General features: G+C 69.9%; 50 protein-coding genes, 1 tRNA gene and 2 pseudogenes (1 of these 53 cut by a window edge). 26 read left to right on the top strand and 27 right to left on the bottom strand.

The features are described from left to right. Positions 1-956: the 5' portion of an alpha/beta hydrolase gene (locus GA0115254_RS29680; protein WP_093898359.1), read on the bottom strand. The gene continues 22 nt to the left of window position 1, outside the view; only the first 956 of its 978 coding nucleotides appear in the window; its start codon is at positions 954-956; its stop codon lies off the left edge, out of view. 412 nt (positions 957-1,368) lie between these two features. On the opposite strand from GA0115254_RS29680, the gene GA0115254_RS29675 reads away from it, so the two are divergent. From GA0115254_RS29675 to GA0115254_RS29665, 3 genes and pseudogenes are all read left to right on the top strand, one after another. After that, the gene (locus GA0115254_RS29675) at positions 1,369-2,829 is read left to right on the top strand and encodes a PucR family transcriptional regulator (protein WP_256102842.1); all 1,461 of its coding nucleotides are present in this window, start codon (positions 1,369-1,371) and stop codon (positions 2,827-2,829) included. Positions 2,830-3,039: 210 nt separating this feature from the next. Continuing rightward, positions 3,040-3,273: pseudogene (locus GA0115254_RS29670) on the top strand (pirin family protein); the annotation flags it as partial. Positions 3,274-3,727: 454 nt separating this feature from the next. Then, on the top strand, positions 3,728-4,918 hold the full coding sequence (locus GA0115254_RS29665) for an MFS transporter (protein ID WP_370740965.1): 1,191 nt from the start codon (positions 3,728-3,730) through the stop codon (positions 4,916-4,918). A gap of 11 nt (positions 4,919-4,929) precedes the next feature. Here GA0115254_RS29665 and GA0115254_RS29660 read toward each other — a convergent pair whose 3' ends face one another. Beyond that, positions 4,930-5,193, bottom strand: coding sequence for a response regulator transcription factor (locus GA0115254_RS29660; protein WP_218105591.1), 264 nt, complete (start codon positions 5,191-5,193; stop codon positions 4,930-4,932). Positions 5,194-5,299: 106 nt separating this feature from the next. Here GA0115254_RS29660 and GA0115254_RS29655 point away from each other — a divergent pair, with 106 nt between their 5' ends. From GA0115254_RS29655 to GA0115254_RS29625, 6 genes are all read left to right on the top strand, one after another. Further along, the gene (locus GA0115254_RS29655; protein ID WP_093898357.1) at positions 5,300-8,047 is read left to right on the top strand and encodes a helix-turn-helix transcriptional regulator; all 2,748 of its coding nucleotides are present in this window, start codon (positions 5,300-5,302) and stop codon (positions 8,045-8,047) included. Positions 8,048-8,147: 100 nt separating this feature from the next. Further along, positions 8,148-8,924: an alpha/beta fold hydrolase gene (locus tag GA0115254_RS29650; protein WP_256102841.1), complete on the top strand. Its 777-nt coding sequence runs from the start codon at positions 8,148-8,150 to the stop codon at positions 8,922-8,924. A gap of 212 nt (positions 8,925-9,136) precedes the next feature. Beyond that, on the top strand, positions 9,137-10,390 hold the full coding sequence (locus tag GA0115254_RS29645) for a sugar ABC transporter substrate-binding protein (protein ID WP_176740348.1): 1,254 nt from the start codon (positions 9,137-9,139) through the stop codon (positions 10,388-10,390). Continuing rightward, positions 10,362-11,351 (top strand): carbohydrate ABC transporter permease, encoded by a 990-nt coding sequence (locus GA0115254_RS29640; protein ID WP_093898356.1) that lies wholly within the window; start codon positions 10,362-10,364, stop codon positions 11,349-11,351. The genes GA0115254_RS29645 and GA0115254_RS29640 overlap by 29 nt, the downstream gene beginning before the upstream one ends. An 11-nt stretch (positions 11,352-11,362) precedes the next feature. Beyond that, positions 11,363-12,178 (top strand): carbohydrate ABC transporter permease, encoded by an 816-nt coding sequence (locus GA0115254_RS29635; protein ID WP_093898355.1) that lies wholly within the window; start codon positions 11,363-11,365, stop codon positions 12,176-12,178. Between the two features lie 610 nt (positions 12,179-12,788). Beyond that, on the top strand, positions 12,789-13,190 hold the full coding sequence (locus GA0115254_RS29625) for an SsgA family sporulation/cell division regulator (RefSeq protein WP_256102840.1): 402 nt from the start codon (positions 12,789-12,791) through the stop codon (positions 13,188-13,190). A gap of 121 nt (positions 13,191-13,311) precedes the next feature. Here the strand turns inward: GA0115254_RS29625 and GA0115254_RS29620 are convergent, their stop codons facing one another. From GA0115254_RS29620 to GA0115254_RS29610, 3 genes are all read right to left on the bottom strand, one after another. Next, a complete protein-coding gene (locus GA0115254_RS29620) occupies positions 13,312-14,973 on the bottom strand; it encodes an MFS transporter (RefSeq protein WP_093898370.1) in 1,662 nt (553 codons plus the stop codon). Between the two features lie 417 nt (positions 14,974-15,390). Then, positions 15,391-16,518 carry a low temperature requirement protein A gene (locus GA0115254_RS29615; protein ID WP_093898353.1) on the bottom strand — a complete coding sequence of 376 codons (1,128 nt, stop codon included), beginning with the start codon at positions 16,516-16,518 and terminating at the stop codon, positions 15,391-15,393. A gap of 50 nt (positions 16,519-16,568) precedes the next feature. Continuing rightward, a complete protein-coding gene (locus tag GA0115254_RS29610; protein ID WP_093898352.1) occupies positions 16,569-17,936 on the bottom strand; it encodes a dihydrolipoyl dehydrogenase family protein in 1,368 nt (455 codons plus the stop codon). Positions 17,937-18,179: 243 nt separating this feature from the next. On the opposite strand from GA0115254_RS29610, the gene GA0115254_RS29605 reads away from it, so the two are divergent. Further along, a complete protein-coding gene (locus GA0115254_RS29605; protein ID WP_093898351.1) occupies positions 18,180-18,758 on the top strand; it encodes a Dps family protein in 579 nt (192 codons plus the stop codon). 157 nt (positions 18,759-18,915) lie between these two features. Next, complete coding sequence (locus GA0115254_RS29600; RefSeq protein WP_093898369.1) at positions 18,916-19,785, top strand: LysR family transcriptional regulator; 870 nt, start codon at positions 18,916-18,918, stop codon at positions 19,783-19,785. A 97-nt stretch (positions 19,786-19,882) separates the two neighbouring features. On the opposite strand, the gene GA0115254_RS29595 is transcribed toward GA0115254_RS29600, so the two are convergent. The 8 genes from GA0115254_RS29595 to GA0115254_RS29560 all read right to left on the bottom strand — a co-directional run bounded on the left by GA0115254_RS29595 (position 19,883) and on the right by GA0115254_RS29560 (position 27,049). Further along, complete coding sequence (locus GA0115254_RS29595) at positions 19,883-20,164, bottom strand: hypothetical protein (protein ID WP_141720939.1); 282 nt, start codon at positions 20,162-20,164, stop codon at positions 19,883-19,885. Between the two features lie 36 nt (positions 20,165-20,200). After that, complete coding sequence (locus tag GA0115254_RS29590; RefSeq protein WP_093898349.1) at positions 20,201-20,788, bottom strand: hypothetical protein; 588 nt, start codon at positions 20,786-20,788, stop codon at positions 20,201-20,203. A gap of 14 nt (positions 20,789-20,802) precedes the next feature. After that, the gene (locus GA0115254_RS29585) at positions 20,803-21,966 is read right to left on the bottom strand and encodes an ROK family glucokinase (RefSeq protein WP_093898348.1); all 1,164 of its coding nucleotides are present in this window, start codon (positions 21,964-21,966) and stop codon (positions 20,803-20,805) included. 136 nt (positions 21,967-22,102) lie between these two features. Beyond that, on the bottom strand, positions 22,103-22,963 hold the full coding sequence (locus tag GA0115254_RS29580) for an ATP-binding cassette domain-containing protein (protein ID WP_093898347.1): 861 nt from the start codon (positions 22,961-22,963) through the stop codon (positions 22,103-22,105). Then, on the bottom strand, positions 22,960-24,012 hold the full coding sequence (locus GA0115254_RS29575) for an ABC transporter permease (protein ID WP_093898346.1): 1,053 nt from the start codon (positions 24,010-24,012) through the stop codon (positions 22,960-22,962). The genes GA0115254_RS29580 and GA0115254_RS29575 overlap by 4 nt, the downstream gene beginning before the upstream one ends. Next, positions 24,009-24,992: a sugar ABC transporter substrate-binding protein gene (locus GA0115254_RS29570; RefSeq protein ID WP_093898345.1), complete on the bottom strand. Its 984-nt coding sequence runs from the start codon at positions 24,990-24,992 to the stop codon at positions 24,009-24,011. The genes GA0115254_RS29575 and GA0115254_RS29570 overlap by 4 nt, the downstream gene beginning before the upstream one ends. A gap of 194 nt (positions 24,993-25,186) precedes the next feature. Next, positions 25,187-26,197: a sugar ABC transporter substrate-binding protein gene (locus GA0115254_RS29565; RefSeq protein ID WP_093898344.1), complete on the bottom strand. Its 1,011-nt coding sequence runs from the start codon at positions 26,195-26,197 to the stop codon at positions 25,187-25,189. Positions 26,198-26,290: 93 nt separating this feature from the next. Then, the gene (locus tag GA0115254_RS29560) at positions 26,291-27,049 is read right to left on the bottom strand and encodes a GntR family transcriptional regulator (protein ID WP_093898343.1); all 759 of its coding nucleotides are present in this window, start codon (positions 27,047-27,049) and stop codon (positions 26,291-26,293) included. Positions 27,050-27,182: 133 nt separating this feature from the next. On the opposite strand from GA0115254_RS29560, the gene GA0115254_RS29555 reads away from it, so the two are divergent. Then, positions 27,183-28,220, top strand: a complete 1,038-nt coding sequence (locus GA0115254_RS29555; RefSeq protein ID WP_093898342.1) for a Gfo/Idh/MocA family protein — start codon at positions 27,183-27,185, stop codon at positions 28,218-28,220. A 39-nt stretch (positions 28,221-28,259) separates the two neighbouring features. Here the strand turns inward: GA0115254_RS29555 and GA0115254_RS29550 are convergent, their stop codons facing one another. From GA0115254_RS29550 to GA0115254_RS29525, 6 genes and pseudogenes are all read right to left on the bottom strand, one after another. After that, positions 28,260-28,679, bottom strand: coding sequence for a PaaI family thioesterase (locus GA0115254_RS29550; RefSeq protein ID WP_093898341.1), 420 nt, complete (start codon positions 28,677-28,679; stop codon positions 28,260-28,262). A gap of 16 nt (positions 28,680-28,695) precedes the next feature. Beyond that, a complete protein-coding gene (locus GA0115254_RS29545; RefSeq protein WP_093898340.1) occupies positions 28,696-29,886 on the bottom strand; it encodes a cytochrome P450 family protein in 1,191 nt (396 codons plus the stop codon). A gap of 55 nt (positions 29,887-29,941) precedes the next feature. Beyond that, positions 29,942-30,676, bottom strand: coding sequence for a response regulator transcription factor (locus GA0115254_RS29540; RefSeq protein WP_176740346.1), 735 nt, complete (start codon positions 30,674-30,676; stop codon positions 29,942-29,944). Positions 30,677-30,749: 73 nt separating this feature from the next. Continuing rightward, the gene (locus GA0115254_RS29535; RefSeq protein ID WP_093898338.1) at positions 30,750-31,967 is read right to left on the bottom strand and encodes a sensor histidine kinase; all 1,218 of its coding nucleotides are present in this window, start codon (positions 31,965-31,967) and stop codon (positions 30,750-30,752) included. Positions 31,968-32,115: 148 nt separating this feature from the next. Then, positions 32,116-32,835, bottom strand: a pseudogene (locus GA0115254_RS29530) (DMT family transporter); the annotation flags it as partial. Between the two features lie 64 nt (positions 32,836-32,899). Further along, positions 32,900-33,538: a dihydrofolate reductase family protein gene (locus GA0115254_RS29525; protein ID WP_093898337.1), complete on the bottom strand. Its 639-nt coding sequence runs from the start codon at positions 33,536-33,538 to the stop codon at positions 32,900-32,902. Between the two features lie 163 nt (positions 33,539-33,701). Here GA0115254_RS29525 and GA0115254_RS29520 point away from each other — a divergent pair, with 163 nt between their 5' ends. Beyond that, complete coding sequence (locus tag GA0115254_RS29520) at positions 33,702-34,532, top strand: aldo/keto reductase (protein ID WP_093898336.1); 831 nt, start codon at positions 33,702-33,704, stop codon at positions 34,530-34,532. 74 nt (positions 34,533-34,606) lie between these two features. On the opposite strand, the gene GA0115254_RS29515 is transcribed toward GA0115254_RS29520, so the two are convergent. From GA0115254_RS29515 to allB, 3 genes are all read right to left on the bottom strand, one after another. After that, positions 34,607-34,936 (bottom strand): putative quinol monooxygenase, encoded by a 330-nt coding sequence (locus GA0115254_RS29515; protein ID WP_093898335.1) that lies wholly within the window; start codon positions 34,934-34,936, stop codon positions 34,607-34,609. Between the two features lie 106 nt (positions 34,937-35,042). Then, a complete protein-coding gene (gene alc / locus GA0115254_RS29510) occupies positions 35,043-36,158 on the bottom strand; it encodes an allantoicase (protein ID WP_093898334.1) in 1,116 nt (371 codons plus the stop codon). Between the two features lie 2 nt (positions 36,159-36,160). Beyond that, positions 36,161-37,504 (bottom strand): allantoinase AllB, encoded by a 1,344-nt coding sequence (allB, locus tag GA0115254_RS29505; protein ID WP_093898333.1) that lies wholly within the window; start codon positions 37,502-37,504, stop codon positions 36,161-36,163. Between the two features lie 341 nt (positions 37,505-37,845). On the opposite strand from allB, the gene GA0115254_RS29500 reads away from it, so the two are divergent. Next, the gene (locus GA0115254_RS29500; RefSeq protein ID WP_093898332.1) at positions 37,846-38,646 is read left to right on the top strand and encodes an IclR family transcriptional regulator; all 801 of its coding nucleotides are present in this window, start codon (positions 37,846-37,848) and stop codon (positions 38,644-38,646) included. A 210-nt stretch (positions 38,647-38,856) separates the two neighbouring features. Here the strand turns inward: GA0115254_RS29500 and GA0115254_RS29495 are convergent, their stop codons facing one another. Both GA0115254_RS29495 and GA0115254_RS29490 read right to left on the bottom strand, forming a co-directional pair. Continuing rightward, a complete protein-coding gene (locus GA0115254_RS29495) occupies positions 38,857-39,537 on the bottom strand; it encodes an ABC transporter ATP-binding protein (RefSeq protein WP_093898331.1) in 681 nt (226 codons plus the stop codon). Then, positions 39,534-40,628 (bottom strand): ABC transporter permease, encoded by a 1,095-nt coding sequence (locus tag GA0115254_RS29490; protein ID WP_093898330.1) that lies wholly within the window; start codon positions 40,626-40,628, stop codon positions 39,534-39,536. The genes GA0115254_RS29495 and GA0115254_RS29490 overlap by 4 nt, the downstream gene beginning before the upstream one ends. 110 nt (positions 40,629-40,738) lie before the next feature. On the opposite strand from GA0115254_RS29490, the gene GA0115254_RS29485 reads away from it, so the two are divergent. After that, positions 40,739-41,950, top strand: coding sequence for a sensor histidine kinase (locus GA0115254_RS29485; protein WP_093898329.1), 1,212 nt, complete (start codon positions 40,739-40,741; stop codon positions 41,948-41,950). Continuing rightward, positions 41,947-42,579, top strand: coding sequence for a response regulator (locus tag GA0115254_RS29480; protein ID WP_093898328.1), 633 nt, complete (start codon positions 41,947-41,949; stop codon positions 42,577-42,579). Before GA0115254_RS29485 ends, GA0115254_RS29480 begins: the two co-directional genes overlap by 4 nt. Before the next feature lie 17 nt (positions 42,580-42,596). Here the strand turns inward: GA0115254_RS29480 and GA0115254_RS29475 are convergent, their stop codons facing one another. Then, on the bottom strand, positions 42,597-42,899 hold the full coding sequence (locus GA0115254_RS29475) for a DUF5955 family protein (protein WP_176740345.1): 303 nt from the start codon (positions 42,897-42,899) through the stop codon (positions 42,597-42,599). 247 nt (positions 42,900-43,146) lie between these two features. Between GA0115254_RS29475 and GA0115254_RS29470 the strand changes: the two genes are divergently transcribed. From GA0115254_RS29470 to GA0115254_RS29455, 4 genes are all read left to right on the top strand, one after another. Continuing rightward, positions 43,147-43,752: a nucleotidyltransferase family protein gene (locus GA0115254_RS29470; protein WP_093898326.1), complete on the top strand. Its 606-nt coding sequence runs from the start codon at positions 43,147-43,149 to the stop codon at positions 43,750-43,752. Positions 43,753-43,986: 234 nt separating this feature from the next. Next, positions 43,987-45,606: a malate synthase A gene (gene aceB / locus GA0115254_RS29465; RefSeq protein ID WP_093898325.1), complete on the top strand. Its 1,620-nt coding sequence runs from the start codon at positions 43,987-43,989 to the stop codon at positions 45,604-45,606. A gap of 238 nt (positions 45,607-45,844) precedes the next feature. Beyond that, positions 45,845-46,279: a MarR family winged helix-turn-helix transcriptional regulator gene (locus tag GA0115254_RS29460; protein WP_093898324.1), complete on the top strand. Its 435-nt coding sequence runs from the start codon at positions 45,845-45,847 to the stop codon at positions 46,277-46,279. Further along, positions 46,276-46,737: a hypothetical protein gene (locus tag GA0115254_RS29455; RefSeq protein WP_093898323.1), complete on the top strand. Its 462-nt coding sequence runs from the start codon at positions 46,276-46,278 to the stop codon at positions 46,735-46,737. The genes GA0115254_RS29460 and GA0115254_RS29455 overlap by 4 nt, the downstream gene beginning before the upstream one ends. Positions 46,738-46,882: 145 nt before the next feature. On the opposite strand, the gene GA0115254_RS29450 is transcribed toward GA0115254_RS29455, so the two are convergent. Continuing rightward, on the bottom strand, positions 46,883-49,171 hold the full coding sequence (locus GA0115254_RS29450) for a glycosyl hydrolase family 18 protein (protein WP_093898322.1): 2,289 nt from the start codon (positions 49,169-49,171) through the stop codon (positions 46,883-46,885). A 296-nt stretch (positions 49,172-49,467) separates the two neighbouring features. Between GA0115254_RS29450 and GA0115254_RS29445 the strand changes: the two genes are divergently transcribed. The 3 genes from GA0115254_RS29445 (at position 49,468) to GA0115254_RS29435 (ending at position 52,190) form a co-directional block, all read left to right on the top strand. Beyond that, positions 49,468-50,676: an NAD(P)/FAD-dependent oxidoreductase gene (locus GA0115254_RS29445; protein ID WP_093898321.1), complete on the top strand. Its 1,209-nt coding sequence runs from the start codon at positions 49,468-49,470 to the stop codon at positions 50,674-50,676. A gap of 93 nt (positions 50,677-50,769) precedes the next feature. After that, positions 50,770-51,666 carry an RNA polymerase sigma-70 factor gene (locus GA0115254_RS29440; protein ID WP_093898320.1) on the top strand — a complete coding sequence of 299 codons (897 nt, stop codon included), beginning with the start codon at positions 50,770-50,772 and terminating at the stop codon, positions 51,664-51,666. Positions 51,667-51,995: 329 nt separating this feature from the next. Then, positions 51,996-52,190: a Scr1 family TA system antitoxin-like transcriptional regulator gene (locus GA0115254_RS29435; RefSeq protein ID WP_093898319.1), complete on the top strand. Its 195-nt coding sequence runs from the start codon at positions 51,996-51,998 to the stop codon at positions 52,188-52,190. A gap of 101 nt (positions 52,191-52,291) precedes the next feature. On the opposite strand, the gene GA0115254_RS29430 is transcribed toward GA0115254_RS29435, so the two are convergent. Beyond that, entirely contained in the window at positions 52,292-53,008 is a 717-nt protein-coding gene (locus GA0115254_RS29430; RefSeq protein WP_176740344.1) for a right-handed parallel beta-helix repeat-containing protein, read from the bottom strand. A gap of 477 nt (positions 53,009-53,485) precedes the next feature. Here GA0115254_RS29430 and GA0115254_RS29425 point away from each other — a divergent pair. The 3 genes from GA0115254_RS29425 to GA0115254_RS29415 form a co-directional block, all read left to right on the top strand. Then, a tRNA-Arg gene (locus tag GA0115254_RS29425) sits at positions 53,486-53,561 on the top strand. A 104-nt stretch (positions 53,562-53,665) separates the two neighbouring features. After that, complete coding sequence (locus GA0115254_RS29420; RefSeq protein WP_093898317.1) at positions 53,666-54,802, top strand: leucine-rich repeat domain-containing protein; 1,137 nt, start codon at positions 53,666-53,668, stop codon at positions 54,800-54,802. After that, the coding region (locus GA0115254_RS29415) for a hypothetical protein (protein ID WP_093898316.1) at positions 54,799-55,990 on the top strand (1,192 nt) is incomplete at its 3' end. The genes GA0115254_RS29420 and GA0115254_RS29415, both read left to right, overlap by 4 nt.

The following is a 55,990-nucleotide window of genomic DNA, read 5'->3' as shown; positions in this document are numbered from 1 at the left end:
TGCAAGGTATCGGTCATCTGAATACGTGCCGCCTTGGACGCCTCCGTGCCGCGGAGCAGATCGAACAGAACGAATGCGTGAATCGTGCCGTGATAGCGGATCGACACGACCGGGACATCCGCTTGCCTCAAATGCGCTGCATAGGCCTCACCCTCGTCACGGAGCACGTCGGCCTCGGCGGTGATGACGAGCGTGGGCGGCAGGCCTACGAGACATCGGGTGGGCGCACGCAGAGGTGAAACGGTGCCCTGTGCGCGGTCCCGCGGATCCGGTGCGTACTGCTGCCAGTAGTCGCGCATGGCGGCGCGGCTCAGGAAGTACCCTTCGGCGAACTGGCGATAGGAAAGAGTGTCCATCGCCGCGTCGGTCACCGGGCAGACCAGCACTTGGTGGCGGAAGCGCGGGCCGCGGCGCATCCGCGCCACGAGGGTGAGCGCGGCCGCGTGCTGGGCACCTGCGCTGGCGCCGACAACCGCGATCCTGGTCCCGTCCAGTCCGCATCCCGCGCCATGCCGGGCTATCCACTGGGCTATGGCGTATGCCCGCTCAACGGCATCCGGGTGGCGCGCGTGCTTTGGCACGTCGTACTCAGGGACCACCACGGCCGCATCCGCTCCGAGCGCCAGATCCACCACCAGTTGCCGATGTGCGTAGGCATCGGTCAGCATCCAGCCAAGCCCATGCAGATAGAGCACTACTGGCAGCGGCTCATGAGCACCCGCGGGACGGAGAATCCTCACCCGGATGCGACTCCTGTCACTTCCCGGCAAAGCCAGCCACTCCTCCTCGACATCGGGCTCATCACGGCCGCCGCCGCTCCAGAGAGCCGCCATGCGTGCCCTCGACGCGGCGCTGTCGGTGTGCGGGGAAGCGGGCCATTGACAAGACTCGATGAAGGCACGCGTCTGCCGCCCGAGGACGGGCGTCACCCACGGAACTTGAACGTCTTCTTGCACAAGCACTCCTACGCGGGGGCGATTCACAGGCCACTCGGAGGGGCGGCCGGCGCGCTCGCCGCCGACCGGACAGGCGCTCTGCGTCGGAAGCGATCTGCCGACGCAGAGGCGTGCACCTGTACACGCTGGTCAACGCATCCGCTCGGAGACCAGGGCGCGCCAGCGAAACGACCGGGCAACGAGCCACGGGATCAGCCTGCGGCAGTTCCGCAACAGATGCGCGACTGCCAGGCACTCCCTGCGGACACAGACAAGAGCCGTGCACTGTGGGGCATCGCGGCAGTGTCACCGTATCTCAAGGACATGCGGGATCGGAGCGATACGGGTTCGGGACCAGTACGTGAGGAGCCGGCGCTGAATCCTGGCCCACCGGTCTCGCGTCGCAGAGAGATGACCACGAATGAGGACTGCTATGACCGAACAGTTGCGGCGAGCCCCCGTCGGCAGTGCCGCGCTGCAAGAACTGATCGAGGACCTTGCGGAGTCACTCCGCCGGTCCGTGGCCGTGGCCGACCCCCTCGTCAGGCTCATCTGCTCGAGTCGGCACTTCGATGACGCGGACCCGGCACGCGTCTACAGCCTTCTGCAGGGACAAGCGAGCAGCGAAGTCACTCGTCACGTCCTCGATCAGGGCGTCACTCAGCGGTCCAAGCCGGGTTTCATCGAGGGCCGGGACGATCTCGGGTTGCTCCCTCGCTACTGCGTGCCGCTGCGTGAGCGCGGCCATTTCCTCGGTCTGCTGATGGTTGTCGCGCCGGACACGTCCTTGGCTCCGGAGGTATCCGAGGCCATCGCCCGGGCAACGCCCGCCATCGTCGGCCAGATGTACGCTGATCACGTCTTGGCCGATGCTGAGAAGACCAGGGAGCAGAAGCTTCTTCTGTCGCTGCTGGGCTCAAGCCCGGTCGCGCGCGCTGAGTCCCGAAAGCAGCTTCTGGACGACGCGCTGCTCCCGGACGCCCCCCACGCGGTGGTCAGCGTTGTGCAGGTGGCACGCTCCCATGTGTCTCCTGGGCAGGTGGCGACCGCACTGCGCGGGGCGCTGGAGGGATTTCGCCGTACCCGATCAGCAAACGGCGCCTTCGCGGTCACATCGGACCGAGCCGTCCTGCTCCAGCTCGCCGACCGGCCGTTGAAACAGGAAGCGCTCCGGGAGCAATCCACGCACATCATGGAAGCCCTCGGCACTCATCTGGACGCCTCAGCCGCTCCCGTCATCGGCATCGGCGGTCATCAGACGGGTCTTGCCGAAGCATGGACTTCCTACGAACAGGCGCTCGTCGCGGTGCGCGCGGCACGCCGGATGCCTGAACTGAACGGCATCGGCTCCTGGGAGGAGCTCGGTGAGTTCGCTGTGCTCCTGCAACTGCCGGACCGCACCGTGGACGAGTCACTGCTCCCGAAGCCGCTGCGTGCCCTGCTGGAATCCAGCGGCGGACATCGCCTGGAGAAGACCCTGCGGTGCTTCCTCGATCAAGCCGGATCGATACCCAGGACCGCCGAAGCACTTCAGATCCACCGCACTTCGCTGTACTACCGGCTGCGGCAGATCCAGGAAATCACCGGGCTCGATCTGGACAACGGGGCGGACCGCATCACCTTGCACTTGGGCCTGCGTATCCGGGAACTCCTCGTACCTGCCGGCGTGTTCGGCGACGACGGCCAGTGCCAGGGGCAGGCCGCCACACGGGGCGGTGATCTCGTCGGCCGCGGCAGGTCCGGCGGCCAGACACTCGGCGCCGATCCGCAGGGCCGGCGCAGCGCGAGCGTCCGCCGGGGACGGCAGTTCCAGCCGCAGCGGACGAGCGCCCGACGCGATCGGAATGGGCAGTCCGTCGCGGCTGGTGACCACGGTCAGGTCGAAGCCGCTTAGCTCCACATGGAGTTGGCCATCCGGGAACCGGTCGGCGGGCGGGCTGGGTTCAATGCACCTCCGCATGCAGGCCGCAGGCTGTCGGCGTCAGTGCCGCTGCTGCATCGCGGCCCCGACCTTCTGCCAGCGCTCCGGATCGTCCAGTCCGGTTCACCCGCACCCATCCCCGTCGGCGCGGGGACGGTGCCTTCACCGCCCCGCAGGAAGTCGATGCTGAACGCACCGATCGCGCGCAAGTCGACGTGCTGTCCGCGGGACGCCCCGATGGGCGGCCCAAGAGCAATGATGGTGCGGCGCACGCTGCCGCAGCGGGCCCGGACGCTGATCGGTCCCTGGTGCTTCGTCGACCACTACGGCCCGGACGACGTCGCCGACACGGGCGGCATGGACGTCGCTCCCCATCCGCACACCGGTCCGCAGACCGTGAGCTGGCTGTTCAGCGGGGTGACTACCCGCGCCACCACACGCTCCCCGGAATCGGACGCCGTCGACGTGGAGCCATCGCGACGACGCCACCGACTGCCCGGATATGGTCCTCGGCCTCTTGAGGGGGCTGCCGCAAGGTCCGCCGCGGCTGTTCCGCGACCGCGTGGGTGATCCGGTTGAACCCCCTGCGCTCCGGCCGCCGCGGGGTCCCAAGGAGCCGGCAAGGCGGACAGTGGCAGGTTCATCTCTGAATGAGATGACTGACATTCCGAAGCATCGCCTCAGGTGAGGAAGCACCGAGGGCGGAACGGCGCTTGTGCCTGCGTGACGGCACCGAAGAGGCTGCCGGTCGCCCCACACCACGTCCGTCCGCGCCGGAACCCCGGCTCACCCCTTCGAGAAGGCACACATGTCCGCATCATCAGAGCTCCGGGCCTCGCGCCGGTCCGCCGCCACCACGGCCCCCCATGGCGTGCCGGGTTGGCTGATAGCGCTCCTGGCCGTCGCATCCGGCATGACGGTCGCCAACCTGTACTACGCCCAGCCCCTGCTGTCCTCACTGAGCGACGTCTTCCACACCAGCACCGCCACCACCGGGGCACTGATCACCCTCACCCAGGTCGGCTACGTGATCGGCATGCTCTTCCTGGTCCCGCTCGGCGACCGGCTGGAGAAGCGCAACCTGATCACCGCCCTGCTGACGGTCACCACCCTCGCCCTCCTCGCGGCCGGACTCGCCACCAGCTTCCCCATGTTGCTGATCGCCTCACTCGTCAGCGGCGCTACCTCGGTCGTCGCCCAGATCCTCGTGCCGTTCGCCGCGAGCCTCGCACCCGACCACGCCCGCGGCCGCATCGTCGGCCGGGTGATGAGCGGTCTGCTCACCGGCATCCTGCTCTCCCGTACGCTGAGCAGCCTGGTCTCCGACCTCGCCGGCTGGCGCACCGTCTTTCTCGGTTCCGCCGCACTGATGGCCCTGCTCGCCGTGGCCCTGCGCGCGGCCCTGCCCGAGCACGCGCCGACCACCACCATCCCCTACCACCATGTGCTGCGCTCCACCGTTCGGCTGGTGCGCACGCACCCGGCACTGCTGCGCCGCGGCCTCTACCAGGCCGCGATGTTCGGCGCCTTCAGCGCGTTCTGGACCACGGTCTCCTTCGTCCTGACCGGTCCTGGCTTCCACTACTCCCCGGTCGGCGTCGGTGTGTTCGCCCTCGTCGGAGCGGCCGGAGCGGCCGTCGCCCCGTTCGCCGGGCACTGGGCCGACCGCGGGCTCGTACGCCCCGTGACCGGCATCGCCTTCGTGGTCGCCGCCGTGTCCTTCGCACTAGCCGGGTTCGGCGGGCACAGCGTCATCCTGCTCGCCCTGGCCGCCATCCTCATCGACATGGCGGTACAGGCGACTCTGATCCTCGGCCAGCACACCGTCTACCAGCTCGACCCCGATGCCCGCGCCCGCCTCAACAGCGCCTTCATCGCCATGTTCTTCGCGGGCGGAGCGGCCGGATCCCAGCTCGGCTCCACCGTCTACCACGCTTGGGGCTGGAGCGCCGTCGCCGCCCTCGGCGCCGCTCTGCCCCTGGTCGCCCTCCTCTACTGGGCCACCGAACGCCGACAGGGGACGGAAGCGAAGCCGGGCACGGCAAGCCTGCCTGGGGACTGAACGGGATATGCTCAGTTCACGCTCAGCTTGCCCCTCAGCCGGCTGCGAGAGGTGGTCCCGAGCTTCGGGAAGATGCGGTGCAGGTGCGCGCCGATCGTACGCGGTGACAGATACAGCTGCTGGCCTATCTCCTTGTTGGAGAGGCCTTCCGCTGCGAGCTGGGCGATCTGGAGCTCCTGAGGCGTGAGCAGGTCCCAGTCGGTAAGGCTTTGACGCTTGCTGCCCTCGCCCGCCGAGCGGGCGAGGGCAGGCCTGTTCGCGCCATGGCTCCACACCGAGGGCCGCGAAGGACTCTCGGGCGATCCGCAGCGGAGCGCGGGCTTCCATCACGCGACGACGACGTCGGCTTCGGCAGGCGAGTACACACGGGAAGGAGCGTAAATGGGAGGGGCAGGCGGTCCGCTCTCCCGTAGTGGTCTGCGCGGCCGAGAGGCCGAGCTCGAAGAGCTTCAGGCGCTGATCGCCTCGGTGGCCCGCACCGGAAGCGGCGGGTTGGCCCTGATCCAGGGGGAACCGGGTATCGGCAAGACCACGCTGCTCACCGAAGCCGTGTCCGGGGCCAGGGCAGCGGGATTCTCAGTCGGCGTCGGCAAGGCCGATGAGCTGCATCACATCGTGCCGCTCTCGTCGTTGGCGGCCTGCGTCCTGCACGGCGATCAGCCGCTGCTGTCCGGCGATGCCTTTGCCGATCTCGCCCGCAATCATGATCAGCGGATCTGGCTGGTGGAGCGCCTGGCAGAGGCGATCGAAGCCAGAGCAGGCAGCGTGCCGGTGCTCATCGGCCTGGACGACGTGCAGTGGGCCGATCCGCTGAGCCGGTTTGCCCTGCAGCAGCTCCCGCGACGCCTGCGGACCTCGCCGGTTCTGTGGATGCTGACCGGGCGGCGGGAGCCCGCGGGTCCGGCGGAAGAGGTCGTCGCAGCCGTGACCGGCAACCTTCCGACGGTCACTGTGTCCTTGGGGCCACTGTCCGGCGCGGCCATCGGTCAACTGGCCGGCGACACACTCGGAGCAGCGGTTGACGAGCGGGTACGGGACTTGCTCGACGGAGCCGGCGGAAACCCGTTCCTGGCGGTCGAGATGCTTGCGGGACTGCGGACCGCCGAGGTCTCGGACGAGCTCGTGCCGTCAGGGCTCGTGGTGGGTGTGCGCGCCAGACTCAGGTCCCTGCAGCCCGGCACCCTGCGCTTCCTTCAGATGGGAGCGGTGCTGGGACGCAGGTTCGGCTTCCACGACGCCGCCGCGCTCTGCGGCCAACCGACCGCCGCATTGATCGCGGCGCTCGAGGAAGCCGTGTGCGCTGGACTCCTGGACGACGATGGGGATCATCTGGTCTTCCGGCATGATCTGCTGCGCCAGGCGGTCTACGTCGACATCCCGCCGTCAGCCCGGAAGGCTCTGCACCGAGAGGCTGCCCGCCGCCTTGTCGCCGCGGGCCACCGGCCGACCGACGCGGTGCCGCACATCCTCAGGGGATCTCTGCCCGGAGACGAGGAAGCCGTAGCGCTGCTGCAGCGAGCGGCTGACGACGTACTGCCGGTCACGCCGGGCCTCGCGGCCGACCTGATGACGCGCGCCCTGGAACTGGTGCCATCAGCACGGCCGCTGAGGTTCACAGTGGGTGAGCAGACGATCCTCTGCTTGACACGGGCCGGCAGGAACCGAGAGGCCCTGTCGGCAGGCGACCGGCTACTGGCCGACCGACCACCGCTGGAGGCGTTCAGTCGGCTGCAGGCTGCCCTCGGCGGGGCGCTGTGGAACATGGATCTCGCCGGCGAATTGCGCCACCGGGCCGAAACCGCTCTCGCCATGGAGGGCACCTCCCCAGAGATCTGCGCGAGGCTGGCCGCCCTGCGCGCGCTGTCCTTGTCCCGGGACCGTGATCTCGTCGCGGCGCGTGAGGCCGGCGAGACCGCGCTGCGTGCCGCCACCGCGAGCGGTGACCGGGAGGCACACATCCTGGCCCTGTCCGGGCTCGGCGAGATCGCGCTGAACGCGGGTGAGAACGCGGTCGCGCTGGAGCGCTTTGCCGCGCTGAGCGCCATCGATTCCGCTTTCCTTCCCGAAGAGATCGTCGCGCGCCTGCATGTGGACGACTTCGAGTCCAGCGAACGACTGCTCCTCCAAGCAGCGGACAAGGACGGGGCGATGCGTCAGGCAATGATGCTGTGGGCACAGGGCCGACACGACCTGGTACTCGGCCGGCTCGACGACGCCGATGCCGGCTTCGAGACCATGGAGCGCCTCGAAGACGAGGTACAGGTACCCGTCCAGCAGGTGAACGGTCGCGTGATCCGCTCCCGGATCGCCCTGGTGCGCGGCGACCGGGAAGCGGCGCGAGAGCACCTGGTCGCAGCGCAGGAAGGACTGGCGGTCAAACCGAACCCGGGCAACACAGCCGCAGTGCGCTTCCTGGAAGCGGTCCACGCCGAGGCCGCCGGGGACATCGATCTTGCCGTCGACAAGATTCGACAAGTACAGCAGGAAGGTTTCTTCATGCGTTGGCGGCTTTTGCGCGACTGGGTCGATTCCGCGATACGCATATCCCTGCGCGGCGCGGAGCACGAGCTCGCCGAGGACCTGGCCGCGCAGGCCGAAGCCCACGCCGAACGCAACCCTGCCGTGCCGACCGCCACGGGCATCGCGGCGCAGGCCCTCGGGCTTGTAAAAAATGATCTCGCCGTGCTCGAACACTCCGTAGAGCTGCTCAAGGCAAGCCCTCGCCCGCTGGTCCGGGCCGCCGCATACGCCGATCTCGGACAGGCCCTCCTGGCAGCAGGCCGGAAAGATCAGGCAGTGACCGCGCTGGCTCACGCCCGTGGCACGTTCACCGAGTCGGGCGCCCACGCCGCAGCGGCACGTGTACAGCGCGCCATGGAGGGCGCAGGAGTCGGCAGCCGCAGGACAGCGACCATGCAGCGCCCCGTCCAGGGATGGGGGGCCCTCACGGCTTCGGAGAAGAAGGTCGCGCGCCTCATCGCCCAGGGCCACACCAACCGGTCGGCCGCCGACCTGCTCGTCGTGTCCCCGCACACGGTCAACACCCACCTGACGTCCGTCTTCCGCAAGCTGTTGATCAACTCCCGGGTTCAGCTCGCCAACCTGGTCACGTCCTTGCCCGACAGCTGAGCGGACCCGTTGGTACGTTCACGTGATGTCCAGCCACACCTGAACGCGCTTGGCTGGGGCATCCCCGTTATGTTCCCCCGCTCAGTCGGAGGTCACCGGCATGCACAGATCCACCCCCGTTCCGCCGACCATCGTGCTGGTGCATGGGGCGTTCACCGATGCGTCGTCGTGGGCGGGGGTCATCAGCCTCCTTCACGCCGCCGGACTGACCGTGCGCGCCCCGGCGAACCCGCTACGCGGTCTGGCGCAGGACGCCGCCTACATCAGGAGCGTGGTGCGTGACATCGACGTCCCTGTCGTGCTGGTCGGCCACGACTACGGTGGCGCGGTCATCACACACGCCGCCACCGACGCCGACAACGTCGTGGCGCTGTGCTACGTCGCTGCGTTCGGCCTCGACGCGGGCGAGTGCGTCCTGGACATCACGAACCGCTTTGCCCCCACGCCGGCGGCCGACGCGACCTTCGCCGTCGCACTCCCCGCACAGATTCCCGGCGGCGCCGACAGCGAGCTGTACATCCGCAGGGAACGGTTCCAGCACGTGTACGCCGCCGACCTGCCGACCGGCGTCAAGGAGGTGCTGTCCGTGGCGCAACGCCCGATCGCCTGCAGCGCGCTGACCGGTAGATCGGGCCCGCCGGCATGGGCCTCCAAGCCGTCCTGGTACGCCATCGCGACCGCCGACCGGATACTCAACCCCACTGCTCAGCGCTTCATGGCACAACGCATGGCGGCCACCGAATACATGCTGGACGGCTCGCACGCCGTTGTGCTGTCGCAGCCCGACGCCGTGGTGGCGATGATCCGGGAAGCCGCCGAGCAGGGCAATGATCGCGGCGACGACGGCCTTCGACAAGGCTTCTGGGCAAGTGAATGAGGTGATCATGTGTCTTCGTGTACACGGGACCGCCGCCACATCCTGCGGAAGTCGATCTTCCGGATACCCTGCGCCATGGGTCGGACCAGGGGCGTTTAATATGCATTCGAACGAAAGAGGCCGGTTGGGCCACTTTAACGGAACCCCTGAAGTCCGCCCACCCTCGCGACATCGACTCCGGTCACAGACAGTCACTCGATAAAGGCACCAGCATGCTCTCACCGGCCGGACCGCCGGCGCGGCGAATCGCCGCCCTCCTGACCGGAACCATCACCCTGGTGCTGGCCGCCACCGGGTGCGGCGGCAGAACCGGCGCCGGGGCCGCCGCGGACAGGGTCACCTCCATCACCGCGCTCAACTACTACACCGACGAACCCGAGCACACCCAATGGGGCAAGATGCTCACCGCGTGCGGCAAGACCGCCGGTGTGAGGGTCGAGCAGACAAGCGTTCCGGGGGCGTCTCTCATCCCCAAGGTCCTGCAGCAGGCGTCGTCGCGGACCCTTCCCGACCTGCTGATGCTCGACAACCCCGACCTGCAGCAGATCGCACAGACCGGTGCGCTGACCCCGCTGGACAAGTACGGCATCGACTCCAGCGGCTTCGCCAGGGGCATCCTGTCGGCGGGCACCTACCAGGGAAAGCTGTACGGACTGGCCCCCAACGTCAGCACGATCGCCCTCTTCTACAACAAGGACATGCTCGCCAAGGCCGGTGTCGCCGTACCGAGGACCTGGGACGAACTGAAGGCGGCGGCAGCCAAGCTGACCCGTCCCGGGCGCTACGGCATGGCGGTCGACGCGAACGCCACTTTCGAGGGCACCTGGCAGTTCCTGCCCTTCCTGTGGTCCAACGGCGGGGACGAGAAGCAGTTGGACACCCCGCAGGCCGCACAGGCACTCCAGCTGTGGGTCGACCTGGTGAAGAGCGGATCCATGTCGAAGTCGGTGCTGAACTGGACGCAGGCCGACGTCCACGATCAGTTCGTCGCCGGAAAGACAGCCATGATGATCAACGGCCCTTGGCGGATCCCGGCCCTGAACCAGGACAGGAACCTGCGCTGGGGAGTGGCCCCCATCCCCGTCCCCCGGTCGGGGCAGACCCCGGTCACACCGCTCGGTGGTGAGGTGTGGACGCTTCCGCAGAGCCCTTCCAAGGCCCGGCAGGAGAAGGCCGCCCAGGTTCTCACCTGCCTGAACAACTCCTCGAACATGCTCACCCTGGCCGAGCAGCACTTCACTGTGCCCTCCCGCACCGCGGTGGCCGCCCAGTACGCCGAGCCGGTCCCATCGATGGCTGCCTTCGTCAAGAGCGTGGAAGCGGCGCGCGCCCGTACCAGCGAGCTCGGCGTCAAGTGGCCCGAGGCAGCGACAGGGATATACACCGCGATCCAGTCCGCACTGACGGGCGAGCAGACACCGGAGGAAGCCCTCAGGCATGCGCAGCGGATCGCGACCAGTAACTGATCTGTCCCCGATCCTCCGGACGGTCACCGGGCAGGACGACGGCGCCGTCACCGCGGGAAGCCGGGTCGCGGCCCGGGCACGCTTCGGGGAGCGGCTGGCCCAGTGGATGTTCATCGTGCCCGCCGCGGCATACCTGCTGCTGTTCTTCGGCTACCCGATCGTCAAGAACATCGTGATGAGCTTCCAGCAGTACACGACCACGACGTTCTACACGGGTGCCGCGCCGTTCGTGGGGCTGCAGAACTACTCGGAGATCCTTTCGTCGGACCTGTTCCCCAAGGCCCTGCTGACCACGGTCCTGTTCACCGCCGGCTCGATCATCGGGCAGTTCGCACTCGGCCTGGCCTTCGCCCTGTTCTTCCAGCGCCGTTTCCCGCTCGGCGGCGTTCTGCGATCGCTCCTGTTGCTGCCGTGGCTGCTGCCGCTGGTCGTCTCCGGAACCACGTGGAGGTGGATGCTCGACAACGACACGGGAGTCGTCAACGCAGCGCTGCGCGGCCTCCACCTCTCGTCGTCGGGAGTCCCCTGGCTCACCGGCACCTCACAGGCGCTGGTGTCGGTGATCCTCATCAACATCTGGGTCGGAATCCCCTTCAACACCGCGATTCTGTACAGCGGCCTGCAGGACATCCCCACGCACTTGTACGAGGCGGCGCAGCTGGACGGCGCCGGACCGCTGGCGTCGTTCCGCCATGTCACCTGGCCACTGCTGCGGCCCACGGTGAGCGTCGTGCTGGTGCTGGGCGTGGTCTACACGGTCAAAGTGCTGGACATCATCCTCGTGGTGACGGGCGGAGGGCCGGCCAACGCCACGGAGACCATCGCCACCCAGTCCTACGAACTGTCCTTTCAGCAGTTCGATTTCGGGCGCGGTGCCGCAATGAGCAACGTACTCATCGTCATCTCGCTCGCGTTCGCCATCGTCTACCTGCGCGCCAACCGACGCGCCCGGACCCTCTGAGAGACGAACTTGTGAAGCGCGCACCGGGCCGTGGCCGGCCGTCCACCATCGTCGGGATCGCCCTGCTCGCGCTGATGCTGTTTCCCGTCTACTGGATGGTGAACGCCTCCCTCCAGCCGGCGGGCAACACACTGCAGGGAGGCTGGTTCCCCTTCCATCCGGACCTCAGCGGATACGCCACCGCGCTGTGCGATCAGGGACGCAACCTCGTCACCAGCCTCGTCGTGGCCCTCGGCAGCGTGGCGCTCAGCCTCGGCCTCGCCGCGCCGGCGGCCTACGCTCTGGCCCAGTTCCCCCTCCGCGGAACCGACCTCGTGCTTCTCGGCATCCTGATCACACAGATGGTGCCGAGCATCGTCGTGGCCAACGCGCTCTACAGCGCCTACAACGACCTGGGACTCCTGAACTCCTACCTCGGGCTGATCCTCGCCGACTCCACCACAGGGATCCCCTTCGCGATCATCGTCTTGCGTTCGTTCATGCGGAGCATTCCCAGGGAGATCATCGAGGCCGCGCGCGTGGACGGCGCCGGCAGGCTGCGCGTCTTCCGCTCCGTGGTGCTCCCGGTGAGCACCAACGCGTTGATCACTGCCGCCGTCTTCACCTTCCTCTTCGCCTGGAGCGACTTCCTCTTCGCCCTCACACTGACCACCACGGAGGCGGTTCGGCCGATCACGCTGGGCGTCTACCAATACATCGGTGCCCACACGACCCAGTGGAACGCCATCATGGCCACCACAGTCATGGCGTCCGTGCCCGCCGTCGTACTGCTCGTCGTCGCTCAGCGCTACATCGCCACCGCCGCCACCGACGGAGCCATCAAGTGAGAGGCATCTCAGTCCGGCACCCCCGACCGATCTAGCGGATTCACGCGATGTGCCGCCCCAGGGCCCGCTGGCACGGTGTCTCGGAAGGCACAACCAGTTGAAGGGCGGAGATCATGACGCCGGATGTCCAGGAAAGCAGCGCCCCCGGCAGCTTCCACACCATCGATTCGCTGCCCGTCCCCCGCAGACGGGCGTCCTGGCGCGAAGCCCTGTCCCGGACGTTCGGTGCTGTGGACATCACCGTCCCCGACGAGGTGTATTCCGGCACGATCCGTAGGGCGTCACTCGGCCGGCTCCAGGCCGTCACCGTGGACGGCGACTGCCAGTTCGCCCGGCGAACGCGCCGACTCGTCACGCAGGACGGCGCCGGAAACCACCAGCCGCGCAGCAGCGAGCTGATGGCCCGTAGCGTCGTGGACCTTACGGGATGTCCCCCCGTGAATGGCGGGACGCCCAGGCCTGGTCCCGCAGACCCCGTCACCCGCGCGGCTCATCAATGCCTGAACCCGATGCCCGATTTCGCGCATTCCGCGATGCAATTCCCAAACCCACTCCTCTCCTGCAGACCTGGTGGGGGAATGAAGTGATCAAGCCTCGACGATCGTTGGTCATGTGCAAGATGACAGTGCACGTCAGCGCCCCGGACAGACCGCCGGCCCCGCTGCCCGCGGAGCTGCACTACGACATGGCCGACCCCTACGCCGTCCGACTCTCCCTCGGCGTAGCCGCGGCCAGACCCGTGGACTGGGTGTTCGCCCGCTCGCTGCTCACGGGGGGCCTGCGCCGGCCCACCGGTACCGGAGACGTGCTGGTGACTCCCCGGCCCCGTTGCCATCCGCACTCCCTGCGCATCCTCCTGAGGTCCGCCGCCGGCGCTGCGCTGATCGAGATCGCGGAGTCAGCCGTCGCCGAGTTCCTGCGGCGGACGGTCCTGCTCGTGCCGCCGGGAACGGAGAGCCATCACATCGACATGGACCGTGCCCTCGCCGAGCTCACTGGCAGGCGGGACTGAACCGGCCTGGGGCGAGGACGCCGGAGACGGCGATGCAGCTACGACATGTCGTCCAGCGGGTGACAGGATTTGGCGTCGTCCGACGCGGTCACGCCTGTCCCCGCCCGGCCCCCGGTGGGCGTCACCCCGACGTGTTCATCGCGTCGGCAGTCTCCTGCCTCTCGGGCACCACAGGCCCCGCGACGGCATCGAATGCGTGGGTCACTTCTGGTGCAGTGCCCTTCACCAACAGGCGGCGAGCCCGCTCCTCGTAGCGGCGGTCGGTGGCCGTGAGCCGGCTGTGGTGCTGGGCGAGATGCTCCCCCCATGAGGCGACCAGGTAGTTCTCGATGAACCGCTCCGGATCGTTGCCGTCCTGGTAGAGCCCCCAGGTGAGGGCTCCCGTGCGCCGACGTGAACGGGCCACATCGTCCATGCAGTCGGTGAAGGCTGCCCGGTTCCCGGGGTCGACCCGGTAGACGACGGAGACCAGCACCGGGCCGTCGGCCGGTCCGGGCTCGAACACCAGGGGCGGAACGGGCCAATGGTCGGACAGGGTCGGGTCGATGGCGTCCGTGCCGTGCAGCGGCCAGCGTCGCACGCTCACCGCGCCGGCCACGAGCAGCCCGCTGCCGACCAGGAGGGAGACAGTCAGTCCCAGTCCATCGGCCAGCGCACCCCACACAGGTGCCGCCAGGGCCTGCCCACCCTGGAAGACCAGGAGGTACACCGCGAGTCCCCGGGCCCTTACCCAGCCGGGCAGCCTCGTCTGGAGGGCCGCGTTGAGGATGGACAGCACGCCGATCCAGGCCAGTCCGGCGGGCAGCAGCACGACCACCGCGAGCCACGGGATCCGGACTGTGGCCAGTACCGCCAGCACTCCGGCGAAGACGAGGGCGCCTGCGGCGAGAGTGCCGTTGACGCCGAGAGCACGGCGGACGGCGGGCAGCACGAAGGCCCCGCCGACGGCACCGACACCGACCGCGCCGAGCAGCAGTCCGTACCCTCCCGAACCCAGGCCCAGGGAACGGCTCGCGACCAGGGGAAGCAGCGACCACAACGCGGCTGCGCCGGGTATGAACAGCACTGTGCGCAGCAGGACTCGGCGGACTCCGGGCGCGTACCACACATAGCGGCGGCCGGCGTGCAGGGCCGTCAGGAGCTTCTCGCCCTCAGCCGTGGGCGCCTGGGCCAGCGGTCGCTTCCACAGCGTGAGAACGGCGGCGATGCCGAGGTAGGACGCGGCGTTGAAGGCGAAGACCCAGCCCGCGCCCGCTGCCGCGACCACCGCTCCGCCGACGGCCGGGCCGAGGGCGCGGGCCAGGTTCATGTTCACGCCGCCGAGCGCGGCCGCCTGTCCCAACTGGCTGCGTTCCACGAGCTCCGGCTGGATCGCCTGCCAGGCCGGGCCCATCAGAGCGGTGCCGCATCCCAGCAGGAACGTGAGGCTGAGCAGCAGCCCCGGAGTGAGCTCATCCGCGAACGCCAGGACGGTCAGCACGCTGGAGATGGCGAGCATGGCGAACTGCGCGGCCAGCAGCACCCTGCGGCGGTCGTAACGGTCGGCCAGCACGCCCGAAGGCAGGGCCAGCAGCACGACGGGGAGGCTGGAGGCGGTCTGAACGAGCGTCACCAGTGCGGCATCCTGCCCGACCAGCAGCCACTGTGCGCCCACGGTCTGCATCCAGCTGCCGATGTTGGAGACGAGTTGCGCGATCCACAGCGCGCGGAAGACACGCGCTGCGAACGGGGTCCAGGCCGAATTCGGTCGTGGGCGGTCTTTCGGTGACACTGCGGTGCTCATGCTGGTCCATACCGGAATGAGGATGCGGACACCTTGCATCCGGCAATGTCTCAGGCGCCGTGCGGGCATAGCCGATGGCGACTGTAGGGGTGGGCGGCGGAAGGCGGTTGACCGAGGGCGCACCGCCTGTGGCCCCTGAGCGCAGTGCACGACAGCCTGCCCGGGCCGGCCTGCGCAACGTTCCGCGCCCCGTGGGGCGAGCAGTACCCGGCTCAGGACGGTGGCCGTAGGTCGAGGGCACCCCGCACGTTGCGGCCGTGTCCCGGCCCAAGAAGGCTGCCAATCCGATCCGCGATGCGGTGCGCGCGACGAGCTGACGAGGCGGCGGGCGGTAGGGCGGCCGCGTGGCGGCACTCACCGCACGGTGAGTGCCGCCACGCGGCCTTCGGTCCCAGCACAATCTCGCTGCGGGCTTCTTCACCGGCGCTCCACCGTGACCACCGCGACCAGGACCGCCAGCAGCGCGCCGGCGGCGAGGGCAGGTGCCGGGAAGAAAGCGGCCAGCAGGACGCCGACCGCGGCGACGGGATACGGAATCCACTCGGCCACCGTTCTTTGATGGGGCCGGAGGTGTACGGCCCAGACGGTGATCAGGAAGACAGCCGCGGGGACGGTGACCGCCGTGCCCGCGGCCAACGGCGAGGCGTCCGTGCGACGCGTGACGTGATCGGCGTACGCGGCCAGGCCGGCTCCCTCGGCGGTCGCCGAAGCGAAGATCAGGTAGTGGCCGTAGGCCCAGGTGAATCTCCTGCGGTGGGCCTGGTGCGTCGTGGCAAGCAGGGTGTGCGCGGATCTGGCGAAGTACAGCCACCACATGGCGTAGACCATGAACAGGCCCCCGGCCGCCACGGCGTACAGCGAACCGGTGCCGTGGTGCCGGTCGAAGGCGCCCCGGACGGCGACCGTGGCCGCCGCGACGGACTCTCCGAGGACGATGAGGGTGAACAGTTCGTAGCGCTCGGCAATGTGGCGCGGATGCCATGGGGTCATCCCGGCGGACTGTGCCCACACCGGGACGGACACCTCGGCGACGATCAACACCACAATGCCCGGCAGCCGCGCCGGGGTCGGGAGACCGAGCAGCCCGACCCAGCCGACCTGACACACTGTCACTCCGACGGCGAAGCGCAGGGTGGTCGCCCGCCGAGCGGGGTCGGACCACGCGGCGCGCAGCCACAGGGCGGCCAGCGCCGTGCGCAGCACGACGTATCCGATGGTGATGACCCGCAGGTCACCCTCCTCGAATGCGCGGGGAACGCCGGCTGCGAGCACGAGCGCCCCCGTGATCTGGACCAACACCGTCAACCGGTACAGGACGTCGTCCGGGTCGTAGGCGGAAGCGAACCAGGTGAAGTTCATCCACGCCCACCAGATGGTGAAGAAGACCAGAGCGAAGCGCAGGACACCGGTGGCGTACTCCCCGTCGGTCAGCGCCTCGTGCAGACTCCCGGACGCCTGCGCCACCGCGATGACGAAGCACAGGTCGAAGAGAAGCTCCAGCGAGGTGGCGGCCCTGTGCGGCTCACCGGGGTCGCGGCCCGGCATCGTGCGCCATCGCCTGGGCACCGCGGCCGCGTGGGCGATCGGGGGGCGGCTCAGCGGAGGGCTCCGAGCGCGGCCTCGACCGTCCGGTGGAAGGTGGGGTACGTGTAAATCATGTGCTGGAGCCGGTCGACGGGTATTTCGGCGTGGACGGCCACGTTCAGTCCGTAGAGCACCTCACCTCCCGCCGGCCCCGCCGACGTCGCGCCGATCAGCACACCCCGGTCCGCGTCCTCGACAAGCTTGATCAGCCCCTCGTTGCCCGGCCCGTGGATCCAGCCTCGCGTGGAGACGGCGATGGGCAGCACACTGGTGCGTACCCGCAGCCCCCGCTCACGCGCCTGCCGCTCCGTCAACCCGACGGCCCCGATCTCCGGATCGGTGAAAGTGACGCGGGGAAGCGCCCGGTAATCGGCGCCAGGACCGGGCTGTCCGAGGATGTCCCGGACGGCGATCTGCGCCTGGTACATCGACACATGGGTGAAGGCGCCACGGCCGGTGATGTCGCCGACCGCCCACAGCCCCTCCCCGGCCCGCATCTGCCCGTCCGTGTTCACGGCTCCCGCCGTTGGATCCAGCCCCACCGTGTCGACCGCCAGCGCGGCCAGGTCGGCGTGGCGCCCAATGGCGACCAGAAGCCGTTCGGCACGCAGCGGCTCCCCCTCACCCTCGAGTCCGACGGTGAACTCCGTGCCGTCATGGCTGACCTGCCGTGCCCGAGCACCCGTGAGTACGGTGACTCCGTCCGCCCGCAGAACCTCCGCAGCCAGTTCCCCGGCTTCTGGTTCCTCCTGCGACAGCAGCCGGTCCTTCCCCTCGATCACCGTGACCGCGCACTTGAAGCGGGCGAAGACCTGGGCGAGTTCGACACCGATGGCGCCCCCGCCGAGCACGACCATCGACTCCGGCAGCTCCTTGGCCGCCATGGCATCCCGGTTGGTCCAGTACGGCGTTCCCTCGAGGCCCGGCACCGGGGCAATCCGGGGCCGCATGCCGGTGGCCAGCACGACACCGCGCCGGGCTTCGAACGTGCGGTCGCCGACCACCACCCGGTGCGGCCCGGAGAGACGGCCCGTCCCCCGGACGAGCCGACCGCCTTTCGCCGCGAGACGGTCGGCGGCGACCTGGTCGTTCCAGTCGTCGGTGGCCTCGTCGCGGATACGCCCGGCGACCCTGCCCCAGTCCGGTGTCACGACCGCTTCACCGGCGAGGGCGGGCACCCGACCCGCCTCGGCGAGCAGATTCCCGGCCCGGATCATCATCTTGCTGGGCACGCACCCCCAGTACGGACACTCACCCCCGACGAGTTCCGCCTCGACCCCCACCACGTCCAGCCCGGCTTCGGCCAGCGTGCCCGCGACGTACTCACCACCCGGCCCCAGCCCGACAACCACCACATCCGCCTGCTCGTTCGCGCTCATGCCTGCCTCTCCTCGTTCCTCGGGCTCCACGGACGTGGGCCGTCCCGCCGAAGCTAGATCGGCCGACCGAAGGCCCGTGCCCGCCGGCGCACGGATGCTTGCCCGGGAGCGAACGTCCGGCACGGGACACCGCGCACTGTGCGCTGGCGGGCACCACCGCATGCGCTCCCGGTCAATGCGCCCTGCGTCGGGGCACCTAACGTCACTCGGGTACGCACAGCAAGGCACCACAGGAGGCGGACCATGACCACCAATTCCAAGCCCGTGAGCAGCAGCCAGCCGTGGCTGCACCAGAGGGGCGAGGTGATCCAGGAGTTCGGCACCGTCAAGCAGTTCCCGATCGGTCTGTCCTACGAGGCGCGGATGTACTCCTGCCAGCGCCTGAACAAGGTCCTGGCGGACACTCAGATCCTCCACGGCCTCTACAAGAAGCATCACTGGCTGATGCGCGGCGCGACCTTCTACCAGCTGCACCTGGTCCTGGACAAGCACGCGGGGGAACAGCTCGAACTCATCGACACCATCGCCGAACGCGTCCAGTCCCTGGGCGGCGTCGCGGTGGGCGACCCCAGGCACGTCGCGGAGATCACATCGATCCCGCGGCCTCCGGACGGGGTGGAGGAAGTGCCGGCGATGCTGTCCCGGCTGCTGGAAGCCCACGAGACCATCCTCGTCGAGGCCCACGACGCCGCCGCCCGGACCGGTGAGCTGGGTGACGACGGCACCAACGATCTGCTGGTCTCACAGGTGATCAGGACCGGGGAACTGCAGACCTGGTTCCTGGCCGAGCATCTGGTCGACACCCCGCTCGTCCGCGCCTGAGGAATGGCGGCGGCTTCGGACCGTCGTAGGGGACCGGGCGCCTGCAGGGGCATGACCGCGCACCCACACGACGCCGCGTCGTCCGCATACGATGTAGCCAAGATCGAAGCCCGTCGCCCTCACGCCGGACGGAGCGCTGCTTGATCGGGAGCGGATGATGGATCTGCGGCAGATGGAGGTCGTCGTCTCGGTGGCGGACACGGGTGGTTTCACGGCAGCGGCCCGGCAGCTGCACGTGGTTCAGTCCGCCGTGTCCAGCACGGTCCGGGCCCTCGAACGCGAACTGGGCACCCCCTTGTTCGACCGCACCACACACCGCGTCGCCCTCACCCCGGCCGGCGAGGCGTTCGTCCCCGCCGCACGCGCGACGCTCCGGGCCGCCGAGCTGGCCCGGGAGGCCGTCGATGCCGTACGGGGGCAGCTGCGCGGGCGGGTGACGGTTGGCACGATGCAGGGGGTATGGGCGGGACTCCATCACGCCTTGGCCGCCCTGCGTGCGGAGCATCCGGGCGTGGTCGTGCAGCTGCGACAGGCGGCCGTCGCCGACATCCGGCAGGCACTGCGTGAGGGCACGGTGGACCTGGCCGTGGTGGCACTCGACCGCCAGCAGCAGCGCGGGCTCGCGACCCGGCTGTTGTCCCGCGAGGACATGGTGCTGCTGGCGGCACCCCGGCGGGTGCTCGCCGGAGCGACACCGAACGGCGAGGTCCGGCTCGCCGACATCGCCCAGTTGCCCCTGGTGGACTTCACACCCGGCTGGGCCATCCGCCACGCGGTCGACCGGGCCTTCCGGGCCGCGGGCGTCGACCGCAGCACGACGTTCGAGGTGAACGACATCGGCGCGGCAGCCGAACTGGTCCGCAACGACCTGGGCGTCTGCATCATGCCCAAGTCCATTGCGGACCGCTTCCCCGATCTGCCCCAGTACCGGTTCGACCGGCACGCACCGAACTGGAAGATCATGGTGGTACGACCTCCTGGCGAGTCACCACCGGCGGTCGCCGCGCTGCTGCGGCACATCACCTGACGGCGGCTGGGGCGCCTCTTGGCCGTCACAGCCGTCACAGCCGTCTACCAGGTACTGAGCGCCTGTCCTGGATCCGCTGGACGGCCCCTGACGGTCGTCACGACCTGTGCCATGTGGTGCCCAGCGACGGGCCGATGACGAGGACGGGTGCGTCCCCAGGGCCGTCGAACCGGTACTGCAGAGTGTGGACGGGCAGGGCCTGGGCCGTGGGCGGAATCCGTACGGGAGGTACGGGCGCCGCGGGCTCCACCGGCCGCTCCTGGTGCCCCGGCTGCGGGGCGGCGGGTACCGGCTGCCCCTGCTGTGCGGTCTGCGGGACACGCGCGGTCTGCGGGACCGGTACGGGCTGCGGGGTATTCATGTCACTGGCGTCGCTCACTTGCTCCAGGATGGTGAGCAATCCGTCGGCCTCCGGTCAGGGGGTCGCCGCAGATGCGACATATACGACAGGGTTCATCGGATCGGACATGTCGACGGTGATGTCCTGGGTGGGCCGCGGGTCCTTGTTGGTGTGCGTGGTGCCCGCCCACTCGACGCCGGGGCCGAAGCTCCAGCCCGTGATCTTCTGGTCGCGGTCGCCGATGCTGACCTTGCCGGTCTCCAGGGCGGCGCGGCCGCTGCCCAGCCGGCTCAGGAACCGGTCGAGCCCGGCGGACGTGGTACGGAACTCCACGTACAGCCGACTGGCCTTCCAGTTGTTGGTCTCGTAGTACTGCACGTCCAGGGCGTTGCCGGGCATCGGCAGCTCGAAGATCCGGCGCTGCATCCGGGACGGCCAGCCCTCCCTGAGCCCTTGTGCGGACGCCTCGGCCTCCTTGTTCTGGCCGGAGCGGCGGCTCTGCCCCGCGGAGATCAGCAGATAGCCGGCCGGGATGCCGATGAGCAGCACGATGATCGTCGCCGTGATCAGGCGGCGGCGGATCACCCGGCGCCGGTCCTGCGGCGGCTTGTCGTCGGGCGGCGAGGACTGGCGCGGCAGAACGGGGTGCTCGGCTGTGGTCATGTCTGTGACGATCCCTAGGAGGTGCGAGTGCTGCGCGTGTTACGGATGGTGCTCGCGGCCTGGTCGTAGATCTGTGCGTACCGCTCGTACCGCTCGACACGGCGACGGTTGGTACGGCGGAATCTGCGGGCCACCAGCCGGGCCAGGTCGGCGGCGCCGACCATACCTGCCTCCGGGCCGAGCTGCGCCTTCGCGATGCGGGCCTCGGGGCGGTAGCCACGGCCGGTGAGGTGGCGCTTGAAGGCGTCCCTGGCGGGGCCGATGAGGAGGTCGTCGGCGGCGCTGACGCCGCCGCCGATGACGAAGCAGGAGGGGTCGAGCGCGGCGGCCAGATTGGCGATGCCGACGCCGAGCCACTGGCCGATGTCCTGGAGGAGTTCGACGCACATCGCATCGCCCTCACGGGCCAGTTCGGTGATGAGGGGCCCGGTGATATCGGGGATGTTCCCCTTGACCCGCTCGATGATGCCGTGCGCCACCGGGGAGTCCGCCGCGGCCAGCTCCTTGGCCTCTCGGACCAGGGCGTTGCCGGAGCTGTACTGCTCCCAGCAGCCGCGGTTCCCGCAGGGGCAGCGGTGCCCGCCGGGCACCACCTGCATGTGTCCGAACTCACCGGCGACGCCGTACTTGCCGCGCTTGACCTGACCGTCCTCCAGGATCGCGCCCCCGATGCCGGTACCGAGCGTGATCATGACGAGGTGGTCCTCGCCGCGGCCCGCTCCGAAGCGCCACTCCGCCCAGGCGGCGGTGTTGGCGTCGTTGTCGACCATGACGGGGACGACGAGGCGGGAGGCGAGGGCGTCGCGCAGCGGTTCGTCACGCCAGGCGAGGTGCGGGGCGAAGAGCACCTTGGAGCGGTCCGCGTCGACCCAGCCGGCCGCCCCGATGCCCACGGCGTGCACATCGTGCCGGTCGGAGAGGTCCAGGACCAGCTCGACGATGGTGTCCTCGACGACCTTGGGGCTCTTGGACTTGTCCGGCGTCTCGGTACGCAGCTGCTCCAGGATGTTGCCGTCGGCGTCGACGACGCCGGCCATCACCTTCGTGCCCCCGATGTCGATGCCGACGGTGGGTACCCGCGGCGCCGTGAGGTGCGAGCGCCGCTCCCGGGTGCCTACGGTCCGCAGGACGGTGGCGCGGGCGGAGCCGCGGTGTGTGAAGTCGCGGTACGTGCTCATCGTCCCTGCGGGGTCTGGTGGGGGGACCGGGGGCGGTGCTCCCGGCGGCGGACTTCGCCCGTCGGGCTCGATTCTGCCACTGCCGGGGCACCGCGGCTGGCGGACCGGGTTCTCGGGGGCCGGTACCGGCCCGGGACTACTGGGGGTCGTCGGCGACCCGGTGGCCGCCCAGATGGGTCGGACCCGGGGCCCGCTCCAGCTCGTGGCTGAGCTCCTCGAGCTCGCTGCCGCCCGCCATCTGGCGGGTCAGCTCGTCCAGAGTGATGCTCGCCTTGGTGTGGCTGCCGGACATGGCGCCCCGCTTGAGCAGGACGAACCGGTCGCCGACGAGATACGCATGGTGCGGGTTGTGCGTGATGAGGACCACGCCGAGTCCCGCGTCGCGGGCGGCCGCGACGTACTTGAGGACGACCCCGGACTGCTTGACGCCGAGCGCGGCGGTGGGCTCGTCCAGGACGAGGACCTTGGCGCCGAAGTAGACGGCCCGTGCGATCGCGACGCACTGGCGCTCACCGCCGGAGAGCGTGCCGATCGGCTGGTCGACGTCGCGCAGGTCGATGCCCATGCGCAGCAGCTCGGAGCGGGTCGTCTCGCGCATCAGCCGCACGTCGAGGCGTTTGAAGGGGCCCGCGCCGGTGGTCGGCTCGGAGCCGAGGAAGAAGTTCCGCCAGACCGGCATCAGGGGGACGACGGCCAGGTCCTGGTAGACCGTGGCGATGCCGCGGTCGAGGGCGTCGCGCGGGTTGGCGAGGGTGGTCTCCTCGCCGTCGATGAGGAAGGTCCCCGCGTCGTGCCGGTGCAGCCCCGCGATGATCTTGATCAGGGTGGACTTGCCGGCGCCGTTGTCGCCGAGGACGCAGGAGATCTCCCCCGCGTGGACCTCCAGCGAGACGTCCGTCAGGGCCTTGATGTTGCCGTAGAACTTACTGACGTGATCCAGCTCGACGAGCGCCCGATGGGACGTCTCCCGGTCGGCCGGTGCCTGGGGGGCCGTCATTTCGTCGCCTCCGCGCGCTTGCGTACCCATGCGTTGAGCAGGGTGGCCAGGAGCAGCATGGCTCCGAGGAAGAACTTGAACCAGTCCGGGTTCCACTCCGCGTACACGATGCCCTTGCTGGTCATGCCGAAGATGAAGGCACCGATCGCGGAGCCGATCGCGGAGCCGTAGCCGCCGGTGATCAGACAGCCGCCGATGACGGCCGCGATGATGTAGATCAGCTCGTTGCCGACGCCCTCGCCGGACTGCACCACGTCGAACGAGAACAGCAGATGCTGCCCGGAGACCCAGGCGGCGAAGGCGACCCCGAGGTAGAGCCCGATCTTGGTACGGATCACCGGTACGCCGACCGCGCGGGCCGCGTCGGCCTCGCCGCCGACCGCGAAGATCCAGTTGCCGAAGCGGGTGCGGAGCAGGATCCAGGTGGCGACCGCGACGAGCACGGCCCACCACAGAATGGTGACCTTCAGCTCGACGCCGCCGATGGTCCACTGCGAGGCGAAGACCTGCCGGGCCGAGTCGAAGCCCTCCATGTCGGCGATGGACTTCGTCGACACGGTCCCGCTGATCAGCTTGGTGAAGCCCAGATTGAGGCCGGTGAGCATCAGGAACGTACCGAGCGTGATGATGAAGCTCGGCAGTTTGGTACGGGTCAGCATGAAGCCGTTGAACGCCCCGATGGCCAGGGTGACCAGCAGCGACACCAGAACGCCGACCCAGACGTTGGCCGTCATCTGATAGCTGAACATCGACGAGATCAGCGCGGAGCTGGTGACCAGCACACCGGCGGAGAGGTCGAACTCGCCGCCGATCATCAGCAGCGCCACGGGCGCGGCCATGATCCCGATGGTGGAGGCCGCGTACAGCACCGTGCCGAGGCTGGAGGCACGCAGGAAGCTGTCGGCGACGATCGAGAAGAAGATGAAGACGGCCGCGGCACCGACCACCGAGCCGAGTTCGGGGCGGCCGAGCAGTTTGCGCAGCGGCGAGGTGCGCAGCAGCCGCTCGTCGGCCCCGGCCGGGGCCGACGGTCCTGCAACCGTGCTCATCGGGTCCCCCGCTTCGTGTATTGCGCCAGCTCGGCGGCGTCCTTCGAGGTGATGATCTGCGGGCCGGTGAGGACCGGGCGTCCGCCGCCGAGCACATTGCGGTTGTAGCGGTACAGCCACAGCAGGTCCACGGCCTCGTACCCCTGGAGGTAGGGCTGCTGGTCGACCGCGAAGCCGAGGGTCTTGTCCTGGAGCGCCGTGGCGACCTTGGCGTTCAGGTCGAAGGTGTCGATCTCGGCCTTGCTGCCCGCGGTCTTCTTCGCCTTGACGGCGGCGTCCGCGAACGGCGCGCCGAGGGTGACGACCGCGTCGATGTTCTTGTCGGCCTGGAGCTTCGCCTCGATGGACGCCTGGACGTCGGGCATGTTGGTGCCTTCGACGTACAGGTTCTGCATCTGCCCGTCGAACGTCTTCTTCGCTCCGGCGCAGCGCTGCTCATGGCCGACGTTGCCCTGCTCGTGCAGGATGCACAGGGCCTTCTTGCGGCCCCGCGCGTTGAGCTCGTCGCCCACGGCCTCACCCGCGATCGACTCGTCCTGGCCGATATGCGTGAGCGCGCCGAACCGCTTGGACTCCGCGGAGCCCGAATTCACCGTGATCACCGGGATACCGGCCTTGGTGGCCTTGGCGACGACGTCCTTCATCGCGTCGGGCTTGGCGAGTGTGACGATCAGCCCGTCGACCTTCTGGTCGATGGCGGCCTGGACGAGCTGGGCCTGCTGCTGCGCCTCGTCGTTGTGCGAGTACAGGAACTTGATGTTGTCCTTGACGGCCGCCTGCTCGGCGCCCCGCTGGACGATGTCCCAGAAGGTGTCGCCGTCGCCCGAGTGGGTGACCATGGCGAAGGTCCATCGGGGCGTGTTCACCGCGGACCGGCCCTCGGCTGCGGCCTGGGCCGCGCGCTCCTCCGCCCGCTTGCCACCGGTGCTGCTGCATCCCACGAGGGAAGCCCCGAGCACCGCCGCAAGCACGGCGCCCATCGCACGTACCCCTGTCCGAACCCTTGCCACGACGCCGTGCCCTTCTTGTGCTGCTCGCTGTGCTGCTTGGTGGGGCTGGAGACGTTTCACTCCCTGCCCGGCTGGCCAAGTATCCCCGAGCCGCCGACGGCGCCGCCCGGCAGGGGCGGGGCACGTATGTCGGCACGGGGTGTGCACGGCGGCGCGCGGGACGGTCATCGGGTGCCGCGCGCGGTGTATTCCTCCAGCTGCGGCACGTCGTCGGCAGTGACGATCGCCGGGCCGGTGAGCACCGGCTTTCCGCCGCCGATGACGTTTCCGTTGGTCTTGTTCAGCCACAGTTCGTCGATGGCGAGATAGCCCTGGAGGTAGGGCTGCTGGTCGACGGCGAAGCCGACCTCATCGGCCTTCAGCCGCTTGACGACCTCGGCGTTCAGATCGAATGTGTCGACCTCCGCCCTGCTGCCGGAGCCCTCCTTGGCCTTGACGGAGGCGGCGGCGAAGGGTGCACCCAGGGTGACGACCGCGTCGATGCCCTTGTCGGCCTGGAGCTTCGCTTCGATCGAGGAGGTGGAGGCGGGCATATTGGTGCCCTCCACATTGAGGTTCTCCACGGTGCCCTTGAAGGTCTTGCGCACACCGGCGCAGCGCTCCTCCAGCGACACGTTGCCCTGCTCGTGGATGACGCAGACGGCCTTCTTGCGGCCCCGCGCATCGAGCTCCTCGCCGACGGCCTCACCCGCGACCTTCTCGTCCTGTCCGATGTGCCCGAGCGCGCCGATCTCCTTGGAGAACTGCGCGCCCGAGTTGATGGTCACGACGGGTATGCCGGCCTTCACGGCCTTGGCGACGACGTCCTTGACCGCTTCCGGCTTGGCGAGGGTGACAACGATGCCGTCGACCTTCTGGTCGATGGCGGCCTGGACGAGCTGGGCCTGTTCCTTGCCCTCCTTGTTCGCCGAGTACAGGAACTCGACGTTGTCCTTGGCCGCCGCCTGCTTCGCGCCGCTCTGCACGATGTCCCAGAAGGTGTCGCCCTCTCCGGAGTGCGTGACCATCGCGATCTTCATCCGGGGGGTGGAGACCGCCTTGCCCCCGCTGCCGCTCGCTTCCCGGGGCCTCTCCTCGGCGCTCTTGCCTCCGGAGCTGCTGCATCCGGTGACGGTGAGGCCGATGCCGATGGCGGTCGTGGCGATCAGGATTGCCGACTTGCGAAAGCTGCGCATCGTGGGTCCGCCCTCTCTCCCCGCCGCCCGAGTGCGGCTGGCGGCAGTTCTAGCGCTGGGCGCCTCGGACGTCAACGGGCCCCGTGGCCGTCGTCAACGCACGAGCAGCTGGAAATCGAAGGAGTAGCGCGAGGCCCGGTAGATGTGGGAGCCGAACTCGACCGCCCGCCCGGTGTCGTCGAAGGTGGTGCGTTCCATCGTCAGCAGTGCGGCCCCCTCGGCCTCGCCGAGTGAGGCCGCCTCGTCGACGGTGGCGAGCCGGGCGCCGACGGTCTGGCGGGCGCTGTGCAGGGTGATGCCCGCGCCTCGCATCATCCGGTAGAGGCCGGTGGTTTCCAGCCGTTCGGTGCCCAGGTCGACGATCCCGAGGGGCAGGTGGTTGCGCAGGAGTGCCAGCGGCTCGTCGTGCGCGTACCGCAGCCGCTCGACGAGGTGTACGTCGGTGCCCTCCGCGACCGCGAGTGCGTCGGCGACCGAGGCGTCGGCGGGCTCGACGGTGTTGCGCAGGACGCGGGTCGTGGGGTGCCCGCCCGCGGCCTCCAGGTCGTCGTACAGGCTGCTCAGTTCGAGCGGGCGCCTGACCCTGCTGTGCACGACCTGGGTGCCGACGCCGCGACGACGGACCATCAGCCCTTTGTCGACCAGTGACTGGATGGCCTGGCGGACGGTGGGCCGGGACAGGCCGAGCCGGGCCGCGAGTTCGATCTCGTTGCCGAGGAGGCTGCCGGGGGCGAGCCGGCCCTGCTCGATGGCCGCTTCCAGCTGCTGGGCCAGCTGGTAGTAGAGGGGAACCGGACTGGAGCGGTCCACGCCGAGTTCAAGTGCGGCCGGGTCGGTGGTGGGTTTGGGCACGCGTGGAGGGTATCCCTCAGAACCTCCGGTAGTCAGGTCGTTCTGTTGTCCGGACAGCATGAACACCGAACAAACTCGCACTTTGTCAGGACATATAGTTGACAGAGCAGTCGGTGGGCGGCACGTTGGGTCCATGCGTATCGGACTCATCGGCACCGGTCGGATCGGTTCCTTCCACGCGGGCGTGCTGGCCCGCCATCCCGAGGTGGACGCCCTGGTGGTGACGGACACCGACCGGGCGCGGGCCACCGAGGTCGCGGACCGCGTCGGTGCGACGGCCACGGACAGCGCAGCCGAGATGTTCGGCGCGGGGGTGGACGCCGTGGTGATCGCCTCGGCCACTTCGGCGCACGCGGAACTGATCGGGCGGGCCGCACGGGCGGGACTGCCCGCGTTCTGCGAGAAACCGATCGCACTGGACCTGCCGGGGACACTGAGCGCGCTGTGCGAGGTCGACCGGGCGGGGAGCGTTCTCCAACTGGGCTTCATGCGCAGGTTCGACGCGGGGTACGGAGCGGCGCGCACCGCCGTGCGGGCAGGGGTGCTGGGCAGGCTGCACACCGTACGGGCGATGACCATGGACCCCGCGCCGCCGCCCGCCGCGTATCTGCCGCTCTCCGGGGGGCTGTACCGGGACTGTCTGGTCCATGACTTCGACATGCTGCGATGGGTGACGGGCCGCGAGGTGACCGAGGTGTACGCCACCGGATCGGATGCCGGGCCCGAGATGTTCCGGGCGGCCGACGACGTCGACACGGCGGCGGCCCTGCTGACCCTCGACGACGGCACCCTGGCCACGGCGACGGCCACCCGCTGCAACGGCGCCGGTTATGACGTGCGGATGGAACTGGCGGGCGAACTGGACCAGATCACGGTCGGCCTGGACGGCCGGACACCGGTCACCTCGGCGGAGCCGCAGGGCCCAGCCGCACCGGTCAGCCCTTGGCCGGGCTTCCTGGAGCGGTTCGCCCCGGCGTACGAGGCGGAACTGGACGCGTTCGTACGGGTGGTGCGGGGCGAGCTGCCCAATCCGTGCGACGGGCGGGAAGCATGGTACGCGCTGCTGATCGCGGAGGCGTGCGAGGTGTCCCGCCGGGAGCGGCGCCCCGTGCGGATCGCGGAGATCGCCGACGCGGCAGCCGTCCGGTCCGGCGCTCGCGCCGCGGGATGAACTGCCGCCGGCCGAGCGCCGGGGCGCGGTCAAGGCACTTCAGGACGGTGTGGCGGACAGCACGGTCCCCTGGGCGACCGCGCAGAGGGTCTTCGCCCCGTCCTCCGCCGCGGCGAACAGCTCGCAGCGGACCACGGCCTGACGGCGGCCGGTGTGCACGACATCCGCGTGGGCGATGAGCGTGCGGCCGGTGGCGGGCCGTATGTACTGGATGGAGAAACCGCCGGTCAGCACGGCCGGCCCGAGGGTCGTCCCGGCGGCGAAGGTGATCGAGTTGTCGGCGGCGTAGGCCAGGACACCGCCATGCAGAAAGCCGTTCTGCTGCTGGAGTTCCTGACGGATGTCCACTTCGAGTGTGGCGGATCCGTCCCCGAAGGCGGTGATCCGCGCCCCGACGAGCCCGCTGAACGGCTGGCTGTCGAGGACCTTCTGCGCCATCTGCAAATCAAGTCCGGTCATGACAGAGCTTTTTACCTCACCAGCGGACGGGCAGCTCGCGTACCCCACGGATCAGCATCCCCGGGAGCCAGTCCGGCTTCCCGGCGTCCACGTCCAGTGCGAGACGAGGGCACCGCTCCAGCAGCGTACGGATCGCGATCCGGCCTTCCATCCGGGCCAGCGGTGCCCCCAGACAGAAGTGCAGGCCGTGTCCGAAGGCCAGGTGGCCCTGGGTGTCGCGGCGGATGTCGAAGCGGTCCGGTTCCGGATAGCGGCCGGGGTCGCGGTCGGCGCCCGCCAGGGAGATCAGAACCGGCTCGCCCGCCGGAATGACCCGCTGCCCGATCTCGACCGGTTCGCGGGGGAAGCGGAACGTGGCGGTCTCCACCGGTCCGTCATAGCGCAGCATCTCCTCGACCGCGCCGTCGAGCAGGCCGAAGTCGGCCCGAAGTGCGCCCAGTTGGTCCGGGTGGTGAAGCAATGCCCGTACTCCGTTGGAGATCAGGTTGACCGTGGTCTCATGGCCGGCGACGAGCAGCAGGAAGGCCATGCCCACGAGCTCGTCGGGCGACAGCCCGTCCCCCTCCTCGTCACGCGTCCTGACCAGGGCGCTCATCAGGTCGTCACCCTGCGAGCACCGCTTGTCCTCGATGAGCTCGGCGAGGTACACGCCCATGGCGACCACCGCCTCGCGCTCCTGCTCCGGCGTGGACGGGGTGACGACGTCGTTCGACAGTTTGCGGAAGGTGTTCCGGTCCAGGTCCGGCACGCCGATCAGTTCGCAGATGACGGTCATCGGCAGCGGGAAGGCGAGCGCGTCCACGAGATCGGCGCGCCCGGCGGGCACCATCGCGTCGAGGAGCTCGTCGGTGATCTGCTGGACGCGCGGGCGCAGGGCCTCGACCCGGCGTGCGGTGAACTCCCGGGTGACGAGCTTGCGCAGCCGGGTGTGATGGGGTGCGTCCAGCTCCAGCATGTTGGCGAAGATCGGATCGTTCCCCTCGGGCCGGTCCACCAGCCCCTGCCACTCCTTGCCGAACCGCTGGTCGGCAAGTGCTGCGCGGCCCTCGCCGTACCCGACCACGAGCCAGATCCGCTCGAATTCGTCGGTGCGGATGGTGTGCACGGGACCTGCGGCACGCAGCTTCTCGTAGTACGGATAGGGATTCGCGGTGAAGTCCTTGACTCCGCGCAGATCGACATCGACGTGGCTGCTGGCATCGGACATGGGATCGCCCCTCCCGGTCTGATCGGCTCGATCGCTCGCGATCGACCGGTTCAGCCTATGTCGCCGGGGCTGCGCCGTCGTCGTCCAGCAGGCCTGCGTCGTGTACCAACAGCGCGATCTGGACACGGTTGTTGAAATCGAATTCGGCCAGGATCCGGGACACCTGCGTCTTCACGGTCGCCACGCTCAGATAGAGCGTGGCGGCGATCTCGGCGTTGGAGCGGCCGTGTCCGACGGCGATCGCGACCTCGCGTTCCCGGTCGGCGAGCGTGGCGATCAGCCGTCGTGCCCGGTCGGCGCGGTCCACCCGGCCGTCCCGGCCGCCGCCGGGCCCGGTCCCGGCGGCTCGGGCCATGAGCCGGCGGGTCACCGCGGGCGACAGCACCGGATCACCGGCCGCCACCCGCCGCACCGAGTCGACGATCTGGGCCGGAGGAGTGTCCTTCAGGACAAAGCCGGCGGCTCCGGCGCGGATGGCCCGCAGCACCTGTTCGTCGGCGTGGAATGTCGTCAGGACGATGACCTCCGGGGCATCGGGACGGGTCCGCAGTGCCTCCGTCGCCGTCAGCCCGTCCATGACCGGCATCCGGATGTCCATCAGCACCACATCGGGGCGGAGCCGGTCGACGAGATCCGCGACCTCGAAGCCGTCGGCCGCCTCCCCCACGATGTCGATGTCGTCGGCGCCGCCGAGCATGAGAGCGAGACCGGCCCGTACGAGCGGGTCGTCGTCGACGATGAGCAGCCGGACGGGCTGCACCACGGGATCCATGGGGGTCGGGGCGGTCATGATGCCAACCGTAGTCAGGTCCGGACACCGGATGGGCCGGGAATCCTTGCGTCCGCCCCGGACCGTCCGGCGGTCAGGGCGACCACGGCAGCCAGGCGCGGATGCCGAAGCCGCCGTCCGCCGCCGGACCGTGGTCGAGGCGGCCGCCGGCCAGGGTGGCACGTTCCGTGAGGCCGATGAGCCCCTGGCCGGAGCCGGGGACCTGCTCGAACGGTTCGGTGGGCGCCGGATTGCTTACCTCGACGGTGAGTCCGTCGCCCGGGCCGCCGGTGACCGTGACGGTGACCTCGGCGCCCGGTGCGTGTTTACGGGCGTTGGTCAGGCCCTCCTGGGCGATGCGGTAGACCGTGCGGCCGGTGGCGGCGGGGGCCGCGGCGGGATCGGTGATGTCGTTGTCGAGGGTGACTTTCATCCCGGCCAGACGGGACTCGGCGATCAGCGCGTCCAGGGTGGCGAGGGTGGGTGTCGGCCGGTCGCCGTCGCTCTCACCCGGGCTGCGCAGGACGCCGATGATCTCGCGGAGGTCCTGGAGGGCCTCGTGTGCGCTGTCCCGGATGACCCCGGCGGCCCGAGCCACCTCGGCCGGGGGTGCGTCGGGGCGGAATTCGAGGGCGCCGGCGTGGACGCTGAGGAGGGTCAGCCGGTGGGCGAGGACATCGTGCATCTCACGGGCGATGGCCTCGCGGGCCAGCCGCTGCGCCTGCTCGGCGCGGAGCCCGGCCTCGGTCTCGGCCCGGCGGGCCCGCTCCCGGAGCGTGACGACGAGCTGGCGTCTGGACCGTACGACCATGCCCCAGCTGAGCACCAGCAGCGACATCAGCACACCGATGACCGTCGACTCGATGAGCGAGCTGCTCGGGTCGGGGCGTAGATACGGCTGTACGGGGGCGGTGACCAGAGCGAGCACCCCGATGGCCGCCACGGGGCGGACCGGCCGGTGCACGGCGACGCTGAACAGGGCTACGAGCATGGCCCCGGCCGCGACCGGTTCGACGGTGGAGACCAGAATCAGGCCCACCGCGAGGCCGACCGGCCACCGCCGCCGTACCCACAGGGCGCAGCAGGCGACTGCTCCGATCAGGCAGTCGACGAAGAGGACGCCGTCGGAGGTGGTGCGGTCGGCCTCGATCGTCGCCGCCGCGAGCAGGCCGATCCCCGCCGCGCAGAGGAAGGCGGTGATGTCGACGATCCAGTCCCGCACGGTGCGCCGCGAGTGGCCGCCCTGGTCACCGGACAGTTCGGGGTCGGCCATCGCCGAGGGCAGCAGCCAGCGGTACTCCGTACGCGTCATACGGCAAAAAATACCCAGGTCAGGCGCGGTTCCCTGAGGTTCGGTCCCAGGAAGCCACCAAAGTTGCGGGATGCGAGACTTTCGGCGGAGTGCGGCAGTCCGGTGGTCGGGGTTGCGGTCTTGAGCGGTGGTGCGGCGGCCGGCCGGCTCAAGGAGCAGCCGGAGTCACCGCCCGGCGGCCCCAGCCCGTCCCCACCAGGACCAGGACCCCGCCCACCATGCCGAGGACGCCGAGCCGTTCACCGCCGATCGCGATGCCCACGGCGGCGGCCCACAGCGGTTCCGTACCGAGCAGCAGGCTGACCCGGGACGGCGAGGTGCGGCGTACCGACCACATCTGTACGAAGAAGGCGAAGAGCGTGCAGAAGACGGAGAGGAAGAGCAGCCCGCCCCACTCCCGGACGCCGAACCCGGCGGCCACGGTCCACGGCGCCTCGCCGGTGCCGGGCACGGCGGCGAGCACGGCGAAGACGGCGACCGCGCTGCCGAGCTGGACCGTGGTCAGCGACAGCGAGTCCGCCCCCTGCACCGACTTGATGCGGGCCATCAGCAGCACATGCACGGTACGGGCGAGGGCGGCCACCAGCATCAGCAGATCGCCCGCCGACGGGGCGGTGAATCCGCCGCCCTGGGTCAGCAGCGCGACACCGGCCACCGAGACCCCGGCGGCGGCAAGGAAGGCCCTGGGCGGCCGGACGCGGGTGACGGCGGCCTCGGCGAGCGGAGTGAAGATCACGGTGAGACTGATGATGAGCCCGGCGTTGGTCGCCGAGGTGTGCACGACGCCGTACGTCTCCACCAGGAAGATCCCGTTGAGGACCAGACCCAGCAGACCGGCGCCCCGCCACTGCGCCGCCTGCTGTCGCCGCCGGCAGCAGCCGACCGATGTCGAGGGCCGCGGTCGTCGCGACCGTACGCGCGCCGGCGATGCGCTACGCCTCCGGCTGAGGGTCGGAAAGGGCGAAGGATCCGAACTGCGCGCGGCCGGTGGGCCGGTAGGTGTGGATCGAGATGCCGTTCGGGGTCGTGCGTGCCTCGGTCTGTTCGAAGGCGGTCGGCAGCCCGCCGTCCGGGAAGAGCTTGCGGCCCCGGCCGAGCACGACCGGGTGGACGAGGAGGTTGTACTCGTCGATCAGGTCATGTGCCATCAGGGACCGGGCGAGGGAGCCACTTCCGTGGATCTGGAGCTCGCCGCCGTCCGTCCGCTCCTTGATCCGGGCGACCTCCTCGACGACGTCGGTGGAGATGACGGTCGTGTTCTGCCAGTCCGCCTTCTCCAGGGTGGTCGAGACGACGTACTTGGGGTACCGGTTGAGGCGGCCGGCGATCGGGTCGTCGGGGTCGGTCACCTTGGGCCAGTGTCCGGCGAAGATGTCGTACGTACAGCGGCCCAGCAGAAACGCAGCGCACCGGTCGAACACCTCGGTCATGAACTGCCCCATGCCCTCGTCCGCGAACGGTACGAGCCAGCCGCCGTACTCGAACCCGCCGCTGGTGTCCTCGTCGGGGCCGCCGGGCGCCTGCATGACTCCGTCGAGCGAGAGAAATGTGGTGAGAGTCAGCTTCGTCATGGTCCTTATGGTCCTTCGCCTGGTCCGGAATCGATCGCTTCCCCCTTGTGACCCCACTCTCGTCCGGAACTCATCGGTCCACCCGGCAGAAACCCGTTCCCGGGCCCCGCGCCCCGGCCCGCCCTACCCTGGTCAGTAAGGTTTCCGAACAAAAAGGGAAATCATGACCGAGACCCCGGTTCACCCCCTGAACGACGGCCGCGCCATTCCCGCCGTCGGGCTCGGCACCTGGCCGTTGGGCGACGACGCGGCGGAGAAGGCCGTCGCCGGGGCCCTGGGCCTCGGCTACCGGCTCGTCGACACCGCACTGAGCTACGGCAACGAGACCGGTACCGGCCGCGGGATCGCCCGCAGCGGCGTGCGGAGGGAGGACGTCTTCGTCACCACCAAGGTCCCGGGCCGGCATCACGGCTACGAGCCGACGCTGGCGTCGTTCGAAAAGTCGCGGCGCAGACTCGGGCTGGAGTACGTGGATCTGTATCTCATCCACTGGCCGTTGCCCCGGCTCGGTCTGTACGTCGACACCTGGAAGGCGCTGATCCGGCTCCGCGAGGACGGTCTCGTGCGCTCGATCGGCGTCTCCAATTTCACCGCGGCCCAGATCGACCGGCTGGAGCAGGAGACGGGGGTGCTGCCGGCCGTCAACCAGATCGAGATGCACCCGCGCATGCCGCAGGAAGGGCTGCGGTCCGCGCATGCCGCCAAGGGCATCGTCACGGAGAGCTGGAGCCCGCTCGGCCGCGGGCGCGATCTGCCGGCCGCCCCGGAGCTGGTCGCCGTCGCCGACGCGCACGGTGTGACGCCCGCTCAGGCCGTGCTGCGCTGGCACACCCAGCTCGGTGCCGTACCGATCCCCAAGTCGGCCGATCCGGGGCGGCAGCGCGAGAACCTGGACCTGTTCGGCTTCGAGCTGACGGCGGACGAGCTGGCCCGCATCTCGGCCGGGCCGCGGCAGCGGTTCGGCGGGGATCCCGAGGTCCACGAGGAGTACTGAGGGGGCCTGTCGCGTCGGTGTGCGGTCGTGCCGCCGTGTCCGCGTCACTCGGCACGGACACACCGACGTGCGGATCACCGCGAGCGCGGGGTGAGCTCCGCCATCCGGGACCAACCCTCGCCCGGTACCTCGACGTTGATGATCTCCGGAGTCTGGGCGACGAGATCCGCCATCGTGTCCATCGCCGCGGCGAAGTGCTGCGACTTCACATGGGCCTCCCCGGCCTCGGGAGAGGCGAAGGCCTCCAGCAGGACGAACTGGTCCGGGTTCTCGACGCTGTACGACCACTCGAAGAACACATTGCCGGGCTCCTTCCGGGTGGCGAGGGTGAAGTCCTCGACGGCCGGGAGCCAGTTGTCGCGGTCGGCGGTGTGGACGGTGAATTTGACGGCGATGAAGATCATGCCCCTAGGGTCCCATATGCCTTGGATGCGGACCGATCGGGCACACCCGGAAGCAGCCGGACGGGCTGGATATCGGCCCGTCCGGCTCCCGGGTGGGCCAGAGGCCCTAACCGCCGAGTTCGCGGTGGCGCGCGGCCAGTCGCGTGGCGCCCTCCTCCGTCGGTGAGCCGAACAGCCGGAGCCGGGAAATCCCGCCGTCGGGGAAGATGTCGATCCGGATGTGTGTGGCCCGCACCGCCTCCGGCAGGACGAAGCGGTGGTTCGTATCGGGCTGCAGCCGGGTCCGGGGCAGCACCTCGGTCCACTCGGCGCCCTCCCCGTCGCATGCGGAAAGGCGCGCCCAGCCCGCCGAGTTGCCCTTCAGATACGCGGTGTCGATCTCGACGGCCCGGATCTCCGCCTGCTCGACGAGCCGGTAGCGGATCCAGTCGTTGCCCTTGTCGCGTCGGCGGCGGGTCTCCCAGCCGTCGTCCATCTTGCGGGACCTGCCCGGCTGGATGGTGTTGGTGGCCGGGGAGTAGAAGCGGTCGGAGGCGTCCTCGACCATGCCGCCGTTCTCCAGGGCGACCAGATCAAAGGTGCCGAGGGCGGCCAGCCAGGCGGGGTCGGGGGCGACCTCGCCGTACACCCGGAGTCGGGCGATCCCGCCGTCGGGGTGCTGATTGACCCGCAGATGGGTGACACGTTGCTCGGCCGCGACGACGAAGCCATTGGCCGCGTGCCCGCCAACCGCCGTACGCGGTACGAGCGTTGTCCACTTCACGCCGGGCGCGAGGAGTTCCCCGGGCGACGGCGAGCCGGGGACGCAGGCCGCCTCGACGGAGACGGCCTGCGGGTAGTTGCCGCGGAAGTGGGCGGTGTCGACGATGATGCCGCGTACGACTCCGGGCGCACCGAGCCGCACGAGTGCCCAGTCGTGGTCCTCGTCCGTGGGGTGCGGCCGGTCGGCGCCGGCGCCGCGTCGGCGGCGGGTCTCCCAGCCGTCCATGATCTTGCCCTTGTGGCCGAAGCGCTCGGGATCGAACTCGGCGGGCTCCGGCTTCAGCAGATTCTCGCGCTCGGCGAAGAACTCGTCGTTGGCGGCGATCACTCCCGCGCCGAGCCGCCGGTCGGCGAGGTCGACGAGGTCGGTGAAGGGGAAGTCTGCGGTGCGGTAGTCGGCGTACGGATCGCCGCCGCCGTACGGGTTCGCGTCGCCGGTGAAGCGGGCTGTCGCCGTCATGGTCAGTGGTTCCTTTCGAGGAGGCGTCCGGTGGGTTCGGCGACGGCGCCGTCCGCCGCGATCCTCACGCCGCGCAGCCAGGTCGATCTCACGACGCCGTGCAGGGTCCGGCCGGCGTAGGCGGTGACCTGGTTGCGGTGGAAGAGTTCGGCGGGGTCGACGGTGAAGGTCTCGTCCGGGGCGAGGACGGCGAAGTCGGCGTCGCGGCCGGCCTCGATGGCGCCCTTGCGGGTGAGCCCGGCCAGCGCAGCGGGGGCGGCCGACATCCAGCGGACGACGTCGTCGAGCGAGTGGCCGCGCTTGCGGGCCTCGGTCCAGATGGCGGGGAGCCCCAGCTGGAGGGAGGAGATGCCGCCCCAGGCGGAGGCGAAGTCCGGCGTCTTGAGGTCGGTGGTGCACGGCGAGTGGTCGGAGACGATGCAGTCGATCGTCCCGTCGGCCAGCCCGTGCCACAGCGCGTCCTGGTTGGCGGCCTCCCGGATCGGCGGGCAGCACTTGAACTCCGTCGCGCCGTCCGGGACTTCCTCGGCGGTGAGGGTGAGGAAGTGTGGACAGGACTCGACGGTGATCCGTACGCCCTCGCGCTTGGCGGCGGCGATCATCGGCAGCGCGTCACTGGAGGAGAGGTGCAGCACATGAACCCGGGCGTCGAGCCGCCTGGCGTGCGCGATGAGCCCCTCGATCGCGGTGTTCTCGGCGTCACGGGGCCGGGAGGCCAGGAAGTCGGCATACGCGGGCCCGCTGCGCTGCGGCGCGGAGGCCAGATGGCGCGGGTCCTCGGCGTGCACGATCAACAGCCCGCCGAAGCCGGCGATCTCGGCCATGGACCTGGCCAGCTGCTCCTGGTCGAGCTCCGGGAACTCGTCGACGCCGGAGGGCGAGAGGAAGCACTTGAAGCCGAACACCCCGGCCTCGTACAACGGGCGCAGGTCCTTGACGTTGGACGGGATGGCTCCACCCCAGAATCCGGTGTCGATGTGCGCCTTGGGGGCGGCCACCTGTTGCTTGGTGCGCAGATGACCGACGGTCGTGGTCGGCGGGAGGGAGTTGAGCGGCATGTCGAGCAGGGTGGTGATGCCGCCCGCCGCCGCGGCGCGGGTGGCGGTCCAGAAGCCTTCCCACTCGGTGCGGCCGGGGTCGTTCACATGGACATGGGTGTCGACGAGTCCGGGCAGCAGGGCATCGTCACCGAAGTCCTCCGACCGGGCACCGGCCGGTACCTCGGCGTCGTACGGCAGGACGGCGTCGATTCTCCCGTCGGCGACAGCGACCGCCGCGGGACGCGTCCCGTCCGGGGTGACGACACGCATCGAGCGCAGTACCAGATTCACGTCCGCACCGGACACCCGTGCTCCTCACTTCGGACTTTCGACCACTGACAAATTCAACGAACTGTTGAAGGAGTCTTCACTCGGGATTCGGGCCCGTCAAGACCCCACTCTCCTCGCCGGACGACTGGTGGACCACCCGCACCCACCATTGGAGATTTCCACAAAGTAAAAGAATGATTCCGAAGAGCGGAACGTAACATGAGACCAGTGCGGCGCCGCAGAACTGCCCCGCCGACTGCAGACACCGGGACAAACAGGCTCTGACCGGCCAGGACTCCGCACCCGGAGCAGTGGGCCGATCGGGAACCGCCCGGTAGGCTGCTGCCTTGCTCTTCCGCCTCGAAAGGACCGTTGACGTGCCGCCGTCCCACGCCAGCACATCCGACTCCAAGCCCGCCGCTTCCAGCGGTGGTGTGCAGTCCCTTGAGCGCGCCTTCGATCTGCTGGAACGGATGGCGGACGCGGGGGGCGAGGTCGGGCTGAGTGAACTCTCCGCGAGCAGCGGACTCCCGCTGCCGACCATTCACCGCCTGATGCGCACTCTGGTGCTCTGCGGATATGTGCGCCAGCAGCCGAACCGGCGCTATGCGCTCGGCCCGCGTCTGATCCGGCTCGGCGAGTCCGCGTCCCGGCTGCTCGGCACCTGGGCCCGCCCGTATCTCGCGCGCCTGGTCGAGGAGACCGGCGAGACCGCGAACATGGCGCTGCTCGACGGCGACGAGATCGTGTACGTGGCGCAGGTGCCGTCCAAGCACTCGATGCGCATGTTCACCGAGGTGGGCCGCCGGGTGCTCCCCCACTCCACGGGGGTCGGCAAGGCACTCCTGGCGCATACGCCCCCGGAGGAGGTACGGGCGCTGCTGGCCCGTACCGGAATGCCGGCCGCCACCGAGAAGACGATCACCACTCCTGACGGCTTCCTCGACGCACTGGAGCAGGTCCGCAGGGTCGGCTACGCGGTCGACGACAACGAGCAGGAGATCGGGGTGCGCTGTCTTGCAGTCTCCGTACCCGACTCCCCCACTTCGGCCGCGATTTCGATCTCGGGTCCGGCGGGCCGGGTGACGGAGGCGGCGACGGAGCGGATCGTGCCGATTCTGCAGCAGGCCGCGAAGGACCTCTCCGACGCGCTGGCCAGCAGCGGTCCCACCGGCTGAGAGGTGTGGGAGGGGCGGCCCCCCGGCCGTCCCTCCCACACCTCTCAGAGCCTGTCGGGTGACCTTCGATCGGATAGCGGACGCGGTCTGGCGCGTGCGATTCCAAGGCGGCGGGATGCCCTCGTAGCGGAGCTACTAGGGCATTTCGGTAACGCGGGAAGCGTGCGTGCCAGGGCGCGGCCGCCCGATCAGAGGTCACCCGACAGGCTCTCAGGCCGGTGCGGGCGCCGTCAGACGTCCGTCGTCCATCGTGACGGTGCGGTCCACCCGGTCCAGATGGGCCCGGTCGTGCGTGACCATCACGGTCGCCGTCGACCGCTCCGTCGTGAGCGTGACCAGCAGGTCGAGCACTGCCGCACCCCGCTCGTGGTCGAGTGCGCTGGTCGGTTCGTCGACGAGCAGCACCGCCGGGTCGTTCATCAGGGCTCGGGCGATGTTGATCCGCTGACGCTGTCCGCCCGACAGCTGGTGGGGCCTGCGGTCGGCCTTGTCCGCGAGGCCGACCGCGTCCAGCAGCTCCAGCGCCCGGCCGCGGGCTCCGCGTACGGCGCCGCCCGCCAGATGGGTCATCACCTGGAGCTGTTCGGCCGCGGTGAGGGACGGCAGCAGGTTGGGCTGCTGGAAGACGATGCCGATGCGTTCGCGGCGCAGCGCCGCCTTCTCCGCACGGCCGAGGCCCGCGGTGTCCGTACCGGCGACGACGACCCGTCCCTCGTCCGGGGTGACCAGGGTCGCGGCCACCGCCAGAAGGCTGGACTTGCCGGAGCCGGACGGTCCGACGACCGCGGTGAGCGAACCGGCGGGCACGTCCAGCGCGATCCGGTCCAGGGCAGTGAGTCGGCCGTCGCCGTCGGGGTAGGTGAGGGTGACATCGGCGAGGGTGAGGGTCATCGGGCACTCCCGAGTGCGGTGAGCGGGTCGACAGCGGTGATCCGCCGGATGGACAGGGCCGCCCCGGCGGCGCCGAGGACGATCATCACGGCCGCCGGGACCAGGACGGTCGCCGCGTCGAGGACGAACGGCACGGCCCCGCCGCTGACCAGCGCACCGATGCCCGAGGCGAGCGCGGTGCCCACCCCCGTACCGAGGGCGAGCATCACCACGGCCTGCCCGAGCGCGTCGCGCAGCAGATACGAGGTGGAGGCGCCGAGCGCCTTGAGGACGGCGACATCGCCGCTGCGCTGGATCGTCCAGACGGTGAAGAAGGCGCCGATGACCAGGGCGGAGATGGCGAAGAGGAAGCCGCGCATCATCTGGAGCGAGCCGTTCTCGGCCTGGTAGGAGCCGATCGCGGTGAGCGACTCCTCGAGGGAGAGCGTGCTGGTGCCCGCCGCCTTGTCGCCTGCGGCAAGGTCGGCGCCGGCGGTGGTGGTCAGGGCGATCACCGTGGCGTGCTGCGCCCTGCCGTCGCCGTCCGCCCCGAATCGCTGCCAGTCGTCGAGCGAGGTCCACACGACCGGCGTGTGACTGTACGAGGCATCTCCCGAGACCGCCGCCACAGTCACCTCACTGCCGCCGAGCCGCAGCCGCTCTCCGGCCCCGACCCCCAGGTCGTCGGCGGCCTGCTCGGACAGCACCACCTTCCCGGTGCCGACGCGCGCACCGCCGCCGGGCGCCAGGCCCCCGTCCGGCTCGACACCGAAGGCCGAGACGGCGGCCGTGCGCTCCCCCTTGATGGCTGTGGCGTTGAGGGTACGGATACCGAGCGGCTCCGCGTCACTCACACCGGGCTGCCCCGCCCAGCTCCGCCAGGCGCTCTCCTCGACGGTCGAATTCGTGAAGGACACCGACTGACCGTCGGGCGGGGCGGCGAACGCGAGGCGGTCTGCGTTCAGCCCCGTGACGGCCGAGGTGTTCTCCCGGGCCAGACCGGCCGTCAGGCCGGACAGCAAGCCCACGAGCAGCGTGATCAGCACCACGACCGTGCCCATGAGCGCGAACCGCCCCTTGGCGAACCTGAGATCTCTCCATGCGACGAACATGCTTCCAGCCTCGGCTCACGGGCCCCCGGAAACATCGCTCGGCGGTGGGTACTGACATCAACCTTTCGATTGACCGGCCACGGGCGCCGTCCGTCTACGCTGGACGAATCATGGACTCCCCTGCCCACCCCCCGGTCGCCGTCGCGCTGCGGATGTGTCTGCACGCGCTACTGGTGGGGCTGCTCGCGCTCGCGGCGCTACGGGCCGTCAGTGACGACGCACCGCACGCCACCGCCGTCGTCGTGGTCAGCTGTGCGATGGCCGGCGTGTACGCGGCGGGCGCGCTCGCCGACGCCGTACAGCCGCACAACCGCGCGGCCGCCCTGTGGCTGGCACTGCTCGGTACCGTCTGGCTGGTGCTGCTCGTCCTGTCGCCCGACGCCCTGTGGGTGGCTTTCCCGCTCTACTTCCTGCAGCTGCATCTGCTGCCGACTCGCTGGTCCCTGCCGACCGTCGTGGTCACCGCGGCGGTCGGCATCGCAAGCTTCGTACTGCACGGTCAGGCCATCAATCCCGGCACGTTCATCGGCCCGGTGCTCGGTGCGGCGGTCGCGGTAGCGACGGTCCTCGGGTACGAAGCGCTGTTCCGGGAGAGCGAACGGCGCCGCGAACTCATCGAGGAGCTGGTGTCGACCCGCGCGGAGCTGGCCGAGGCGGAACGCACCGCGGGCACGCTCGCCGAACGTGAACGGCTGGCCCGCGAGATCCACGACACCCTGGCACAGGGCCTGTCCAGCATCCAGTTGCTGCTGCGCGCCGCCGAGCGCACCCTGTCCGCCGACGCCCCCGCCACCGCCCACGTCCGGCGGGCCCGCGAGGCCGCGCAGGACAATCTCGCCGAGGCCCGCCGCTTCGTCCGCGCCCTGTCGCCGCCCGACCTGGAGAACGGCTCCCTGGCAGCCGCCCTGGAGCGTCTGTCGTCCCGCACCACGGCCCCCGGCCTCACGGTGCAGTTCGCGGTCAGCGGCACTCCGGTGGAGCTGCCCACCCCCTACGAGGTGGCGCTGCTGCGTACCGCCCAGTCGGCGCTGGCCAACACGGTGCAGCACGCAGGGGCCGGGCGCGCCGAGATCACTCTCAGCTTCATGGACACGTCCGTGTCGCTGGACGTCGTCGACGACGGCCGCGGTTTCGCCCCGGGGCGCGGACCGGTCACGGCCGGCACCGCCACCGGCGGCTTCGGGCTGCCCGCGATGCGTTCCCGGGCCCGTTCGCTGGGCGGCACGCTGAGTGTCGAGTCGGCACCCGATCAGGGCACGGCCGTGGCCCTCACCCTTCCGCTGCCGCTCCCCGACGGCCGACCAGGACAGGACGCCGCATGACCACCCCCATCAGGCTGCTGCTCGCCGACGACCACCCGGTGGTACGGGCTGGGCTGCGGGCCGTGCTCGACGCCGAATCCGACTTCTGCGTGGTCGCCGAGGCGGCCACCGCCGAACGGGCCGTCGCGCTCGCCGCGACCGGCGGGTTCGACGTCGTCCTCATGGACCTGCAGTTCGGTGCGGGCATGCACGGCTCGCAGGCCACCGCGGCCATCACAGCGGAGGCGGGCGCGCCCAGGGTGTTGATCCTCACCACGTACGACTCGGACGCCGACATCCTGGCCGCGGTCGAGGCGGGCGCCGCCGGCTATCTGCTGAAGGACGCCCCGCCGGAGGAACTGGCGGCGGCGGTACGCACGGCGGCGGCCGGCCGGTCAGCACTCGCTCCGGCCGTCGCCCACCGTCTGATGGACCGCATGCGGACTCCGGCCGAGGCCCTGACCAAGCGCGAACTGGAAGTGCTGCAGCTGGTCGGCGAGGGCCTGTCGAACCTGCAGATCAGCAAGCAGCTCTTTCTCAGCCAGGCGACGGTGAAGTCCCATCTGGTGCACATCTACGCCAAGCTGGGCGTGGACTCCCGCACCTCGGCGGTCGCGGCGGCGACGGCCCGTCGGCTGATCCGTCGCTGATTCCCGGCCGCCGTACGTCAGCGGCGCGGCGGCTCGCCGAAGAGATCGACGGCGACGCGTACGTCCCTGAGTGCGGAGGCCAGTGCGCTGACCGAGCCGATCGCCCCCGCGATCAGCAGCAGCGAACGACGCAGGCGCGGAATCTCGGGTGCGCCACTGACGGCCATCGCATCCAGCGCGGCCAGCTCGTCCTCGGCGATCCCCCGGTCCGGGAACTCCGCGGGATGCCCCGCCAGCTCTCGGCGGAGTCGGGAGACGGCCGTACGCAGCTCCATCACCCTCGGGTCCTCACCACTGCCGGTCACCCGCGTCTGCCCCACGCTTCGCAACAAAGCACTCCCCCTCGCACATCCTTGTGCCAGTGTTCCGACCGGGTCCCGGACCGCGGTCAAGTGTCCGGGGATGTCCGCAAGTTAACGCCATGACAGGTGTCGAGCGCCACTCCGCAGACGGAATTCAGGGTGTCCCGTAAGGGTGACGTTCAGGTGGCTCCGGGGACGGTGGCGCCCGGCCGTACCCGTCCGGCCCGCTTGCGCGAGGAGGGCACATCTGAGGTATCCAGTCCGCATGACTCGGACAACACAAACGCCGGTGGTCGCCGGGCTGCTGCTCGCCGCGGGCGGCGGACGGCGACTCGGCGGGCGGCCCAAGGCACTGCTCGAACACCGCGGCCGGCCGCTGGTGGAGCACGCGGTACGCATGCTTCGGGAGGGCGGCTGCGACCGCGTCCTTGTGGTCCTGGGCGCCGCGGCTGAAGAGGTACGAGCACGCGCCGACCTCGCCGGCTGCACGGTGACCGTCAACCCCGAGTGGACCGAGGGCATGGGCTCGTCGTTGCGGGCGGGGCTCGGGGCGCTCTCCGGTACGGGAGCGGACGCGGCGCTCGTCCTCCTGGTCGACCAGCCGGGCATCGGCGCGGACGCGGTGGCGCGGGTGCGATCGGCGTACCGCTCCCGGACGAGTCTCGTGGCCGCCTCGTACGACGGTGAGCGCGGGCATCCGGTGCTGTTCGGGGCCGACCGGTGGGCGGACATCGCGGCGGGAGCGGTGGGCGACCGGGGCGCTCGGGCGTATCTGCGGGCGCACCGCGATGCGATCACGCTCGTCGAGTGTTCCGATGTGGCTCAGGCGTACGACATCGACACGGTGGAGGACCTCAAGCACCTTGAGTGAACGCGACGGCACCCGGCGCCGCCCCCGCCCCACTTCTGTCGACCCGGAGAATCTCGACATCAACAAACCATTGAACTTCCACCATGAGGAAACTACTATCCACTGGTCAGAAGCCCTCTGCACCCCAGACGGCGCCCACGGCCGTATTCCGGAGCCCTGGCACGCCGTGCCGTTTCAGGCGACCCGGCGGCCGTGAGAAGCCGCCCGCACCGCCCGCTGAAGGAGTGACAGCTCATGTCCGCACCAGCGCCGTCCCCGCTGGCCATCGTCGATGCCGAGCCCCTGCCCCGGCAGGATGAGGTCCTCAGCCACGCGGCCCTCGCGTTCGTGGCCGAGCTGCACCGGCAGTTCACGCCCCGCCGTGACGAGCTGCTCGCCCGCCGGGGCGAGCGCCGCGCCGAGATCGCCCGCACCTCCACGCTGGACTTCCTGCCCGAGACGGCGGCGATCCGCGCGGACGACTCCTGGAAGGTCGCGCCGGCCCCGGCCGCGTTGAACGACCGCCGGGTGGAGATCACCGGTCCGACCGACCGCAAGATGACCATCAACGCCCTGAACTCGGGCGCCAAGGTCTGGCTCGCCGACTTCGAGGACGCGTCCGCCCCCACGTGGGAGAACGTCATCCTCGGCCAGCTCAATCTGATCGACGCCTACACCCGTAACATCGATTTCACGGACCCCCGGTCCGGCAAGTCGTACGCGCTGAAGCCCGCCGGCGAGCTCGCCACGGTCGTCACCCGTCCCCGCGGCTGGCATCTGAACGAGCGTCACCTCCAGCTCGACGGAACCCCGGTGCCGGGTGCGCTGGTCGACTTCGGCCTCTGCTTCTTCCACAACGCCCAGCGCCTCATCGACCTCGGCAAGGGCCCGTACTTCTACCTCCCGAAGACGGAGTCGCACCTGGAGGCCCGTCTCTGGAACGACATCTTCGTCTTCGCCCAGGACTACGTCGGCATCCCGCAGGGCACGGTCCGCGCGACCGTCCTCATCGAGACGATCACCGCCGCGTACGAGATGGAGGAGATCCTGTACGAGCTCCGCGACCACGCCTCCGGGCTGAACGCGGGCCGTTGGGACTACCTCTTCTCCATCGTCAAGAACTTCCGTGACGGCGGAGCCAAGTTCGTCCTCCCGGACCGCAACGCGGTGACGATGACGGCTCCGTTCATGCGCGCGTACACCGAACTCCTCGTCCGCACCTGCCACAAGCGCGGCGCGCACGCCATCGGCGGCATGGCGGCCTTCATCCCGTCCCGCCGCGACGCCGAGGTCAACAAGGTCGCCTTCGAGAAGGTCAAGGCCGACAAGGACCGCGAGGCCCACGACGGCTTCGACGGCTCCTGGGTCGCCCACCCGGACCTGGTCCCGATCGCCATGGCCTCCTTCGACGCGGTCCTCGGTGAGAAGCCGAACCAGAAGGACCGCCTGCGCGAGGACGTCTCGGTGGCCGCGGGCGACCTGATCGCCATCGACACCCTGGACGCCAAGCCCACGTACGACGGCCTGCGCAACGCCGTCGCGGTCGGCATCCGCTACATCGAGGCCTGGCTGCGTGGCATGGGCGCCGTCGCCATCTTCAACCTCATGGAGGACGCGGCCACCGCGGAGATCTCGCGGTCGCAGATCTGGCAGTGGATCAACGCCGACGTGGTCTTCGAGAACGGCGAACACGCCACGGCGGACCTGGCCCGCAAGGTCGCGGCCGAGGAACTCGCAGCGATCCGCACCGAGATCGGCGACGAGGCGTTCGCGTCCGGCAGGTGGCAACAGGCCCACGACCTCCTGCTCCAGGTCTCCCTGGACCAGGACTACGCGGACTTCCTGACGCTGCCGGCGTACGAGCAGCTGGGCTGAGCTCCCGCTTTTGCCCCGGCACTCCACCCCTGGTACCGCACAGCACCGGGGGCGGAGTGCCGGGGCGTTTCCGGATGTGCCGGGCCGCCCCGCGAGGAGGCGCCTTGCCTGGCCGTAGGCCCACGTCAGCCGACACGCCGTCCACGGAGCAGCCCCCACGCCGTGGGGGTCGATCGAGGCCGGGCGCGGCTCCGGTCCGGTTTGCAGCAGGTAGCACGAAATCGTATAGTCCGAAATCATGCAATCCGAATCCGTGCCATCCGAGTGGTCGGCCCTGCTCGCTCTGCAGCGGGCCACCCACGCCACCCTGCAGGTGCTCGCCGCAGAGCTCGTCGACCTGGACCTGACCCCCTCCGAGATCAACGCACTGGCCAACCTGGCCGACGGCCGAGGCCGGACCGTGTCCGAACTCGGCGCGGCCGTGGGCACCCGCCCCACCACGCTGACCAGCGTCCTGGACCGCCTGGAACGACGCGGCCACATCACCCGTGGCGCCAGCCCGGGAGACCGCCGCGCGGTGCTCATCGAACTCACCCCCTCCGGAAAGCTGACCGCCACCACGATCCGACAGGCCATCGCCGGTCTGGAGCATCGCGCGCTCGACGGCCTGCCGAAGGACGCGATCGCAGGCCTGCGCGCTGCCCTGCAGGCCCTGACGGAGGTGCCCTCATGACCACTCGTCCCCCGCACGCCGCCAACGCGCCCGACTTCGATGCCTTGATGGCCGAAGTCATGGCAACCGCCGAGCGGTTCGGCCACCGGGAACATGTCCATCTGACGTGGCTGGCCGTGCGGCGGGTCGGTGTGTGCGCGGCGGTCGGCCTGGTCAGCGATGGCATCCAGCGCACCGCCCGCTATGCCGGGGCGCCCCAGAAGTACCACGCGACCGTCAGCCGGGCCTGGGTGGAGCTGGTCGGTCACCACGCGGCCGAACACGGCGAAGACGACTTCACCGCATTCGCCGATCACCACCCCGCCCTGCTCGACAAGCGACTCCTGACAGCCCACTTCTACCGTCCGTCGACGCTGGCCTCCTCGCAGGCGAAGACAGGCTGGATCGAGCCCGACCTCGCCCCCTTCCCGTGGCAGGACGCCGGCCGGGGGCAGCCCCGGGGAAAAGCGGCGCGGTGACCGCAACCGGGCAACGGCCTTACAGGTTCAGCAGGTTGTGAAGAATGGCTGGGCCTGTGCGGTTCCCGCCCTGCCCCGACGGGCCTCGCCCGCGCGCATCTCGGCGAGTTGAGCCCGGGCCGGCGCCACTGGACGTTGCGCGCCCTTACCCCAGCCCGGTGTCGAGGGCGTTGAGCAGTGTGCCCTGAGGCGTGTCACCGGACATCTCCCAGACCATCACCCCCAGCAGACCCTTGTTCTTCACGTACTCCGTCTTCTTGCCGATGGACCAGGTGTCGTCGAAGGACCACCACTGGCTGCCGGTCCAGCCGTACGTGGACACCGACTGCTCGTCGTGATGGACCGTCATCGCCGGGTAGGCGCCGATGAGGTTGGAGTAGCCGCGGGTGCCGGCCTCCTCCGCGAACTGGCCGGGGGCCGCACCTCCCGCGGGCTGCCATTCACCTGCGGCCCCGCCCTCGGTGACGTTCTGCCAGCCGCGTCCGTAGAACGGGATGCCGAGGGTCAGCTTGCGGGGCTCCACGCCCGCGTCCGTGTATGCCTCGATGGCGGCGTCGGCGCTGAAGTGGAAGTCGTACGGGTCCTGGTCGTCGGTGTAGAGGTTGGCCTGGTGGCCGGTCCGGTTCGGCTCCCAGGAGTTGTCACTGCCTGAGCCGTGGAAGTCGTAACCCTGGACGTTGGCCACGTCGAGGGAGTCGAAGACCCTGTTCAGGTCCCATCCGTCGCCGATCTTCTGCGGGTCGGCGGGGGTGAAGGCGGTGAGGAGGCGGTGGCCGCCGCCGAGGGCGTCCATCTGCTTGCGGAACTCGGCAAGCAGCAGGGTCAGGTTGGTCTTGTCGTTCGGTGAGTAGTGGTTGCCGGGGTGTCCGGTGCCGGTGCCCGGCCATTCCCAGTCGATGTCGAAGCCGTCGAAGATCCCGGCTGCGGTGCCGGGGCCGCCCGCGCCGTTGTACTCGGGCAGGTTGCCCTTGAGGTACATGTCGATGCAGGAGGAGACGAACTTCTTGCGGGAGGCGTCGGTGGCCGCCACGTCGGAGAAGTACTTCGAGTACGTCCAGCCGCCGAGTGAGACCACGATCTTCAGGTTCGGGTGAAGCTTCTTGAGCTTCTTCAACTGGTTGAAGTTGCCACGGAGTTTGCCCCAGCCGTCGTCCGCGACGCCGTCGACGGACTGGGCGGCGCTGAACGGGCGCCCGTAGTCGGCGTCGGCGTCACCGGCGCCGGTGCCCTGCTCGGGGTCCTGGGGGTCGGCGGTGGTTCCCTTGGTGACGCCGTTCAGGCAGGTCAGGTTGTTCGGATCGATATTGGCGAACGCGTAGTTGACGATGTCGAGCTTGTTCGCGGCGCCGGAGTCGTGGAGGTTCTTGACGAAGTACTGGCGGCCGTAGATGCCCCATTGAACGAAGTAGCCGACCTTGGCGTAGTTGCCCGCGCCGACGATGTCGTCGGTCTTCACCGTGAGCGCGTTACTGGCCGGGGAGGCGTTGTCCGCCGCGTCACGGGCCTTGACGGTGAAGGTGTACGAGGTCGAGGGAGAGAGTCCGCCGATGGTGGCGGTGGTCGTCGTACCGGAGACCGTGGTGGCGAGTTGACCACCACGGTAGACGTCGTACGCGGCGACCCGCTGGTTGTCCGTCGCGGCGGTCCAGGCCAGGGTGACGGACGAGGAGTCGGTTGCCGTGGAGTGCAGCGAGCCGGGGGCGGTGGGCGGGGAGGTGTCGGTGGCCGGGTCGACGGTGGTGACGGCCAGCGCGGCGCTCTCGGCGGAGGTGTTGCCACGGGTGTCCTTGGCCCGGACGGTGAAGGAGTAGGCGGTCGCCGGGGTCAGCCCGGTGACCGTGGCGGAGGTCGCCGCGGTGGCGGTACCGACCACCTTGCCGCCGGACAGGATGTCGTACGACGCCACGGGGAAGTCGCCCGCAGCGGCCGCGGTCCAGGACAGTGACGCGGTGCGGGCGGTGACGTCGGTCCGCTTCAGCCCGCTCGGCGCGCCCGGCGGCACATCCGCGGAGCCGTCGCACTTGTCGCCGTTGATCCGGCAGCCGGTCGGCGCGGTGATCGGTCCGGTGGCCACGAACCAGAAGCTGTACGGCTCGGTGGTGCTGTGCGCGGCGACCGTACCGTTGTAGTGGGCGTTGACCGCGGTGATGTGGCTGCCCTGGGTGGTGACGGTGCCGTTGTAGGAGGTGTCGATCGCGACCCCGGCCGGCAGGTCGAATTCGAGGCTCCAGCCGGTGACGGCGGTGTCGGTGTCGTTATGCAGGACATAAGTCCCCTTCCACCACGAGCCGTTGTCGGCAGAGCTGAAGGTGGCCGTCAACTTGCCCGCCGCGTGTGCGGGTGCGGTCTGTAAGGACAGCAGCGCGAGAAGGAGCCCGAGAACGGCGACGAGGGCGGTCGACGCTCTTCTTCCGAAGGTCATGTGCTCGAACATGGTTCTCCCTTGAGGCAGGGACCGGTGAGGCGGTCCTGAGGGGGAGCGGGATTCCTTGGTGCCATGGAGCACAGGGGAAACTAAATGGTCTGGACCAACTCGTCAATAGGTGCAGACCATTTGAGGCCCGTTCTCCGGGCGGACGCCCCCTCAAAACCGCAGCCTGACCAAACCCGGAGAACCAATGCGGTCACAGCACGAGCCGAGCCCCCGTGAAGTGATCTGAGTCACTTCCTGTCACAGCGGCCGATGACGCGGTGTCTTGGGGCCGAATACCTGGAAACGGAGGAGGCACCATGACTGAGAACACCAACGTGGTCGTGATCGGCGGCGGATACGCGGGCGTGATGGCCGCGAACCGGCTGACGCGGCGCGCCGACGTGACCGTGACGCTGATCAACCCGCGCCCGGACTTCGTCCACCGGGTCCGCCTGCACCAACTGGTGGGGGGGTCCGACGACGCGGTCGTCGCCTACCAGGACGTCCTGGCCGACGGCGTCCGGCTGATGGTCGACACCGTGACCCGGATCGACGCGGCTGAGCGCAGCGTGACACTGGCGGCCGACGGCACGCTCGACTACGACTACCTGATCTACGCCGCGGGCAGTGGCAGCGCCGAACTGAGCGTGCCAGGGGCGGCCGAGTTCGCCTATCCGATCTCCACCCTGGAGGAGGCACAGCGGCTGCGCCCGGTCCTCGACGCCGCGCCCGCGACGGCCCCCGTGACGGTGGTCGGCGCCGGTCCCACCGGCATCGAGACCGCCGCCGAGCTGGCGGAGGCCGGCCGCACGGTGACCCTGGTCTGCGGCGGCGTGCTCGGCCCGTACCTGCACGCCCGGGGCCGACGCTCCGTCGCCAAGCGGCTGGCCAAGCTCGGTGTGACGGTCATCGACGGCTCCGACGCGAAGGTGACGGCCGTGGCCCGCGACGCCGTGCGGCTCGCGCACGGCCGTGAGCTGCCGAGCGAGGTCACCGTCTGGACCGCCGGCTTCGGCGTTCCTGACCTGGCCGCGCGCAGCGGGCTGAGCACCGACGCAGTGGGCCGCCTACTCACGGACGAGACGCTGACCAGCGTGGACGACGAGCGCATCGTCGCGGCCGGGGACTCGGCGGCGCCGTCGAACCTGCCGCAACGGATGAGCTGCCAGGCCGCGATGCCGCTGGGCGCGCGGGCCGCCGACACCGTGCTCAGCCGGCTTGCGGGTGAGCAGCCCGAGCCCATCCACCAGTCGTACTGGGCCCAGTGCATCAGCCTGGGCCGACGCACCGGTATCTTCCAGGCCGCCAACAGGTCCGACGTCGCGGTGTGGTTCCACATCGACGGCGGCCTGGGCGCCAGGGCCAAGGAGTTCGTCTGCAATGTCATCCCCAAGCACCTGGCCGACGAGGCGCACAAGCCCGGTTCGTACAGCGTGCACCGCATGTCGGGAGGCGTCGCCAAGCGCCGGCAACTGCTGCGGGCCAAGCGCGCCGGGGCGCCGGCCGCCGCCGACCGGGCAGCCTGACCGGTGCGTGCTGCGAGGATCTTGCTGTGGACGTCAGGCGAACGCGGTCGGCCGCCAGGGCAGCCCGCGAAGGACGAGGAGAAGGGCCGAAAGATGAGCGACGACGCCACCGACCCGGCGACCGAGGCGTTCCTCGCCCACCGCAATCTGCTCTTCACCGTCGCCTACGAGATGCTCGGATCGGCGGCCGACGCCGAAGACGTCCTCCAGGAGACCTGGCTGCGATGGGTCAAGGCCGACCTGGGGCAGGTGCGCGACCAGCGCGCCTACCTGGTCCGCATCACGACCCGGCAGGCGCTCAACCGACTGCGCACCATGAAGCGCCGCAGGGAGGCGTACGTCGGCCCCTGGCTGCCCGAGCCGCTGCTCACCGCGCCGGACGTGGCCCAGGACATCGAGCTTGCCGAGAGCGTGTCGATGGCGCTCATGCTCGTCCTCGAAACGCTGTCGCCGACCGAGCGCGCCGTCTTCGTGCTGCGCGAGGTCTTCGACGTCGACTACGACGAGATCGCCGCCGCCGTCGACAAGAGCCCCGCGGCCGTCCGCCAGATCGCGCACCGCGCCCGCCGGCACGTCGATGCCCGCCGCCCCCGCCGGGTGGTCTCCTCGAACGAGGGCCAGGCGGTCCTGGAGTCCTTCCAGCGCGCGATCGAAACCGGGGACCCGCAGGCCCTCCTTGAGGTGCTCGCCCCCGAGGTCGTCCTGATGAGCGACGGCGGCGGCATCAAACACGCCGCGCTGCGGCCGGTCACCGGCGCCGAGAAGGTGGCCCGTATGTTTGCCGGCGGCATCGGCAAGCTCGAAGGCACGCTCACCGCCGAACCGACCGTGGTCAACGGCAACCCGGCACTCCTCGTCCGCCTGGACGGCGAGATCGACGGCGTCATGGCGATCCGTGTCGAGGATGCCCGCATCACCGGCCTCTACTACATCCGCAACCCGGAGAAACTGTCCCACGTCGCATCCGCGACCCCGCTCACCCTGCGCTGAACACCACCGGCCCCCGACGCGCGGACGCCAATCCTTCCAAGACCCCTCACAACGATGTGAGGAGGACCGTACCGAAGCTGGGACACCGTGCACTCACGCCGGCGGAGCCCCCCCAACAGGGGACGAAGGTCCCAGCAGCCTGGGACATGCCAGGACGCTTACGGAGAACCCCGCCTCGCCTCCGGCGACTTGGAGGCGAGGCGGGCGCACATGGGGCTACCAGCTCGGCGACGACGGGGCCACCGTCGACCAGCTCCGCTACCTCCTCACCGCTGTCGAGCCTCCCGCGGTCTCGCTGGGCGTCATCCCGTTTTCGGCGCGCCAGGGCGATGTGGCCGGAGGAACTGTTCAGCGTCTTCGACGACGCGATGGTGACGGTGGAGTTGCTGACCGCCAAGGTGACGATCAGCCAGCCGTCCGAGGTTGCCGACCATGTGAGGGCGTTCGAGGAACTACGGTCGCCGGCGGTGTACAGCGCTGAGGCCCGGGCCCTGATCGTGAAGGCGATCGACACGCTGCGCTGACTGCGACTGAGAGGTCGGCTCCTCGGTGCCGTAGACCTCGTCGTGGGTCAGCAGTCTCTCAAAACCGCAGCCCAACCCGGCGAACCCATGCGGTCACAGCACTAGAGCCTGCTGTTGCCCCCCTTGTTGACGATGCTCGCCTTCTTGCAGTTGCCCCACGTGAGTCGGAGGCCGGTCTTACCACCGCCCCGGCCGCCCCACTTGATCAGCGAAATACCCTTGCCGTAATAGCCGATTCCGTACTTGTTGCTCTTGAAGACGTTGCCGCGTCCACAGGTTTCGCCCTTTTCGAGCCGGCCCCACTCGCTGAACATCGCGTACGTGCCGGACTTGGTGAACGTGTTCCCACTGACGGTGTTGTTCCTGCTCCCGTCCCTGATCCGCACGGGATCACCGCTGATCGACGAGAACGTGTTTCCCGTGATGACGCTGCCCGAGGTCCTGACCAGGTACACCCCGTGCATGTTCGCGCCGTTGCTCAGACGGGAGAAGGAGTTCTTCCTGATCACGATGGAGGAGGAGTTCTGCACGTGGATCGCGCCGTAGCCGGTGGGACCGCTGAGTGATGTGAATTGGTTTCCGGTGATGGTGACGTTCGAGACGTTCTTGAGCCGGATCGCGTTGGCGTGGCCGGAGAACTTCCTGCCGCTGATGGTGAAGCCGCCGGGGCCGCCGTCGATGCAGAGCTGATAGTCGCCCTTGGGGCACTTGACCTGCCCCGGGTATTTCGAGGCGGCTACCGAGCCCGGTGCGGCCATGCCGCCCAGGACGAGCGCGCTGCCGACAGCAGCGGTGACGACGGTATGACGCATACGCATTGCTTCATCCTCCTGATGTCGCTCGGTCTTTGCTGAATGTGAGGGCCTTGCGAGTGCCGTCTCCGGCCTCACCGCACCGATCCGGACGCCCCTGAAATGCGGCGGTTCCAGGCGGCGACGCCGTGCTCGACCAGTCATACCGAAGCGGTACTCGACTGTCGGACAACGAGACATGGCAGCGGTTCCTTCGCCGAGATCGGCACCGCCACCGGATTCCGGGCGGTGACACAAACCTCGGCCGAGCGGCCGGGCCCTGGCAATCCCGGCGCGATGTCCCGGACACGAGGAAGCTCTGACCTGCTTGTCCTCGCTCATCCCGGACAGGACAAGCCCCGCCTGTGAGGCCCGGGGTGGTGAGCGGACGGGGGACAACGGGGACGAGGGAGCAATCAGGCCGAAGCGGCGAAGCGGCGAAGCGATCAAACAGAGGCACTGGTGTGCGAATTCGGCATCGGTACGGCTAGGATCACGCTCGGCAAGGCTGTAGCGCAGAGGTCGTCGCGCCCTAGCTGCGAGCTGGAGGACGTCGGTTCGAATCCGACCGGTCTTGCCACCTTTTCGTGGAGGAGAGTCGATGGCGTCGGTTCGTCCTGAGCGGGCGGAGAACGCGGTCGCCCTCTCCTGGCCGGGTGCCGACGGGGGACCTGGGGAGTAGTGATGTTGCAGCCGATGCCCGTGCGCTGTCCCGCGATCGAGCACCCGGACATTCCGCTCGCCGACGCGGCCCTGCTGGACCCGCTGCTCGAGCGGCTGGAGTCGGCACATCCCGTCGAGGCCGACGAGACGTTTCCGCTCGGCACGCTGCGGGTGGACGGCCGGGTCGATCTCTGCAAGCAGGGGCTCGGGGCAGCGGGCGCGGTCCGGGTGATGCCCGCGGTCGCCCGCTCCCCGCACGCCGCGCATGTACTGCTCGGCACCAACTCACTGGGAGACGAAGGGGCGCTGGCCGTCGCCGACGCGCTCGGCCGGGACGACCACGGGCTGCGAACGGTCTACCTCGGCTGCAATCGCATCGGAGCCGACGGGGTCACGGCGCTCGCCGGTGCGCTGAGCGAGGACGACACCGTCAAGGCGCTGTGGCTGAAACGCAACCCCCTGGGCGACGCCGGCGTCCAGGCCCTCGTTCCGATGCTGCGCCGCAACACCGCTCTGCGCACCCTCGACCTGGTGAACTGCGGGCTCACGAACGACGGCCTCACGGCGCTGCTCACCGTACTGAGTCAGCGGTCCCGGCCGGTCGAGCGGCTGTTCCTCGGAGGCAACGGACTGAGCGCCGAGGCGGCTGGGCTGCTGGCCGCGCTCATCCGCGACGCCGGGGTACGGGAGCTGTACCTTCCGGCCAACCATCTCGGTGACGACGGAGCCGCCGTGCTGGCGGCCGCGGCCGACCCCGCCCGTCCGGTCCGGCTCGGTCTCGGCGGCAACGGGATCGGGCCTGCCGGCGCGCGCGCCCTCGCCGAAGCGCTCGACGGGATCGAGTCGCTCGACCTGGGGCGGCCGCCCTCGGAGCGCAGCCTCGGAGCCCCGTCCAATGTCACCGGTGACATCGGAGCCCATGCGCTGGCCGGCGCCCTGCGCGGCAGTCCGCTGCGGCGGCTGGAGCTGTGCCACACCGGACTCACCGGGCGGGGCGCGAAGACCCTCCTCGCGGCCGTCGACGCCGACTCGCGTCTGGAGTACGTGGGGTTGGGGCCGGGCCTGCCGCGCAAGGTGAAGCGGTCCTTCGCGGCGCGGCTGCGCCCGGACGGCGGGACCCATACGGACCTGCGCGCGGTGAGGAGCGTCTACCGGTGAGCCCGGGCACGGTCGCCGGGTGCTTCGCGCCGGACGAGACGGCGAGCCGACGTCAGGTCCGCCGGTACGCGGTGCCCCGGTGGATGATCGAGGAGTCCGCCGAGCGGCGGGCGGCCGGGGACTGGCAGGGCGCCTGCGCGGCTGCCCGGTTCGACGTGAGCTTCGACCTTGCCCAGGTGTCCGAACGGTACGGTGCGGACGTGGCCGGAGCACTCGAGGCCGATCTCCGTCACCTCGTCCCCGACCTGGTGCGCTGGCATCTGCCGCGCGTCCTCGGCGGCCGTTCGACGCTCGCCACCGACCGGATCGTGATCCTGGCGGGCTACGGCCGTACGCCGGACGGGCCGGGGTCGACATCGCCGTACCTGTACCTCCGTACGCTCCCGATGGTCGACGGACCGCAGCGGATCGCCCTCCGGTTCGGCACGGCCGGGAAGGGGCGCCAGTCGGCGCCCGGCGTGTTCCGCTCGGGCGTCCAGGACTGGCGCACCGCCCGGTATCTGTGGGACGCGCGCCGTACCGGCGAACTGGGCGCACGGGCCGGCGGCGGGGACCGGCTGCCGTTCCTCCACGCCGACGGCACACCGCGCGCCGTCGATGAACTGCCCACGGCGGACCCGGGCTCCGGGGACCCGGTGGCCCGCGCCGAGTGGCTGACGCTGCTGCACCAGAACGGCCGGGTGGCCGAGTCCCTGGCGGCGGCGGGGATCGAGTGGGATCCGACACCACCGGAGATGCCTGCGTGGTACCGGGCGACTCCCGAATCGATCGTGGCCGGGCTGGCGCTCGACGTTCCCCAGCTGGGGACAGCGCTCCGGCGGTTCGCGGAGCACAGCCCGGCGGAGCGCTTCCAGATCGGTGAGGACTGGCGGGCCAACATCCTGCTGGAGTTCACGGACCGCGGACCGCTGCGGATGAGGCTCGTGGGGCGGGAGGAGGTCGATGGCGCGGCCTTCGTGCCCGAAGCGGTCTGGCGCCGGCTGCCCGACCTCGATCTGCTGCGGACGGGTGGGGCGTCTCCCGACCAACTGCATCCGCTCGTCGCCGAGGCCCTCTTCACCGGCCTCGGCACAGTGGCCGGCCCACCGGGGCCGACGCCCCCCGCACCGGTACGGGTCAGGTGCCGCGGCGAATGGCACGAGGTCGTCTTCCGCGACGGGCGGCTCGACTCCCCACACAGCCCGCAGG

The sequence above is a fragment of the Streptomyces sp. Ncost-T10-10d genome (assembly GCF_900091955.1).
Taxonomy (GTDB): domain Bacteria; phylum Actinomycetota; class Actinomycetes; order Streptomycetales; family Streptomycetaceae; genus Streptomyces.
Note: the sequence above shows the minus strand (reverse complement) of the source record. Positions and strands in the feature narration are given on the sequence as shown.

Bases quoted from the DNA above. Each gene is read 5' to 3' on its own strand.
- GA0115254_RS29675 (WP_256102842.1), top strand. From the start codon at position 1,369: ATGACCGAACAGTTGCGGCGAGCCCCCGTCGGCAGTGCCGCGCTGCAA.
- GA0115254_RS29655 (WP_093898357.1), top strand. From the start codon at position 5,300: ATGGGAGGGGCAGGCGGTCCGCTCTCCCGTAGTGGTCTGCGCGGCCGA.
- GA0115254_RS29650 (WP_256102841.1), top strand. From the start codon at position 8,148: ATGCACAGATCCACCCCCGTTCCGCCGACCATCGTGCTGGTGCATGGG.
- GA0115254_RS29645 (WP_176740348.1), top strand. From the start codon at position 9,137: ATGCTCTCACCGGCCGGACCGCCGGCGCGGCGAATCGCCGCCCTCCTG.
- GA0115254_RS29640 (WP_093898356.1), top strand. From the start codon at position 10,362: ATGCGCAGCGGATCGCGACCAGTAACTGATCTGTCCCCGATCCTCCGG.
- GA0115254_RS29625 (WP_256102840.1), top strand. From the start codon at position 12,789: ATGTGCAAGATGACAGTGCACGTCAGCGCCCCGGACAGACCGCCGGCC.
- GA0115254_RS29620 (WP_093898370.1), bottom strand. From the start codon at position 14,973: ATGAGCACCGCAGTGTCACCGAAAGACCGCCCACGACCGAATTCGGCC.
- GA0115254_RS29615 (WP_093898353.1), bottom strand. From the start codon at position 16,518: ATGCCGGGCCGCGACCCCGGTGAGCCGCACAGGGCCGCCACCTCGCTG.
- GA0115254_RS29610 (WP_093898352.1), bottom strand. From the start codon at position 17,936: ATGAGCGCGAACGAGCAGGCGGATGTGGTGGTTGTCGGGCTGGGGCCG.
- GA0115254_RS29605 (WP_093898351.1), top strand. From the start codon at position 18,180: ATGACCACCAATTCCAAGCCCGTGAGCAGCAGCCAGCCGTGGCTGCAC.
- GA0115254_RS29600 (WP_093898369.1), top strand. From the start codon at position 18,916: ATGGATCTGCGGCAGATGGAGGTCGTCGTCTCGGTGGCGGACACGGGT.
- GA0115254_RS29590 (WP_093898349.1), bottom strand. From the start codon at position 20,788: ATGACCACAGCCGAGCACCCCGTTCTGCCGCGCCAGTCCTCGCCGCCC.
- GA0115254_RS29585 (WP_093898348.1), bottom strand. From the start codon at position 21,966: ATGAGCACGTACCGCGACTTCACACACCGCGGCTCCGCCCGCGCCACC.
- GA0115254_RS29580 (WP_093898347.1), bottom strand. From the start codon at position 22,963: ATGACGGCCCCCCAGGCACCGGCCGACCGGGAGACGTCCCATCGGGCG.
- GA0115254_RS29575 (WP_093898346.1), bottom strand. From the start codon at position 24,012: ATGAGCACGGTTGCAGGACCGTCGGCCCCGGCCGGGGCCGACGAGCGG.
- GA0115254_RS29570 (WP_093898345.1), bottom strand. From the start codon at position 24,992: ATGGGCGCCGTGCTTGCGGCGGTGCTCGGGGCTTCCCTCGTGGGATGC.
- GA0115254_RS29565 (WP_093898344.1), bottom strand. From the start codon at position 26,197: ATGCGCAGCTTTCGCAAGTCGGCAATCCTGATCGCCACGACCGCCATC.
- GA0115254_RS29555 (WP_093898342.1), top strand. From the start codon at position 27,183: ATGCGTATCGGACTCATCGGCACCGGTCGGATCGGTTCCTTCCACGCG.
- GA0115254_RS29550 (WP_093898341.1), bottom strand. From the start codon at position 28,679: ATGACCGGACTTGATTTGCAGATGGCGCAGAAGGTCCTCGACAGCCAG.
- GA0115254_RS29545 (WP_093898340.1), bottom strand. From the start codon at position 29,886: ATGTCCGATGCCAGCAGCCACGTCGATGTCGATCTGCGCGGAGTCAAG.
- GA0115254_RS29540 (WP_176740346.1), bottom strand. From the start codon at position 30,676: ATGACCGCCCCGACCCCCATGGATCCCGTGGTGCAGCCCGTCCGGCTG.
- GA0115254_RS29535 (WP_093898338.1), bottom strand. From the start codon at position 31,967: ATGACGCGTACGGAGTACCGCTGGCTGCTGCCCTCGGCGATGGCCGAC.
- GA0115254_RS29525 (WP_093898337.1), bottom strand. From the start codon at position 33,538: ATGACGAAGCTGACTCTCACCACATTTCTCTCGCTCGACGGAGTCATG.
- GA0115254_RS29520 (WP_093898336.1), top strand. From the start codon at position 33,702: ATGACCGAGACCCCGGTTCACCCCCTGAACGACGGCCGCGCCATTCCC.
- GA0115254_RS29515 (WP_093898335.1), bottom strand. From the start codon at position 34,936: ATGATCTTCATCGCCGTCAAATTCACCGTCCACACCGCCGACCGCGAC.
- alc (WP_093898334.1), bottom strand. From the start codon at position 36,158: ATGACGGCGACAGCCCGCTTCACCGGCGACGCGAACCCGTACGGCGGC.
- GA0115254_RS29495 (WP_093898331.1), bottom strand. From the start codon at position 39,537: ATGACCCTCACCCTCGCCGATGTCACCCTCACCTACCCCGACGGCGAC.
- GA0115254_RS29490 (WP_093898330.1), bottom strand. From the start codon at position 40,628: ATGTTCGTCGCATGGAGAGATCTCAGGTTCGCCAAGGGGCGGTTCGCG.
- GA0115254_RS29485 (WP_093898329.1), top strand. From the start codon at position 40,739: ATGGACTCCCCTGCCCACCCCCCGGTCGCCGTCGCGCTGCGGATGTGT.
- GA0115254_RS29480 (WP_093898328.1), top strand. From the start codon at position 41,947: ATGACCACCCCCATCAGGCTGCTGCTCGCCGACGACCACCCGGTGGTA.
- GA0115254_RS29470 (WP_093898326.1), top strand. From the start codon at position 43,147: ATGACTCGGACAACACAAACGCCGGTGGTCGCCGGGCTGCTGCTCGCC.
- aceB (WP_093898325.1), top strand. From the start codon at position 43,987: ATGTCCGCACCAGCGCCGTCCCCGCTGGCCATCGTCGATGCCGAGCCC.
- GA0115254_RS29460 (WP_093898324.1), top strand. From the start codon at position 45,845: ATGCAATCCGAATCCGTGCCATCCGAGTGGTCGGCCCTGCTCGCTCTG.
- GA0115254_RS29455 (WP_093898323.1), top strand. From the start codon at position 46,276: ATGACCACTCGTCCCCCGCACGCCGCCAACGCGCCCGACTTCGATGCC.
- GA0115254_RS29450 (WP_093898322.1), bottom strand. From the start codon at position 49,171: ATGTTCGAGCACATGACCTTCGGAAGAAGAGCGTCGACCGCCCTCGTC.
- GA0115254_RS29445 (WP_093898321.1), top strand. From the start codon at position 49,468: ATGACTGAGAACACCAACGTGGTCGTGATCGGCGGCGGATACGCGGGC.
- GA0115254_RS29440 (WP_093898320.1), top strand. From the start codon at position 50,770: ATGAGCGACGACGCCACCGACCCGGCGACCGAGGCGTTCCTCGCCCAC.
- GA0115254_RS29435 (WP_093898319.1), top strand. From the start codon at position 51,996: ATGTGGCCGGAGGAACTGTTCAGCGTCTTCGACGACGCGATGGTGACG.
- GA0115254_RS29430 (WP_176740344.1), bottom strand. From the start codon at position 53,008: ATGCGTATGCGTCATACCGTCGTCACCGCTGCTGTCGGCAGCGCGCTC.
- GA0115254_RS29420 (WP_093898317.1), top strand. From the start codon at position 53,666: ATGTTGCAGCCGATGCCCGTGCGCTGTCCCGCGATCGAGCACCCGGAC.